We start from the raw sequence: 57,671 nt of genomic DNA, 5'->3' as shown, positions 1-57,671 counted from the left end.
GGCACCAGGTTGACGGAGAAGATTCCGCATTCCCATGCCTTTTCCACATCCCTGACCAGGCGGTTCATGGGATAGAGCTGGTGGCGTTCCAGCAGGGCCGCTTCCAGTTCTTCCGTTCCTTCCGGGGCGGCGGCCAGCAGATCCGCCACGCTCATGTCCGCTCCCGTTCCGGTGACTTCCGGAAGGTAGACGTTCAGCACGCGTCCGAACCGGAGGTTGATGAAGGCTTTCATTTCCACCAGCGCGGCAAGCCATTCATCTTCCGGTTCGCGGAGCAGGGGGGAATGTTCATTGCCCGTTTCCGGCTGGGTGTCAATGCAGGTAACGTAGGTTACCCGTTCCGCCTTCACCTCATGCAGGAGGTCGATCAGGGTTTTAACCTGCGCCAGAAAAGGGGCCATGTTCTGCCGGATGGCCCTGCGCCCTTCCCGGAGGGAGGGGCAGATGATCACGGCCTGCCCGAATTCCTTGCCGCGCAGCAGGGACAGATTGGTTTCATCAATCAGGTAGTCGAAGTACCGTTTTGAGGACCAGAAGGCGCCGAGGGCGCAGGAGGAACCGATGAGTGCCGTGTCTGTCATGGGGAGGTGCGGAGGTTGGGCGGTTGAGTGGGATGGTGCCGTTATTTCAGGGCGTCAAAGGCGGATTTGAAGAGGAAGTATCCCCAGCCCCAGTCTTCATTGCCGGCCCAGTCCTTGTCATAGTGGTGGCGGGGCAGCAGGAAGCGTTCCGGGTGGGGCATCAGGCCCATGGCGCGGCCGGTGGAATCCTGGAGGCCCGCGATGCTGCATTCACAGCCGTCGCGGTTGTCCACGTACTGGAGAGCCACATTTCCGGCAGCCAGGTATTTTTCCGCATCTCCGGGGCGGGTGACCAGGCGGCCTTCCGCGTGGGCGGAGGGCAGCTCGAATTCATCCGGAAGGCCCTGGAGGAAGGGTGAGTTTTTAGCTACCTTCACCAGCTTGGCCCAGACGCATTCAAAACGTTCCTTCTTGTTGTCAATCAGGCTGGAATCCGGCAGAATCCCCAGCTTGGTGAGTATCTGGAAGCCGTTGCAGATGCCCAGGAGCAGGCCGCCTCCGGCATGGTGCCGGTGCAGGGCGTCTCCCAGGAAGCGTTCCGTTTCCAGCTGGGCCAGGCGGCCGCTGGTGACGTAGTCCCCGTAGCTGAAGCCGCCGCCGAGGACGACGAGCTGGGATTTGGCGACGTGTTCCGGCGTGGCCGTGGCGATGGGCTGGATCTGGGTGGAGAAGCCGGCCGCGCGCAGGGCGCGTTCCGTTTCCGCGTCACAGTTGGTGCCGGGGTATTTCAGTAAAAGTGCGTGAGGCATATTGGTAGAAATGAATCGTTGGTATGGTTAGGTCCCGGTTTTTGGAAATCAATAATAAGGGGTGAGCCCGTCTTTCCAGAGCTTCTTGAGTTTGGCTACGTCGCAGTCCAGCACCTTTTCCCCGCCGCAGCAGGTGGCGGTGAGGCGCTTTTCCTTCGTGACGCTACCGATGCAGGCGCAGGGGAAGCCGGCCATGGCCGCTTCAAAGTCCGCGGCGAATTCCGGGTCCACTTCCACCAGGATGCGGCCCGTGCTTTCACTGAACAGGGGGACTGCCGGGGATTTCCATCCGTTGACGGTCGGCGCCTTCGTGAGGTCCAGCCGTACGCCGCCCTTGCCGGAGAAGGCCATTTCCGCCGCCGTGACGGCCAGGCCGCCTTCGGAGACGTCGTGGGCGGAGAGCACCAGGCCGGAAGTCAGGGCGTTGTAATAGGCCTTGTACAGTTCCATGTTTGCTGCACAGTCCGTTTGGGGGACCTTGCCGTCTTCCACGCCGTGGGTGCGTGCGAAAACGGAGCCGCCCATCTCGTCTTCCGTGTGGCCGATGAGGTACAGCAGGCTGTCGTTCCGCCGCAGGGAGGAGCCGATAACATGGTCCGGACTTTCCACCACGCCGAAGCCGGAGCAGAGGAAGGTGACGGGCACGTTGATGGGGCCGTCTTCCGTTTCAAAGTAGTTGTAGAAGGAGTCCTTGCCGGAGATGAAGGGGGCGTTGTACGCGTCCGCCGCTCTGGCGATGGCCTTCACGCATTCCACCAGGCGGCCGAGTTCCGCCGGGTCTTCCGGGTTGCCCATGCAGAAGTTGTCCAGCAGGCCGATCTTGTCCGGGTTGGAGCCTACCAGGATGAGCTGGCGCACGCATTCGTCCACGGTGCCGGTGCCCATGGCGTAGGGGTCCGTCTTGCCCCATTCCGGAAGAATGGCGCAGGCCATGGCCATGCACTTGTCCGAGCCGTCGATGTCCACCACGGAGCCGTCCTGCGGGGCGTCCGCCTGTGCGCCCGCCAGGGGCTTCAGAATGGTGTTGCCCTGCACTTCATGGTCGTATTCCCGGATGATGGGTTCGCGGGAGACGATGGCGAAGTCTCCCATGACGGTTTCCAGGGATTTGTTCAGGTCCTTGTCCGGGAGGGGCAGGCCCGTGAGGCCCTTGCCGGGGGTGAAGACGGATTCCAGCTTCTTGATGGGGGCGTCATGCAGCTTGGAGTTGTCCAGGCAGCAGACGAGTTCCCCCTTGTGCCAGACTTTCAGGATGCCCGTATCGTCGGAATGGCCCAGGACGGTCAGCTCCGTCTGGAAGGTGTCCGCCAGCTTCTGGAGCTCCGGCAGGTCTTTTTCCTCCACGGCCAGGACCATGCGTTCCTGGGATTCCGACAGGAAGATTTCCCAGGAGATGAGGCCCGGTTCCTTAAGGGGTGCGTTGTCCAGGAAGATTTCCCCGCCCGTGACGGAGAGCATTTCACCGGCGGCGGAAGAGAAGCCGCCCGCGCCGCAGTCCGTGATGAAGACGATGAGGCCGCGTTCGCGCGCTTCCAGAATAAAGTCCAGCGTTTTCTTTTCCTCAATCGGGTTGCCGATCTGCACGGCGGTGAAGTCCTCTTCGTGGGAGGCTTCGTCCAGCGCGGCGGAGGAGAAAGTGGCCCCCTTGAGGCCATCGCGTCCCGTGCGTCCGCCGATGACGATCACCTTGAGGCCGGGGCGCATTTCCTTCAGGATGTCCCCGCGGGGAATCACGCCGGCGGTTCCGCAGAAGACGAGGGGGTTGTAAATGTACGTGGGGTCAAACTGGATGGCGCCGTTCACGGTGGGAATGCCCATGCGGTTGCCGTAGTCGCGCACGCCGCGCACCACGCCGCGCATGATGCCCAGGGGGTGGATGACGTCCGGAGCGGTGATGTCCGCCGGGTCCGTATCCGGAGCGCCGAAGCAGAAGACGTCCAGGGAGGCGATGGGCTTGGCGCCCTTGCCTGCGCCCAGAATGTCGCGGATGACGCCGCCCAGCCCGGTGTTGGCCCCGGCATAGGGTTCAATGGCGGAGGGGTGGTTGTGCGTTTCCGCCTTCAGGCAGACGGCCAGCTTGTCGTCCAGGGCGATGAAGCCGGCGTTGTCGTCAAACGCGCTGAGCACGAAGCCCGGCTTGCGTTCCATGATCTTTTCGGAAGGCTTCTTGATGTAGGTCTTGAAGAGGCTGTCCACGGTTTCCGGCGCGCCTCCGTTGACGCTGTGGCTGATGGAGGCGGAGAAGATGCGGTGCTTGCAGTGTTCCGACCAGGTCTGGGCGATCACTTCCAGCTCCACGTCAGTGGGGTCGCGGTCGATTTCGCGGAAAATCTGCTGGACGACTTCCATGTCCTCGCGGGACAGGGAAAGCTTCTGCTTTTTGCTGAGTTCAAGCAGTTCGTCGCTGCTCAGGTCCCTCACGGGAACGGTGCGGTAGGTTTTGGCGGACATGTGGATGGGGAAGGAGAGGGGTTAGGCGATGGTCCAGTTGTGAATGGCGGGGTTGCAGACGTCCTTGGCAAAGCGCGCCGCCAGGGCTTCCTTGTCCCCCTGGCCGAAGACGTACACGCGCTGGGTGATTTTCAGGCCGTCCAGGGTAAAGCCCATGTTCTGGCGGCCGCGGTAGTTTTGCAGGATGGCTTCCTTTTCCAGGTCCAGGGCGCCGGCCTTCATGCCGTAGTCAATCGTGAACAGGGAGTCTTTCAGGATGGGGGCGGCCTGTTCCGTGCATTCCTGGGAGATGGGGTCCACCAGTACACTCAGGAGATATTCGCGGGCTTTTTGTTCGTCCCCGCTGATTTCTACGGTGTAAACGCGGCTGCGGCGGAAGGTGAGGCCGGCATTCAGGGGAGTGTAGAGCAGGGCGTCCGCGTTGGCGGCGGCCTGGAACCGGCTGATAACTTCAAAGTGGAGGGTCATATCGCTCAAGAATGTTGGTAAAATGAAAAATGGGGGCCGGTCGGACAACCGGCTCCCATGAAAGGGGAAAGGGCTCAGGCCTTGTTCTGGAGCCGGGAGAGGACTTCCTCGTAGGCTTCCATCACGTTGCCCAGGTCCTGGCGGAAGCGGTCCTTGTCCATCTTCTCGCCGGTCTTGATGTCCCACAGGCGGCAGGTGTCCGGGGAAATCTCGTCAGCCAGCACGATCTGGGAGGGATCTTCCGCCAGACGGCCGAATTCAATCTTGAAGTCCACCAGCGTCAGTCCGACCTGCTTGAAGAAGTCGATCAGCACGTCGTTTACGATGCGGGCCTGGTCCTTCAGGAAGGCGCATTCCTCTTCCGTGGCGGCGTTCAGTTCACGGGCGTAGTCGTCATTGATGAAGGGGTCGCCCAGGTCGTCGTCCTTGTAGGAGAACTCCACGATGGGCTTCTTGAAGGGGGTGCCTTCCTTGACGCCCATGCGGCGGCTGAAGGAGCCGGCGGCGATGTTGCGCACGATCACTTCCAGGGGAAGGATGGAAACCTTTTTCACGTCGATGTTGATGTCGTCCACGTCGGCGACCAGGTGGGTCTTCACACCCTTGCTTTCCAGCATGCGGTAAATGACCAGGGTGATGGCCTTGTTCATCCTGCCCTTGTTTTCAAACTGGGCCTTCTTGGCTCCGTTTCCGGCGGTGGCGTCGTCCTTGTATTCCATGCGGAGGACGTTGGGATTGTCAGTCGTATAAAGGCGTTTGGCCTTCCCTTCGTAAATAGGTTCCATGATACGTGTTGCGCAGGGTTGAATGCGTGCGGAGATGTTACGCCAGACGTTCCGCACGGTCAAGCCGCAACTGGACGAAGGAAGGGGGTGCCTCCGCACGCCCTTGCGGCTATCCCATGGGGAAGGAATTGACAAGGGCCATCCAACCGGGCAAACCCGGTTTTCCGGTCTCTGGACTCGGGTCTTTTCCGGAGAGCCACGGAGGTGAATGTCTGAAATCCGGCACAAACCGGCGGCCATTATTCTCCTGAATGAAAAAAGCATAATCAACTTGCCACCTGTTTCCGCGGATGTTAGGAAGATGATTGATGTTCAAACTGGCTGCATGTTTCTGGACGGCTCTCGCTCTCACACTTCCGTCCCGGGCGGAGGACACCTGCCATTCCGATGTTGAAAGTTGGAGTACTCTAAGATGCCCGGTTCAGTATTTTGCCGTGGAATCCCAGAACAGCCGCTATTGGACGACCCTTTTTCCGGACAATCCGCCCTTTGCCTATGCGTGCCTGTACCTTCCTTCGTTTGACCGTGAATTCGGCTTTTATCTGGACGGGAACGAACTGTGCTGGGCCAGAGCCATCGGGCCATGCAGCATGCAGATGCTGTCCCAGTTTCCGGTGGCGGATTTCCGGAGTTCCGGGATGAAACAGGCTGCCGTGCTGCTGACCTGCTTGCACTTTCCCGTTTTAGGGAATCTTTTGGAGGGATGGGACTGTGTTGCCGATACCGTAACGGAAGAAGACCCTTTTGCCGGGCGTAAAAGAAATATGGTTCTGAATTTCCTCCAATTCCGGGAATATCGTGAGCTCTCTGCCGCCTGGGTGGAGGCCGTGGTCAATCCTGTTCTTTACAGTCGCTTATTTGTTAAAAGAGGCCGGACGGCATTAAACCCTGCCGTAGCGGCTGAACTTCGCAAAACGTGGGATGAAGCGGTCACTCGCAGAACTTTCCCCATGGACCTGTACCGCCAGTACGTGACCGGGTGCGACGGGAATTACTGCTACTTCCGCGGGGAGTCCGGCGCTATGGCGGAAGACCTGTGCCGGGGAGAAGGCAGGATGAGGCCGGCCATGAGGTTTCTGGCCTGGGGATTGGCAGACATGGCCATGATGGATGATTTGACCCCGGCAGGGGAGCAATGGGTGATGAAGCAGTGCGCCGCCGTCCGGAAGTATGCCGCAGAAGCGGGTGACGAGCCGCCTCCCATGGTGTCCAGTGAATGGGTGGAGGGATTCAGTAAACGGGTTTGGAAACGAATGGAGCAGGAGGAGGCCGCCCGGGAACGGGAAAAAAGCATGCGCGGGGAGTTTGCAGCTGCGGAAGAGGAGCCGGAAGAAAAAGCGCCCTCCCCGTATTCGGGAGAAAAATATGTCCGTGGGTTCCGGGAGCGTTTTCTGAAGCCTTTGGGAACAAATCCCCTTTGGAAGGATTTGTTCCCGGCGGGGACGGAGGGGAAGCCCGCCGTGTGCTGTTTGCTTCCCGGGCGCGGCATCTGCGGTTTTTATCTGGATGGCCCCCTCATGGGGCGTGCGGAATCCCAGTCACATCATCCCTGGGAGGTTTATGACAGCTGGTTTTTTCACCGGGTACCGGAAAGGGTGCTATTCCCTTATGAGGGCATTCCGGATGCGGAGGGGGATTGTGAAGCCAGGGTGAAGAGGGAGTGGCTCATCGTCGGGAGGGAGATAGGCGGCATGATGGAAGGGCTGCTCACCGGGATTGCCAGGGGGGAGCTGGTGTCCGGAAAAGGGAGAACGGCTCATCACGTGGACGATACCGGCTTTTGCATCGTGCGCGGGGCTGACGGAACGGAGAGGATCATGTCTGCCGCTGATGCTGATTTGGGAACCGTGGTGGAGCTGATGGATTTATTGTATGCCATGGACCTGCTGTTTACTTGCGATGAGGATTATTTGAAGGGAATTGTTGAGAAGCGGGCCGTGCTCCAGGGAAGAACGCCGGAGGAAGGGGCGCGGGAATATCGCCGTGAAAGCGGCCTGTGGAGCAGCAGGGGAGGCCGGGCCTGGTGGTTTTAGTCCGGGACCGGGGTGGCTGTTCCCTGCGCCTTCTCCGGAAACGTCCGGGCTATGGCCCCGCCGCGGAAGGCCCGGAGATGAATTGCCTTTATTAACTTGCCCATGGTATTCTACTGGTTTAAAAAATACTGATGTTCAAACTGCTGCTCTGCTTCTGGATGACTTTTTCGCTGGTTCCTTTTCCATCGGCGGCAGATGAGGAGGTAGAAGAAGGAATGACTCTCATTTACCCGGCCCAATATTTCGCATGCGCCTGGGAAGAGGCCTATTGGGGTGACGCCGGCGTTTATTGGGAAATGCTTTTCCCGGAAAATCCCCCCTTTACGTATGCCTGCATTTACCTGGGGTCCTTTGACCAGGAGTTCGGTTTTTATCTGGACGGAACGCTGATGGTCCGGGCTTCTTCCCTGAATTTGAATCCTGCCCAGATGTATTGCAATTGGTTTTTTGAAGGAACCCCTGAAAGGCGCCTTATTCCTTATGAAGGCGAACCATTCTGGATGGATGCCGGGGGCGTGGGCCGGGATTATTCACCCAGGGTGAAACGGGAGTGGATGGATATGGGGAAGGGTTTGTCCCGGCTGATCATCCGGGTCCTGGACCATGCCGCTTCCGGGGAGATTGCCGCCGGGAAGGCGGCGGGGGATTCAGACCCGGATTCCCTGGACATGGTGATCATCCGCGGGACGGACGGAAAAAACAGGATACTGATGCCGCAGGACGAGGGGTTTGAAACCGTGGAGAAGCTGCTGGAGTGTGCGTACAGCGCATACCAGGACGAAAGCGTGAAGGACAGTGCGGGGTATATCATGAAGCATTACGATGTGTTGCGGGGGAAGACTCCGCCGGCGGGAGGGTGCCCCCGCAAAGAGTGCTTTGGAATCAATGGGAGCCGTTTTGACTGGTAGGCGGAAGGGGTTCAGGCAGCCCTTGATGCACTGGCCGTGTGCCTCTACGGGAATTTAGTCTTGATACCGGTAGGGGTGCGCGTATCATGCGCTTTAGTATGCACGCCGACTTGGAGAAATTATTGTCTCTGGGGAAAATCACCCCCTCTCTCGCTGAAAAACTTGATCGCATCGCACCTGGCCGTTACTGCTTCCATACTACCTGGGGCGCCGGCAAAGTCATTTCCTGGAACCTGGCCGCCAAAAAGCTGGTTATTGATTTTGAGGAAAATCCGGAACACGAAGTTGCCTTGGAATTTGCTCCAAAAATTTTGGAGTTCCTCCATGATGACCATTTCCTGGCCAGGCGTTATGAAGATACCGAATCCCTGATCAACCTGTCCGTGGACGATCCGGTGGAACTGGTGCGCGTCACCTTGCAGGGCTACGGCAATTCCCTTACCCCGGAAAAGCTGGAAGCCGCGCTGAAAGGCACCGTGATTGCCGCGGACAAATGGAAGAACTGGTGGGACAAGGTGCGCGCCATGCTCCGTTCCAACGTCCAGTTCATGATGCCTACCCGCAAGGGAGAGCGCATCACGCTCCGCACGAATATTCTTTCCCGCGCCCAGGCCGCCCTGGAGGATTACAACAAGGCCGCGGACCTGAAAGCCAAGGTGCGCGTGCTGGACGGCATCAAGATGGAAACGGTCATGACGGAGCCGGACGCCGTCAACGCCCTGGTTCAGGCGGTGGACGCCGACGTGCGCAACGGCGGAAGCCTGGCTCTTCAGCAGGTGCTGGAGCTGGCCGTGCTCCGGGACGACCTGATCGCCGCCGTGAAGAACACGGAAGCGGCCCAGGCCGCCTACCCCCTCCGCTCCATCGTGGAAGCCAATATCGGCGATGTGGAACGCTTCGCGGAAGTGCTCAATTCCATGCCCGCCGTGCGCCAGAAGCGCGTGTACGTTACGCTGCCCGCCGTCTTTGGAGAAGAGTGGACGCAGAAGGCGCTGGAGCTGTTTGACGCGAGCGGTGCCCGCGCCGTGGGAGAGATTGCCAAGTTCCTGATAGAGGAAGGGCATGACAAGGCCCTGGTCAAGCATTTGAAGCATGAACTGCTGCGCCAGACTCTTCCGGCTGAATCCCTCATCTGGATATGCCGCCAGCGGCATGACGCCTCCAAGCCCCTCTTCGGCCTTCCCGTCGGCATTGCGATGCTTTCCCTGATTGAACAGGACCACATGGACGGCGGCCCCAACCGCATGCTGCGCTTGAAAAACCTGTTTATGGAGGACAAGAACATCATCCAGGAAATGATCAAGGGGCAGGACGTGGCGGAAGTGCGCCAGTTCGCCAAGATGCTGTACAATACCTCCGCCTTCTCCGAACAGGACCGCGGTGCGCTGATGGCCCGCGTGATCAGCGTGTTCCCTGACCTGCACGCCATCGTGCTGGACGCCCTGGTGGATACCTCCGACAAGCCGGAACCGATTTTCGTTTCCTGGGACAGCCTGGAAGCCCGCAAGAAGGAGCTGGAAGAACTGGTGAATGTGAAGATTCCGGAAAACCTGCACAACAAGAAGATTTCCCGTGCGGAGGGAGACCTCCGTGAAAACGGCGGCTACCAGGATGCCAAGGAAGTGGAAAAGGTGCTCAACCGCCGCCGTTCCGAACTGGAGCATGCGCTGGCGCTGGCCCGCGGCACGGACTTTGCCGTGACGGATACCTCCAAGGCCGCCATGGGGATGAAGGTGACTCTCCAGCCCCTGACCGGAGGGGATGCCGTGGTGTACACCATTCTGGGCGCGTGGGATACGAATCCGGAAAAGCACATTGTCTCCTATCTTTCCCAGGTCGGCAAGGAGCTGACGGGCAGGAGCGTGGGAGACCAGGTGAAGATCGTGCCGATGGACGGCGACAAGAAGAAAGTGTTCACCATTACGAAGATTGAAGCCGCTTTTTAATTTTTAAGAGAGTTGCTTTCCCTTTTGACTAAGGCCTTTAAAAAGGCTCCCCATCCTGAAAGGAGGGGAGCCTTTTTGTTGTTCATGGAAAAACTTTCCATTGTTTCACGGATTTAGAATCCGTTATGAATGTTAGAAGAAAATCTGAAAAAATATACTGCGCATCTCATTGAAAATAAGCCGTTTTATTTTTTGTGCCTTGAAAAATGAATCTTTGCCGGAGAGATTGTCCAGCCCATTCAAACAATAGTCTGTTTGATTAAGGTATTCATACTAATGAAATAATAATCCGAACTCTGGTCTTTTTTGTTGACCACGGATTCTAAATTCGTTATTTGTCAAGAAATGGAAGCGGTGTTTCATCATTTCCAATCACATATCCCATTGACACCATGAAGAAAACATTATTCATTCTGGCAACTATGGTTGCGGCGGCGGTGGCGGCCGAAGCCTCCACCGTTCTGATCTCGTTCGGGATCAATTCAGGCAATGGCACCGCCGTTGTGGACGGCACGTATCTGGGAGAACCCGGACAGAAAGTGAACAAGATTTCCACGGGACAGAGTAATTCCTATACTTCCGGAACCTTGGTCACTACGGGGGGAGGAAGCACCGGAATCACCCTGACGACGGGAGGACTCTGCTGCGGAGGTCCCGGCGCCATGACCGATGCCGCTGCCAAAGGGTCCGCCCTGGGCCAGGACAACAAGTTTTACGATGTTTTCGGCCAGGATATGACTATCGGCAATCCGATGGGGGGCGCGATCAATCCGATAGGCTCCGCGAACGGCAATTTCACGATGTCCCTGAACAACCTGTCCGCCGGCACCTACACGCTGACCATGCTGGTGGGACGCGGAAACAACTATGGTGCGGGCAACACTTCTTCCTTCAGCCTTGACGGCGCCGGAATCTCCAACATTTCCGCCAGCCTGGACGATTACTCCACCGGGTCCGGCGCTACGCTGAACGGCGCCACCGTCACGGGCAACACGCATACCGGAGACTGGATGCTGATTACTTACACGTTTGACGTGGCGGCGGATGGCACCCGGCTTGATATCCAGTCCCAGGGAGGTACCGGCAACATCAATGCCCTGGCGCTGACCTCCGTTCCTGAACCGGCCACGGCCAGCCTCGGACTGCTGGGCCTGGGCGTTCTGCTGATGCGCCGCAGGCGCGCGTAACGTTTGTTCTTCATGCAGGCGCCGGCCGTTCGCGAAAGGAACAGTCGGCGCCTTCCTGTTTACGGAAGAGGAAATCACCATGAGAAAGCTGAATTGGTGCGGATGGGTTCCGGCTGTGCTGGCCGCCTGCTCCCTGGCGCATGCGGAAGAAATAGGGATAGGAGTGCTGAACGGAACTGCGGCCACGGAGGCGGCGTTCCGGCAGGCGGAGCCCGGAACCCTGGCGGAGGAAGGAAAAACATGGAATTTCATCAAGCCCGCGGCGAATGCCGCCACGACCGTTTCCACCTTGAAAACTGCGGCGGGAGTGTCCACGGAAGCCTCCTGCGCCATCAATCCGGGTTATTGCGCCAGCAACGGCATTTTTGCGTCGGGCAGGAACCGTGATTATTTGCTCATGGATTCCTGGGCCGGTATCCGGGGAACGGAAAACGTCGTGATTTCCCGGCTTCCCGATTCCATGGCGGAATACTGCCATGTGGAAATTTACGGGGATTGCAATGACTCGGACCGGGACATGCTTTATACGGTTAACGGCCTCACCGGCACCATCCAGGACCGCGGCACGTTTTCCGGCGCGTTTCAGGAAGGAGTCAACAGGCTGACGCTGAAGTATGTGCCGGTCACTGGAGGAACGATTACCATTACGGGCAACGGGGCCTCCCAGACGCGTTCCGCCATCAATGCGGTCCGCCTGACGGCTCCTTCTCCCGGCATCGTGACTTTTACGGCGACTCCTTCAGAGATCATGGAAGATTCAACCTCCGGAGCCGTCCTGAGCTGGAAAACCTGGAAGTGCGGAGCAGTCACGCTGAGCACCAGGGACGGCCGGGATATTCCGGCCACTACGGAAGACGGCACGGGTTCCGTCACGGTAAAGCCTGACGCCACCACGACCTACATTCTCAGCGCCGCCTGTGAGGACGGAACCGTTTCCAAGGAAGAAGTGACGGTGACCGTCAGGAAGCAGGAACCGGAAATCCTTCTCTTTGAATCCGACAAAAAGAGGGTTGCTCCCGGCAGTGATGAGAAGGCCACTCTGACATGGAGCACGGTGAAAGCGGAAAGCCTTGCCCTGACCGCCAATGGCGCGGAGATTCCCATCACCAGCACGGCGGGGGCCGGCAGCGTTCAGGTGTCTCCCGCGGAGACGACCCAGTACACGCTGACGCTGACCGCGGCGGACGGCACGGAGAAGAGCAAGTCCCTGATTATTTCCGTGCTGGCGGAGAACACGCCCAACGTCCTGGTGTTTCTGGTGGACGACATGGGCTGGCAGGATACGTCCGTGCCATTTTATTACAAGGACGGCCAGCCCGTCGTTACGGAGCTGAACGCCTTTTATAAAACGCCCTCCATGGAAAGGCTGGCGGCGCAGGGGATGAAGTTCACGAATGCCTATTCGTGCCCTTTGTGTTCTCCGGGCCGCACGTCCCTGATGACGGGCAAGACCTCCGCCCGTCACCGGGTCACCAACTGGACGGCCGTGAATGCCCCCACGCTGAATGAATACAGCGGCGGTCTTCCCCACATCCGTGCTCCCCAGTGGAACATGGCAGGGATGAGCCAGCAGGAAATTCCTCTCCCCCGCGTGCTGAAGGATGCCGGCTACCGGACCATCACGGTGGGAAAGGCCCACTTCGCCCCGTCCAACCAGCTTTATTCCAATCCAGCCAACCTGGGATTTGACGTCAACATAGCCGGCTGCTCCGCCGGACAGCCCGCCTCCTACCGGGGAGAGGATCAGTTCGGCTCCGGGAACACCCATGTTCCTGACCTGGAGGAATATTACGGAACCACTGCGGCGGAAGACAGGAAGAGGAATTTCCTGACAAATGCCCTGACGCTGGAGATGAAGAAGCAGATCAAGGCCGCCGTGGATGAGAATGCGCCTTTCTTCGCGTACATGACCCATTACGCCGTCCACCAGCGGCACGACCAGCCGGACCCCAACGGGGACTACGATACTTATCCCTCGGGCACGTCCTTTGAACCGGGAGTTTCCATCGGCGGCAATCTCCGCAATTTCGGCACCCTGATCGGCGGCATGGACAAATCCCTGGGGGATCTGATGGATTACCTCAAGGAACTGGGCGTGGCCAACAGGACGCTGGTCATTTTCATGTCCGACAACGGCGGAGACGCTCCCATCCAGCAGAGCTATAGCGGAGATATTCCATGGCTTGAGAAAATCAGCGCCGTAGCTCCTCTGAGAGGGCGCAAAGGCAGCCGTTACGAAGGGGGAACGCGCATCCCGATGATCGTGGGCTGGGCGGAGGTCGATTCCTCCAGCCCCATCCAGCAGGAATATCCCATTCCGCAGAATTCCGTGAACCATGACATCGTGGCGATTTGGGACATTTATCCCACCATTCTGAATATGCTGAAGCTGAAGGTTCCGGTGGGCCATCAGGTGGACGGGGAGGACATCAGTCCCTATTTCCGGGGGGATTCTTCCTTCCACCGCACCCAGAAGATATTCCAGCATTTCCCGCACCACCATTCCTACGCCAATTTCTATTCCACCTGCCGGAAAGGAGACTGGAAGGTCATTTACAATTACATGGACCAGTACGCCCATACGGATTTGTATTCCGGCAACGGCTACAGGACCGCGGGCCGCTTCCCGTGGCAGCTTTTCAATCTGAAAGACGACATCGGAGAGAGCAATGACCTGGCCCAGGACCCGGCGCAGCAGGAACGCCTGATGCGCATGGCGCGCTCCCTGATCCGGGAACTCCGTCAGGCGGATGCGCAATATCCCGTCCTCACCAGGAACGGCCAGGCGGTGGGGACGGCCTACATCCGCATGCCTGATTTCCCGGACGTGGATTCCGACGGCGACGGCGTTCCCGACCTTGTGGAGGACGCCAACGGCAACGGCGTCATCGATCCCGGTGAAACGGACCCGGATGATGCTTCCTCCTTCGTTCCCATCCGGCAATAAACTTTTCACCAACTGGACAAGACTCATGAAGAAAACACGTTGTTTTTCCGTTCTTCCCGGTCGTCTGCGTCTTCTCAGGATTGGCCTTGGGTCCGCCGCCTTCCTCTCCGGGGCCCTTCTGCTGGCGGATGTGCTGGTCAATGCCGGCGGCGGCTCCAGCAATGCGGACAAGACGGGCAACGGCGGCGGCATATTGGATTACGGGCAGGTCACTTTTTCCGGCTCCGCCTCCTATGAAAATAACACGGTGCGCGGCTTCTCCCAGGGCGGAGCGGTTTACGCAGGTTCCGTAGTCCAGCAGGCCGCCGTTTCCTTTACCGGCAACAGGGCGGAGGGCGGCAGCGGCGGCGCGCTCTACAGCCGCGGGAACGTGCAGGTAGCGGCGGGTTCCTCCTTTTCCGGCAACGCGGCGGCCCACAACGGGGGCGCCCTGTGCCTGGATGCCAATGACGGGGAGGAGGAGCGCACCGTGAACGTGGAAGGCGGCTGTTCCTTTACCGGAAACAGCGCCGGAAACCTGGGGGGCGCCGTTTACGTTTCCGGCGGCAGCGCGGAGGCTCCCACCGTGCTCAACCTCCGGTCCACGGATTCCACCCGCCCCGTTTCCTTCAGCGGCAATTTCCGGGGGCGTTCCGCGGGAGCCTCCACGGGCGGCGTGCCCAATTCCATCACGGTCATGGGCCATGTGCGCCTGGTGATGCATGCGGACCCGGATTGCCTGGTCAGCATGGAAGACCCTCTTTATTCCTTCGCCGGGTATTCCTCCACCTCCAGCTTGAGAAAGACGGGGGAAGGAACGCTGGGCTTAGGCGGCATTTCCTTGTGCCATTTTCCGGTGAGCGTGGAAGGCGGAACGGTGCGGCTCGGCACGAACGCCGGCGTGCGCGGAATGACGCGGCTGGACGTGGCCGCAGGGGCATGCCTGTCCTTCTCTCTCCCCCGGAACCCTAGCCAGGAGGCCAAGTGGAGCGCGGAGGGGCCAGTGTCTCTGGATAGCACGGCGGAAATCCGCGTGGCTCTCCCTGTCATGGCCGGGAAGGAACAGGAACAGAGCTGGAAGCTGGTGGAAGGGACCACTCTTTCCATGGCGGCTCTTCCCTCCGTTTCCTATGACGCCGCCAGTGCGGAAGCCTGGAAGAGTGAGGGTTCTTTTTCCCTGAAACAGGAGAATACGGCGGGAAAAAGCGCCCTGGTGCTCGCTTGGACGCGTACGCCTTCCCCGTATGACCAATGGAAGAAGGACCATTTTGCCGACGGAACGCCGGAGGACCAGACTGTCCCGGACGCCTGTCCCGCGGGCGACGGCATCACCAACCTGATGAAGTATGCCGCGGGGCTGGACCCGAACAAGCCCTGCGGAAGCGTCACGAGGCTGGCGGTCAGGGAGGAAAACGGGGAATGCCGCCTGGTGCTGGAATGGCCGGTGAATACGGCGGCCACGGACGTGACGTTCAGCGTGGAAAGCACGGAAGACCTGGTTACCTGGAGGGAGGAAGCGACGGTCGAGCCATCCGGAGACCGTGCCGAATACCTTGATTCCATAGTGATTGACGGCAACGCGCCGACGCGGCGGTTCCTGAGGCTGAAGGTGTCGCGGGAATAAGGTGAAGGCTGTCCATTTTTTATCCTGAACCGCCTGGTGAGTGGATCCAGAGGATGAATGATGCCGGCCTTCCTTTCCGGGATGCCGGAGGCACAATCCCCGCGGCATGTGGAAATAGCCGGGTTTAATGGGTTGGCCAGTTCATATTCATACGGAGAAAGACGGAGCTTGCGGACAGAGGGGGTGTTGGGTGGGGTTTCATCAACCCTTTTCCGGGGGATGTTCTGGCGGGTCATGAAAAAGGGCTGTTCCGCCGGATGCGGGACAGCCCCTGAAAAGGAATGGCGGTTAAACGCCGCAGATTATTTGGAGAGCACCTTTTGGACGGCGGCAACGACGTTGTCCACGTTCATGCCGAGCTCGTCCAGAACTTGCGCTCCGGGTGCGGAGAAGCCGAAGCGGTTGATGCCCACGGCTTCGCCCTGGCAGCCCAGGTATTTCCACCAGAGGTCCGTGACGCCGGCTTCCACGGAAACCCTCTTCGCGCAGGAGGGGGGAAGCACGCTTTCCCGGTATTCGGCAGATTGCTTGTCAAAGCGGAAGAAGCTGGGCATGGAAACCACGCGGATTCCTTCTCCGGTTTTTTCCGCCGCCTTCAGGGCCAGTTCCAGTTCGGAACCGCTGGCAAGGATAATGGCCTTCAAGGTTCCCTGTTCCTTCCGGGCTACGTAGCCGCCTTTCAGCACGCCTTCCCGGCGCGTTTCCACGGGAATATTGTTCAGGGTCGCTACCTTCTGGCGGGTCAGGATGAGGGCGGTGGGGCCGTCGGCGCGCTGCATGGCGGCCATCCAGGCTCCTGCGGTTTCTTCTGGGTCCGCCGGGCGGATGACGTCCAGGTTCGGGATGACGCGGAGGCCGGAGACGGTTTCCACCGGCTGGTGGGTGGGGCCGTCTTCGCCCACGGCCACGGAATCGTGCGTCAGGATGTAGGTGACGGGCAGGCCGCTGAGGGCGGCCACGCGGATGGCGGCGCGCATGTAGTCCACAAAGACGCAGAACGTGGCGGCGCTCACGCGGAACAGGCCGTCATAGGCGATGCCGTTGCAGATGGCGGCCATGGCATGTTCACGGATGCCGAACCAGAAGTTGCGCCCTTCCGGGGTTTCCGCGGAGAAGTCCCCCGCGCCGGAAAGGTAGTTTTTATTGGAGCTGTACAGGTCCGCGCTGGTGGTCAGGAACCAGGGGTCCGCCTTGGCGATGGCGTTGATGGCGACGGCTCCGGCGGAACGCGTGGCGTCGCTGTAGTCCTGCGGGAAGGCGGGGATGGCCTTGTCCGAGTCCGCGGGATTGACGCCCCTGGCGCAGGCGCAGATGCCGGAGTCCAGTTCCGCGGCCAGTTCCGGATAAGCCCGGCGCCATTGTTCGTAGGTGGCGTTCCAGGCGTTGAAAGCTTCTTCCCGTCTGGCCTTGAGGTCCGTGAAGGCGCTGCGGACGTCTTCGGAGACGTAATAGCGTTCCCCGGCAGGAATGCCCCAGTTGGCGTGGGCTTCTTCCTGGAGCTTGGCTCCGCCTTCCCCGTGGCCCTTCGTGGTGCCTTCAATGCCGGGGATGCCTTTGCCGATTATCGTTTTGGCGATGATGAGCTGGGGCTTGCCGTTCCTGGCGTTTTTGGCGGCTTCCACCGCTTCCGCGATGGCCTTGAGGTCGTGCCCGTCGATCTGGCGCACGTCCCAGCCCAGGGCTTCATACACGGCGCGCGGGTCGGCAAGCTGGGTGCGTTCCGCGGGGGCGTCCAGCGTGATGTCGTTGGAATCGTAAATGAGAATGAGGTTGTCCAGCTTCAGGACGGCGGCCAGGGCGAGGGATTCGCGGGCCACGCCTTCCTGGAGGCAGCCGTCCCCCGTGAGGCAGAAGATGTGCTGGGTGAAGATGTCCATGCCGGGCTTGTTGAACCGAGCAGCGGCGCGCCTGGCGGAGAGAGCGAAGCCTACGGCGTTCGCAATGCCCTGTCCTAGCGGCCCCGTGGTGCATTCCACGCCTTCCGTATCCCGGAATTCCGGGTGGCCGGGCGTGATGGAGCCCTTGTGGCGGAAGCCCTTGAGGTCTTCAATGCCGATGTTGAATCCCGACAGGTGCAGCCAGCCGTAAAGGAACATGGAGCCGTGGCCGGCGGAGAGAATGAAGCGGTCACGGTTGAGCCAGCGGGGCTGCGCGGGGCAGATGTTGAGCAGATCGCCGAACAGGACGGCCCCGATTTCGGCGCACCCCAGCGGCAGGCCCAAGTGGCCGGATGCGCAGTCGTGAACGGCATCCATGGCAAGTCCCCGCGCCTGGTTGGCGGCTTTTTGGAGAAGGTCAAGATTCATGCCCGGGCAATATGAGCAGATCAGCCCCATATTGGAAGCCTAAAATGCGTCTCCGGCAACAGGGCGGAGCGGGGGAAAAGCATTGAAGATGGAAGCGCCGGGCATCTCCGGTCCGCATGCCGCGGCGCCCCCTGCGGCACATGGCCCGGCATGCGCAGGCGGTTCAGGCCATGAAGCTGCGGAGGAACGTGTTGGGCGTCCTTAGCCCATTTCTCTTTCACGGCTCCATTTGACCCCGTTTTTGATGACCTTGGCCGGGTTTCCCGCCAGAGCGGTGAATTCCTCCCGGAAGGATTTGGTGACGACCGATTGCAGGCCGACAACCGTATTTGCCGGGATGATGGCATTTTTGGTGAAGGTTGCCCCCTGCCCGATCCAGCAGTGGTCGCCGATGAGGACGCCCTGCGGCTGGTCGTTGAGCAGTTCCCCCCGTGTCGGCGTCCATCAGGCGATGGGAGTCGTTTGCCCAGATGGTGATTCCGGAAGACAGCATGCAATCGTTGCCAATGTGGCATTTGCCGCCCACAAGCATGACCGCTAATCCTTCGATGCTCGTCGAATGGCCGATGGACAGGGCGCTTCCGGATGCAGCTGCCAGAATGCTGACATTGTTCCAGTGGCTGTGCCCGGACGACGAGGAGCCGAATTCGATTTTCGCGCCGCGGACATGTTTCCAGATGTGGATGGAGATATTGTTTAAGGAGAGCGGAGCATGGAAGATGAGCGTGTTGTGCTCTCCCTCAATGTTCAGCCGGACGGACCCCGGTATCTGGTACGGCTCGACAAGCTGTTTTTCGCCGGAAGGAAGAATGAGAAAAATGCGGTTTCCTACCGGGTTTACATAACCTTCCCCTCCCGTCTTCAAACCCAGGCGGACGCGGCGCTTCTTTCTCGTTTGCGGAGAAAGAGATAGGTTGCAATAGATTGTTGCAAGAAAACGGTTCATGAGGAAAGCCCCGATTCTTCATCGAGAAAGGCACTCTCCCGGATTCTCCATTCAGGGTCAAGCGGAAAATGGCGCAATGGCCTTGGCCCCGTTGCCTGGCGGCAGCCGCCGGGAAGGCTTGGCTTCATGGGGTACGCCATGCGCCGTTTTCCAAGGCGGGGCGGTGTTCCCTGCTCCGTTTTCCCGTCCCGCGAAGGAAGGCCGCATGCAAGTTGTTTGCCTTTCCGGGATTTGAAAGAAACTTTGTTGACACCCTTGAAAAAATTAGTTTATAATAATTCTAACTAAAAGACACCATGAGTGACCAAAAGAATTTAACGACCTCCGTCGGAGCGCCCGTTCCGGATAACGAAAATGTGCTCACGGCCGGCCCCCGCGGCCCCATGCTGCTCCAGGACGTCTGGTTCCTGGAAAAGCTGGCCCATTTCGACCGGGAAGTGATCCCGGAACGGCGCATGCATGCCAAGGGCTCCGGCGCCTTCGGCACGTTTACCGTGACGGGGGACATCACCCGTTATACGAAGGCTGCCATGTTTTCCGGAATTGGCAAGAAGACCGACCTGCTGGTGCGGTTTTCCACCGTGGCCGGGGAACGGGGAGCGGCGGACGCGGAGCGCGACATCCGCGGCTTTGCCATCAAGTTTTACACGGAGGAAGGCAACTGGGACCTGGTGGGCAATAATACCCCGGTTTTCTTCCTGAGGGATCCGCTCAAGTTCCCGGACCTGAACCACGCCATCAAGCGCGACCCGCGCACCAACATGAGAAGCGCGCGGAACAACTGGGATTTCTGGACTTCCCTGCCGGAGGCTTTCCACCAGGTCACCGTCGTGATGAGCGACCGCGGCATTCCTTCCTCCTACCGCCACATGCACGGGTTCGGCAGCCATGCGTTCAGCATGCTGAACGCGGACAATGAGCGGGTATGGGTGAAGTTCCTCCTGAAAACCCAGCAGGGCATCAAGAACCTGACGGACGCGGAGGCGGAAGCGATTATCGCGAAGGACCGGGAGAGCCACCAGCGGGATTTGTATGAGAGCATTGAGCGGAAGGATTTCCCGCGCTGGACGATGTACATCCAGGTGATGACCCAGGAGCAGGCCAAGGCATGCCCCTTCAATCCGTTTGACCTGACCAAGGTATGGCCGCACGGGGATTACCCCCTCATGGAGGTGGGCGTGCTGGAACTCAACCGGAACCCGGACAACTATTTCGCCCAGATTGAGCAGGCGGCGTTCAACCCGGCCAACGTCGTTCCCGGCATCGGCTTTTCCCCGGACAAGATGCTCCAGGGGCGCCTGTTCTCCTACGGGGACGCCCAGCGGTACAGGCTGGGGGTGAACCATAACCAGATTCCGGTGAACGCCCCCCGCTGCCCGTTCCACAGTTACCACCGGGACGGCATGATGCGTGTGGACGACAATGCGGGAAGCACGCTGGGCTATGAGCCGAACAGTTACGGGGAGTGGCAGGAACAGCCGGAGTTCCGGGAACCGCCGCTGGAGCTGGACGGCGCGGCCTGGCACTGGGATTTCCGCGAGGATGACGACGATTATTATTCCCAGCCCCGCGCCCTGTTCCGGCTGATGAATCCGGAGCAGAGGGAGGCCCTGTACGGCAATACCGCCCGCGCCATGGGCGACGCGCCGGACTTTATCAAGCAGCGCCACATCGACCACTGCATGCAGTGCGACCCCGAATACGGGGAAGGAGTGGCCAAGGCCCTCGGCATGTTCAAGGGATAATCAAATTTGGGTGTTCCGGGCGGAAGTTTCTCCGGAAGGGGAGGCTTCCGCCCGTTTTTTACCCGTTTGACGCAGCCAGGGGATTGATGGCCGTGAATTCCGGCAGGCAGGACACGGAATCGTGAAATATCAGGTGCGGAGGGAGGACGGATGGAGTAATGTGGCCTGGTGGATGTGAATGTGTTGCTTTTTGATGATTTTGAGACGCTGGATGCATTCGGCCCGGTGGAAGTGCTGGGCAAAGTAGAGGAATACCGGCTGCGTTATTTTTCCGAATATGGCGGAACCGTCGCAAGTGCTCAAAAGACGGTAATTGTCACTGAACCGGCCACGGAGGCGGACGGCGGCGGAATTTTAGTGGTTCCGGGAGGAAAGGGGACCCGCCGCCTGGCGGTTTTTCCGCCTTTCCTGCATTTTCTCCGGGGCATGGCGGACGATGCGGAGTATTGCCTGTCCGTCTGCACGGGGGCCGCGCTGCTGGCCGCCTGCGGCGCGCTGGACGGCAGAAGGGCGACTTCCAACAAGAAGTCTTTTGCATGGGTGAAGTCCGTCCGCGGCGCAGTCGGCTGGGAGGAACGTGCCCGGTGGGTGGCGGACGGGAAGTTTTATACTTCTTCCGGCGTTTCCGCCGGAATGGACATGGCCCTCGGGTTTGTGAGCGACCGGTTTGGCAGGTCACGGGCGGAGGGAATAGCGGAGCAGCTCGAATACGTGTGGAATGATGACTGCACCAGGGACGTGTTCGCGCGGAAATGAGGTTTTTTCATGGCTGGAATCCCTGCGCGGCCAGCGGAACCGCGGCATTGCGGGAAGAACGCGTTTTCTGCTTTCTGTGAGGAAAGAGCCTGTTATATCATAGAGGGCAGAAGTACATGAAAATCGTAGTTAAAGTAGGAACGGGCGTTCTGACCCGTGAGAACGGGACGCTGGATGGTTCTTCCATCGTGCATCTGGTCAGCGCGCTGGCGGACCTGATGCAGCAGGGCCACCAGGTGGTGCTGGTGAGCTCCGGGGCTGTAGGGTCCGGCGTGTCCGTCCTGGGGCTGCCGTCCTATCCGCAGGAGTTGTCCCTGAAGCAGGCCTGCGCGGCCGTGGGGCAGACGCGGCTGATGCAGACGTATGAGAATCTTTTCAACCATTTTGACGTGGATGTGGCCCAGCTCCTGCTGACGGCAGAGGATTTGAAGCGCCGCCGCCACAACGTGCAGGCTACGGTGCTGCGCCTGTTTGAGTACGGAGGCATCATCCCGATCGTGAATGAGAACGATACCGTATCCGTGGAAGAGCTGAAGTTCGGGGATAACGACATTCTTTCCGTGCACATGGCGCGCCTGGTGGAGGCTGACGCGCTGTTCATCCTGACGAGCGTGGACGGCCTGTATCCCCCCGGAGGCAGCCGGGAAGCCATCATTCCCCGGGTGGAGGACGTGGATGCCGTGCTGGCGTTCGCGGAGGAGGACCGGGGCCGCTTTTCCATGGGCGGCATGAGCGCCAAGCTCCAGGCCATCCGGGAGGCCGTGAATGCGGGGACGGGCGTTTACATGCTGCACGGCCGCCATCCGGAACGCATCGCGCTGCTGCTGGAGGGGAAGGCGGAAGGAGCCGGAACGTATTTTGTACCGAAGGGATGAAGTTATGAAGATGGAGAATCCTCTTGAACCGGTGGGACGGGCCGCGCTGGCGGCTTCACGGGAGATGCTTGCCCTGGGACCGGAAGAGAAGGCGCAGGCCCTGCGCCTGATGGCCGCAGGCGTTCGGAGCGCCGCGGAAAAGATTGTCCGGGAGAACGGCCTTGATATGGAAGAGGCCCGGAAGGGCGGCCGCAATGCCGCGTTTCTGGACAGGCTTCTCCTGACGCCGGAGCGCGTGGAGCACATGGCCCGCGGCATGGAGCAGGTGGCGGCCCTCCCTGATCCCGTGGGCGAATGCATCCGGGAGTGGACGCGCCCCAACGGCCTGCATATCCGCCAGGTGCGCGTTCCCCTGGGGGTCATCGGTTTTATTTATGAGAGCCGCGGCACCGTTACCTGCGATGCCGCCGCCCTGTGCCTGAAGTCCGGGAATGCCGTCATTCTGCGCGGCGGGAGCGAGTCCCTGCGAACCAACCGGGTTCTGGCGGAGGTTCTGCGCGCCGCGCTGAAGGAGTCCGCCGTCCCCGCGGACGCCGTGCAGCTTCTTGATTCCGGCAGCCGGGATGAGGTGCGGCAGTTGTGCGAGCTGGATTCTTTCCTGAACGTGGTCATTCCCAGGGGTGGAAAGGGGCTGATCCGCGCCGTGACGGAGTACGCCAGGGTTCCCGTGCTGAAGCATCTGGACGGCGTTTGCCACGTGTATGTGGACGCCGCAGCGGATTTGAAGATGGCCGTGAACGTGCTGGACGACGCCAAGACACAGCGCCCGGGCGTTTGCAATGCGGCGGAAACCCTGCTGGTGGACGCCGCCGCGGCGGAACGGTTCCTGCCGATGGCGGCGGAGCGCATGCGCCGGCGTGCCGTGGAATGCCGCGTGTGTGAGCGGAGCAGGCCGTTTTTCGGTCCGGAGGCCGTTCCTGCGGAGGAAAGGGATTGGTCTACGGAGTATGAAGACCTGATTCTCTCCGTGAAGGTGGTGGACGGCGTCCGGGATGCCGTGGAGCATATCAACCGCTACGGTTCCCATCACAGTGATTCCATCATCACGGAGGATGGAAAGGCCCGCGATTATTTCATGAGCCGGGTGGACAGCGCGTGCGTCTACCATAATTGCTCCACGCGGTTCAGCGACGGGGAGGAATTCGGCTTCGGCGCGGAGATAGGCATCGGGACGGACAAGTTTCATGCCCGCGGGCCAATGGCTCTGCGCGAGCTGACCTCCTACAAGTACGTCATTGAAGGCAGCGGGCAGATGAAGGACCCTTCCCGGATTCCGGGGGAAGACCGCGCCTGAACAGGCACGTCCGCAATCAGAAAGGGAGCACCGCAGCATGGCCGCGATGCTCCCCGCTTGTACACACCCCTGAAGAAGTCCCGTTAGAAAGTCAGCCTGTAGCCGATGCTTCCGTTGAAACTGGTGGCGCGGCTGCGGAAGTCCGCATTGACATCCGCAAAAATGGAGCTGGTGTAACCCACCGGAATGGTGATGCCCGCGCCTGCCTGCACGCCGGTGGCTCCTTCCCTGGCTCCGTTCACGCGGAATCCTGCGCCGGGCACGCCGGCGGGCGACAGCGCTGCCGTGGTTTTCCGGTCGCCCAGGAGCTGGACAACCTGCACCCGCAGTTCACCCATGGACGCGCGGCCCGTCAGGTTGCTGGAGAGCTCTCCGCGGAGCCTCGCCCCCAGTCCCACGGTGCCGTAGGTGGAATCCATGTCGTCCACGCTCATGCCCAGGCCCCCTGATTCCGTGAAGCCGTCCATCCGGCTCTTGTACACGGAGGCGTTCACCAGGGGCTGGAACGCGGAGGTTTTATTTTCATCCAGGTACAGGTCATACGTGCCTTCATAAAAGGCGCCATAGCTGCTGCCGCTGGTGCTGCCGTGCATGGCGTACATGCCGGCTCCAGGGATGCCTGCGGTGCGGTCCAGGGAAGCGTCGTTCCATCCGTAGGTGAGGATGACGTTGTGCGCCCAGCGGCCCGACTGGATGCGGAAGAACAGATTGCCGTAGTAGGAGTCCAGGTCTCCGTTCGCCATGTAGGCGTCCAGGTCGCCATAGCTGGCGGAGAAGGCCGCTCCCCATACGAAGCTGTCGCTGCACGTTACGTCAAATCCGAAGGTGCCGCCCCAGGTGTTGAGCTTGTAGCCTGATTCGTCCATCCGGTCATCCAGTTTGCGGTAGCCGCCTTCCCCTTCAATCCAGGCGTTGAAGCAGGGCAGGTCATCGTTGATGTACTGCGGGGAGGCTCCCATCTGGGAGAGGCGGTTGCGCAGGTGGAGCACCTGGTCCCGGAGGGCTCCCTTCTGGGCGGAGTGCAGGGCGGTGACGCCGCTGCCCGCATAGGAGGAGAGGGCGGATTGAAGGGCGCCCGTGTCCCCCATGGCCTGGGCGGTGCCCACGGCATTGAGGAATTCCATCATGGCCGGGGTGATGCTTCCGGGGGAGGAGGTGACGGCCCACAGGCTGTCCACCGCGGCTCTCTGGTTTTCCGTGGAGGCGAAGTCCTTCAGCGGGCTGTCTCCCAGTTTGGTGAAGTGGACCTGGAACAGCTTGCCGTCGTCGGAGAGTATCTTGCTGATGTCATAGACGAGGTTGGCGAAGCCGGCATAAGTCAGGTTCACCATGTCCGCCGTCCAGGTTTCCCCGTTTGCCGTGGCCAGGCCGTTTTCCGCATAGAAGGCGTTGATGGTGAATTCCGGCAGGATGGCCCAGTCTCCCGCGGTACCCAGGCCGTAAATGTTGACGTTGATGGATGGGTCCGCCCCGTTGATGCGGATGGAGCCGTTTTCCGCCTTCACGGCGGCCCAGGCGTTGTCCGCGCTGCGGGCCAGCGTTTCCGTATTGACGGTGAGGTCCAGGGAAGCGCCGGAGTTCAGATCGGCCGCCACGCCGCCGTTGCTGCCGGTCAGCACGAGCTGGACCGCCCGCTGGTTGGGATTGCCGCCCAGGTACAGTTTGCCGTTGGAGGCGATGGAGAGCGTGTTGGCCGTGGTATTGTTCATCAGGGAGAGGTCCGCCGTGGCGTCCAGGCCGGAGGCGTCCCGGGTGTTGCTGCCGATGGAAATGTCCCTGTAGGTCATGGAGCCGTCCGCGGCCAGGTCCTTGTCTCCCAGGACGAGGTGGCCGCCCGCCCGGGTATGGCTGACGTCCACGCCGCCATTCCCGGAGGAAAGGATGATCTGCGTGCCTTCGCCCCGGTGGGTGATGGCTCCCGTGCCGGTGATATCCCCCTTGAAGGAGTAGGTTTTCCCGTCGTTGGAGGCCAGTTCCAGACGTCCGTTTGCCCCCAGGTGGAGCGCGCCGTTTTCCTGCTCCTGGTGGAGCCCTTCCAGCGCGATCGTGGAGCCGTCCTGCAGGCGCAGGCTGCCGCCCCCCAGATGGAGCAGCACGTCTTCGCCCAGATTGCTGTCCGTGCCCAGAATCAGGTTGCAATTGTCCAGTTTCATGGTGCCGGAGCCGGTGACGCTTGCGTGGAGCGTCAGGTCTGAAAGCGTGTCTCTGGCGATGGTGAGCAGGGCGCCCCCGTTCAGGGTGATGGAGCCGGAGCCCGCCAGATCCCCGGCGGCCAGGGAGGCGGAGTTCAGCGTCAGCGCGGCATCCTGTTCCACGTTCAGGGCGCCGGAGATGATGGAACTTTCCTTCGTGTTCTGGAGCACGAGCTCTCCCTGCTGCACGTCCAGAGCGGAGGCGGTCACGCTGCCGTCAATGGTCAGCCTCTGTTCACCGTCCTTGACGAGCTGCGCCGCTCCTTCAATGGAGCCCGCATAAGCGGTGTTGCCTGGTTTGTCCGGATCTGCGGAGGTTTCATTCAGCAGCGTGATGATCACGTCGCTGTCCGTTCCCGTGTTCACGACGGCACCGGCTTCCGTGCCGGCCAGATAGCGGATGGTGGTTGTTTTGTCTTCCGGCGCAGTGGCCGCGGACAGGTCGATGTTCAGCGTTCCGTTGTTGGTGACGCTGGGGGTTGCCCCCAGGGTGCTGGCGGAGGTGACGTTTTTGGAAGCTCCCTTGTCAATGACCATGGCGTCCAGCTGGCCGAAGGAGATGATTACCTGGCCGCCTTCCGTCCGGGTAATGTCCCACGCCATGCCGTTGTATTCGCTCAGCGTGATGTGGTTGGTATCCGCGTGCAGGGCGGCGTTGGTGACGTGGAAGGCGTAGTCCCCCGGAGCGGCGAGCAGCGCCACGGCATCCGCCGTCAGCGTCAGGGTCAGGTTCCCCAGGGTCAGAGTGGAATTAGCCGCGTCATTGAACTGGATGATTCCCGTGCCGTCCGCGCCCATGTTGGCGGCGGAAAGCCTCAATTGCGTGTCGGAGCCGGACAGGTCCGCATGGCCCGTCAGGCCGGAAATGGTTCCTGTGCCGCTGCCCATGTTGATGGAGTTCAGCTTGCTTCCGTCCAGTCCGCCCAGGTTGACGTTCCCGGTGATGCCGGAGACGGAGACGCTCCCGGCTCCCAGTCCCGCCGTATTGGCGAGCGCCCCCGCAGAGATGGATATTTTTCCGGAGACGGCCTGCCCGGCCAGGTCCAGCGTTCCTCCTTCCACCCAATAGGTTCCGGTTCCGGTGTCTGCGGATTTGAGGGTCAGGTTGTGCGAGGTGCGAATCGTGCCGTTGTTGGTGATGTCCAGCGTGGCTCCCTGGGCCTGGTTGAACCGGAGGGCGGAGCCTGCATCCACGGTCAGGGAGGCAACCGTATTGCCCAGGGCCTTGTCCAGCGCAAGGTCCGAATTTCCGGTGACCTGCACCTTGTCAAAGTTCTGGAGCGTTCCGAGGAAGCTGGTAGTGTAGTGGTCGAAGACGAGCTTCTTCTCCCCGTTCACTGTTCCTCCCCCCTTGCCGTCGATGGTGCCGGCGTATTTGTCAAATTTGTGTTCGGAACCGTCTCCGGTGGTGGCGGCAATGTCCTTCAGGGTGATGGCGGTGCCTCCGTTGATGGTGCCGCTGGCCTTGTTGCCGCCGCACAGGAGCGTCCATGTCCAGTTGTCCCCGTCAGCCTTGCCCAGAATGGCGTCCGTGCCCGTGACGGTCAGGCTGGTTCCCTGGGAGATGGTGCCGTCCGTTTTGTTCCCGGCGTAGATTTCGTTCATGAACGTTCCGCCGTTGATGTAAAGGGAGGTGGAGCCGGAGATGGTTTTGTTTCCCGTGTAAAGGCCGCCGAAAATGCGGTGGGAGAACACGCCGTCATTGAACACCATGGTGATGTCCCCGTTCACGGCGGTGGCGTAGGCTCCCGCCACGGAGGTGCGGTTCGCCTCCCCGTTGGTGAAGGAGGTGTCATAGGTCCCGGTGGAGGAGGAGAATTCCAGGTAAATATCCCCGTGGACGGTGCCCCCGTTAACAGTGCCGAATACCGTGGATTTGCCAATGGCCCCTTCCGCCAGGCGCAGGTGGATGTCCCCGTACAGGTCGCCCAACGTGTGGCCTCCTATCCAGCCGTTATCGCTGCTGACGCCTTCCCCCAGCGTCACCCACAGGTCCTGGCGGCTGTCCGCGCTGCCATAGGCCCCGTTGTTGGCGTAAATGAATTTGGTGCTTCCCGTTCCCGTGATGCTGGCGATGTTGGAGTTGGTGCCGTTGCGGGCATTATACGTGGCATTGGCCCCGGCTGTAGCCACGGCGGTGGCGGCTGCGCCCGTTGTCCATTCGATCATGCCCGGCTTGAGGGCGGAGGAAGCTCCGCCGTTTGCCAGATAAAGGGCTTCCGGCCCGGTGATGCCGCTGGTGGAGGGCGCGTAGGAGAGGGAGCCGTCCAGAGCCAGGTTGGACAGGATGGCGTCCAGCGTGCCGGAATAGCTGAAGGTAAGGCCGGAGGAGCTGCCCCCCGCCGCCGTCTGCGCCTCCCCGATGAGGACGTCCCCCAGCCAGATGTAGTAGCCCGCGTTCAGGCCGTGGGCGTTGTCCCCCGCCACGTAGGCCACGCGGATGGAATCCGCATTGGCGGACATGTCCCTGGAGTACAGGATGGTGCTGCCCCACTGGATGTCCGCTTCATTGACGTTCAGCGTTCCGTTGCCCAGATTCAGGGAGAAGTTGTTCGTGGTGTCCCAGCCGCCCGTGGCGCCGTTGCCCAGGCGCAGGGTGAAATCCACCGTGTAGCCCTTGTCCTGCCCTTGGGAGGATCCCCAGTTGTAAGTGAGGGTGCTGCTGCCGGATTTGTTGAAGTTGATCGTGTTGTTGGAGATGGTGACGTTATTGGCGGTAAAGCCCTTGGCCGTCAGCGTCTGCTGGGTGATGGAGGGCGTCTGGCCGAAGTTGACGCCCAGTTCGTGGGCGGCTTTCCTTTCCTGCCCGGCGGACCGGCCCGCGTACCCCATGCCCTTGGCCAGGTTGCCCGCCATCAGCAGGTCCCCCTGGGCGTTCGGGTGCAGGCCGTCCGCCGTGGGATTGTGGAACATGGAGCGCACCCCGTAGAAAGGGGTGGAGGAGGCCACGTCAATGATGCCCGCATTGATGTCAATGACTTTGACGCCGTTGGCGGCGTTTTCTGCGCCCCATTCTTTCAGGGATTCGTTGTAGGTGGCTACGGCCTGGTGCGTTTCAGCCAGGTTCCCGTTGGAATGCTGCGTCCAGCAGGGGATGGTCATCACCAGAATGCTTGCGTGGCTGTTGGCGGTGCGGATGGAGGAGACGATGGAATCCATGTCGCTCAGCAGAAGGTAGGTGACCCCGTCCAGCCGCAGGTGCAGCGTACTGTTGTTGTTGTCGGAAAGGAGGTCGTTGGTGCCGGCGAGCAGGAAAAACGTGTCCGGCGTGTCGGCCCCGGTAAAGGTCTGGCCCGTGTAGGTTCCCCCCTGGGTTTTTTCCGTGCTCAGGCCCAGCCAGTTCTTGATGTTGGAGCCGTCAAACCGCCCGTAGCTGCTGCTGTTCGTCCTGCCGGCGATTTCATAGGTCCGCGCGCTGGCCGCGGAGGAATGGAGATTCTGGAAAATCCTGCCGCCGTAGGAGGTTCCCGCGGCCACTCCGCCGCTGTAGTTGCCGGTCATAATACCTTTTTCGGTATAGCTGATGCCGTTGTCTGCAAAAATTTTGTGCATGGCCCAGCGCCAGGAGCCGCTGTTGACGCCATGGGTGATGGAGTCCCCTACGTACATGACGTTGCCAAGGTTTCCGTCTGAAACAGAGGCGGAGGCCACAGTAGAGAACAGGACGCTGCATGCAAGCAGGACGGACCTTAGGGAGAGGGGTAATCTTAAACGCATATTCTAGCAGTATGCGAATTAGGAATCCGGCCTCAACTCAAAATGTTGAAGTTTAAAGTATTATAAAATTTAATACATTGAGGTTGAAACTATTGCCCCGGGTCTGGTCTTTTTAGGGCTTGCTTTTTTCCCTGATTTTTGCAGGGCTTGGGATTTGCTGTGTTTTTAGCAGTAACTGACGGATTCCTAATCCGTTGCAGGATTAGTCACAAAGGCACTGGTTCATGTCCAGCGCAGGGTTGTCTGGAATGGAGTCATTGACGATGACGGCGGGAACGCCCGCCACCGTGGTATGGGGAGGGACGTTTTCCAGGACGACGGAGCAGGCGGCGATTTTGGCGCAGGCACCGATGGTGACCCTGCCCAGGATTTTGGCCCCCGCGCCGATCAGGACGCCGGATTCCACAATGGGGTGCCGGTCTCCTTCCTCCTTGCCCGTGCCGCCCAGCGTTACTTCATGCAGGATGGAGACATTGTCGCGGATGATGGCGGTTTCCCCCACTACAAAGCTGGTGGCGTGGTCCAGCAGGATGCCGCAGCCGATGGTGGCCGCCGGGTGGATGTCCACCGCAAAGACTTCGCTGGCCAGGCTCTGGAACTGAAGGGCCATGATGGTGCGGCCGTGCTGCCACAGCCAGTGGGAGATGCGGTACGTGGTGATGGCGTGGAACCCCTTGTAGAAGAGCAGGGGTTCCAGCGGCGTGCGGCAGGCGGGGTCCCGGTCCACGATGGCGATCAGGTCGTTGGCGATCTGGCTGAGGATGTTCTGGTTTTCCGCCAGCGCCTCCCGGATGAGGGGTTCGATCAGTTCCCGCGGCATGTCCCGGCGGGAGAGCTTGCGCGCCAGCCGGGCAGAGATGGAGGTGGCCAGGGAATTGCGGGACAGGCAGACGTCGTCCAGAATGCCGCGCATGGCGGGTTCTTCCTCAGCCGCCTCGCGGGCGCATTCCACCACCCAGTCCCATACTCCGTTGATGATGCATTCGCAGTTGGTGCACTGCCGGAGTTTTGAGCGTTTCAGGCTGGTCATGGCGGAAGAAGGTGGAAAGGCAAAAGGAGCCGCCTTTCCCGAAGGGGAAGGCTGCACCCCCACAAGTACCAGAGTACGGCGGATTTGAGAACCGGAAAGTACGTCCTATGCCCAGCCGGGCATGACCTGCCTCCGTCAGCCGAAGATGACGTGCACGATGTCCATGCACCAGGCGTCCACGGACCACGGGCCGGGACCGGTCAGCAGCAGCGCCAGGGCGGAGCCGGCATAGAGCAGGTGGAATTCCACGCCTTCCCCGGCTTTTTTCCCGGACCAGTTGGCAAAGTAGCCGTTTTTAACGTGCTTGGTCATGGCGACGGCCATCATGATGATGACCGCGAGCGCAGCTATCCTGGTGAAGACGCCCAGCACCAGGCAGATGGGGGCGAAGAATTCCGTCAGCATGGCCACCTTGGCCAGGAAGGGGGGAATGCCCATTTTTTCCGTGAAGGCCTGGTACGTGCCGTCCCAGCCCGCTCCCCCGAACCAGCCCAGCACTTTCTGGGCTCCGTGCGGCCACAGGATCAGGGCCAGCGTCAGCCGAAGGACCAGCAACCCCCACGCCGCCGCAATAATGGTAATGGAATCAATGGTGTCCATGAATTTGAAATGGTTGAAGAAAAGACCCTTTTATTCCATGGGACGTTCATTTCCGGGCATGGAAAAGGCCGGAAAAGGAGGTCATTTCCTCCCTCTCCGGCCCTTGAAGTCAGGATGGCGCGTCCGTTACCGGGGAATGGAATGGTAAAGCTGTTCCAGCGCCAGCACGCAGTAGGAGGTCACCAGGACGGGGTCCGCCTCCCACCAGCGGTTGTTGGTGTTTACCCAGGAGCCGTCGCTCTTCTGGATGGAGATGAGCTTGTTGGCCAGTTCGTCACGCCAGTCCACCTTGCGGCCGTCTTCCAGCGTCAGGGTGTCTATTCCCATGGCGCTGAGAGCCTTGGACATGGCCTGGTAGTAGTAGTACAGGCCCTGGACGCCCATGCCGGGGTTTTCATCCAGGTTGTAGCTGTTTTCCAGCCATTTGAGGGCCAGCTTGACGCGGGGGTCGTTCTTGTCCACATTGGCGTAAATGAGGGATTGCATGCCCGCGTACGTCATGCTGCCGTAGGCCCTGGGCGGTTCCGCCTTGTCAAACGCGGCGCTTTTGCTGTCCCTGGCGCTGGCGACGCCCGGGCGGTACACGAAGCCGCCGAGCTGGGATTTGTCACTGGAGACCCAGGGTTCCTTGTTGACGGCTGGGTTCTGCTGGCAGCGGTTAATGAATTCCGTGGCGGCGTTCCAGTCCAGGTCGGGCTGTTCCCCGTATTTGCCGTCCTTGGCGAGCTTCTGGGAGTAGTAAATGGCTTCCAGGGCTAGGGAGGTGTTGGAAAGGTCCGCAATGGGAGGGGCCTTTTTGTCCCCGTAGCCGATGCCGCCGTTGTAGGGGTTGTCCGGAGCGAAGTGGTTCTGCTGCTTGATGAGGTAGGCGCGGCCCTTGAGGATGGCGGGGGCATATTCCTCCTTGTTGGCGGCCAGCAGGGCCATCATGCACACCGCGGTGTTGTAGGAGGACATGCCGCGGTTGAAGATGGAGCCGTCCTCCTTCTGGGATTTCAGGACGAAGTCATACCCCTTCCGGATGTATTCCGGGATGGGCTTGCCCTGGTTGGCGGGGTCGCGCATGTAGGCGGTGACCGCTAGGGCCGTCAGGGCCGGATAGGACGGCTGCGCCCAGTAGCCTTCCGGGTTCTGCTTGCTTTTCAGGTATTCGTTCCCTTTTTCAATGGCGCGCAGGATTTCCTGGCTGATGGAGGCGTATTTGGAGGCGGCCGCTTCTCCGGGAACGGCCGTCACGGTGGTCTGGCTGAAGGCGGCTGTGCCCAGCGCGGCGGCCAGCGTTAATGAAAGTGCGGATTTGAACATAATGTGCTATTGCTTGGGTTGAACCGGTTTCTGGGAGATGGTGACGGTGACGTTCGTGCCGGGGGGCAGGTTTTTCTTCGGGTTGACGATCCAGCCCGTGTCGTTGACGCCGTCATGAAAGTCGCCGATGTAGTTGATGGGGGAGGTGCGGCTCGCGAAGATGGAAATTACTTCTCCGCTCAGGCTGGCCTGGTAGGCCCCTTCGTAAAAGAAGGAGTTGGTGTAAAGCCAGTCATTGGGGTCCAGCCCCTTGCGGGTCTGGGAGTTCACGACCATGTCGGAAAAGTCGCTCTTCTGCTCCTTGCCGTTTTCCGTGTAGGTCATGGCGACCTGCACGTAGGAGTCCGCATAGTCCGCGGGCTTGGGCTCCGTGAAGGGGAGCCATTCAAAGTTTTCATCCCGCACCGGGAAGAATTTTTCAAAGCGGTGGAATTTGAGCAGCGTCATGCCCAGGCTGATGTGCAGGGGGTCCGCCTCCGTCACCAGCAGGGATTCATGCAGTTTGCCGTTGGGCATGCAGCAGATATATTCCAGAATGCCCTCCTGCATGTTGACCTGCGCCTGGAAGCTGACGGTGCGTTCCTTGTGGTTCACGATCACGTTGCCTATCTTGATGCGGTGCTCGTCCAGGGGTTCGAATTTGGGTACCGTCTTGCCGTCCGGCAGGGGGACCTCCCGGGGGGCTTCCTCCGGTGCGGACGCATCCGGATCTCCCGCCGGGGCGGAAACGTCCTGCGCATGGGCAAAGCCCCAGGAGCAGGCAAGCAGGGTGATCGTAAATTTCAGGAACATGTTTATGGAAATTAGATTGTGAAAATGAAAGCTTCCGTTCAATGAAAAAGGCATCCGTGATTGATTTGTTACTTTTGAATCACGGATGCCTGGAAGGAATGATGGAGGGAGCCTAAACCAGTTTCAGCCTGGCAAGGTCCTGAAGGTCGACGATGCCCACGGGAGTCATTTCCGCGTTGAGCACCACCAGGTCGTCAATGTGGCGGTTGCTGACGGCTTTCACCGCCTCGGCGGCCAGGTCGTCTTCCATCACATAGATGGGGTTGCGGGTCATGAGGCCGCTGACGGGCTGCTCCCCGATGAGGGGATTGGCACCGTACGCCCGGACGAAGTCTCCGTGGGTGAAGATGCCGGCCAGCTTGTTGTCCGCCGTCAGCAGGATGCAGGCGCCGGTGTGGGCGGTGGTCATCGCCTTCAGGCAGTCGTTCACGGAGGCGGTTTCCGGAAGGATGGCCATTTCCTCCCCCCGGCGCATGATGTCGCTCACCTTGGTGAGCAGCGCGCGGCCCAGGGAGCCGCCGGGGTGGCGTTTGGCGAAGTCCCGCGCGGTGAAGTGGCGCGCTTCCACCAGGGCCATGGCAAGGGCGTCCCCCATGACGAGCATGGCCGTGGTGCTGGAGGTGGGGGCCAGGTTCAGCGGGCAGGCTTCCCGGGAAACGCCCGTGTCCAGCACGATGTCCGAGTATTTGGCCAGGGAGGAGGCCGTATTGCCCGTCATGGAAATGATGGGCAGTTCAAAGCGTTTGATGAAAGGGAGCAGGGCCAGCAGTTCCGAGGTTTCACCGGAGAAGGACATCGCGATGCAGACATCGCCGTCCTGGACGATGCCCAGGTCCCCGTGCAGGGCGTTCAGGGAATCCAGCAGGACGGTGGGCGTTCCGGTGGAGTTCAGGGTGGCGACGATTTTGGCTCCGATGTTGCCGGATTTGCCTACGCCTACGATGACGATCTTGTTGCCGCGGTCCAGGGCTTGGGACATGAGTTCCACAGCCTGGTTGAAATTGTCATCCAGCCGGGACAGGACGCCGCGCAGCTCTTCAATCTCCATTTCAAAAACGGATTTGGCGCGTGTTAAATGATTCATATCTGGCGGGAATGATGCCAGATGCCCCCATGGCCGTCAATTTTTCATTGCGGCTCCGCGGTCCCCGTTTTTCCGGCACCTGCACGCGGGATTGGCTGCCAGCGGAATGGTGGTGAAGCGCATGCGCCGCGTGTCTGCGGAGAGCATGGCTCCCACCAGCGGAGAGGGAATGCCGGCCAGGTATTTCAGGGCTTCCATGGCCTGGATGCAGCCGATGATGCCCGCATGCGCGCCCAGGATGCCGGCGGCGGAGGCGGTGTCTTTCTCCTGCATGGGCGTGTCTGCCGGGAAGAGGCAGCGGTAGCACGCGGTGCCCTGGTGGGGGGCGAAGACGGCCACCTGGCCGATGAAGCCTTTCACGGCTCCGTGCACCAGCGGCAGGCGCAGGGCGCAGGCGGCGTCCGCCATGGCGAAGCGCGCCGCGTAGTTGTCCGAGGCGTCCAGGACCAGGTCGCACCCTTCCAGCAGGGAAACGGCGTTGTCCGGGGTGAGCCGCCTGTGGACCGTGTTGATGTGGACGGAAGGGTTCAGGGCGTACAGGCGCCTGGCGGCGCTGGCGGTCTTGGCCGTTCCCGCCGCATCCGTGGCATGCAGGATCTGCCGCTGGAGGTTGGAAAGGCAGACCTCGTCCGGGTCGATCAGGGTCAGCCGCCCCACGCCCGCGGCGGCAAGATAAAGGGCCGCGGGGGAGCCAAGCCCCCCGAGGCCCGTCAGGGCGACGTGCGCCCGTTTGAGTTTTTGCTGGCCTTGTTCGCCCAGTTCCGGAAGGGAAAGATGCCTTGCGTACCGTTCGGTTTCTTCCTGGGTGAGGGTCATTGCTGTCGTCGGGATTAACGGCGGGCGGAGTTGCCGCTGAAGGCGTACAGGAGCAACGTCCATCCGGAGAAGATCAGTTCCACTGCGATCAGGGTGCCGATGAACCAGGCCGTGGATTCAGGCCAGCCGAAGATGACCATGAGGCCCAGGATCAGCGTGATGATCACGTTGAAGAGCCGCCAGCCGCTGGCGGGCAGGGAACGGGTCTGGAGCCAGATGGCCCCCTGGAAGACGGCGGCGATGACCAGGCCCCACCCGATGATGAGCGTGGTGATGGCCAGGGAAATATTGGGGTCCCGGAACAGGAACCAGCCGGCGATGCCGTACAGGATGGCCGTCACCAGGTTCCACCAGCGGGAGGACGGGACGGTGAAGACCTGGACCAGCCGGACGACGGCCAGGATCATCAGCATGATGCCGATCACCCAGATGAAGCTGGCCCCGACAATCCAGGGAGAGGCCAGGGCGATGAAGCCAAGAAATAGCTCGATGACGCCAAGGATACCCATCCACCATGAGTTGCCGGATACCGCGGAGCTGCTGACTTGAGGTTGAGTTGTCATATGGCGGTATGACCGGACCCGCGGCGGAAACGTTGAAGAATGACGATTTTATTTGCCGGCGGATGCCTGCGGCGGAGTGTTCTTCGGGTCCATGGTCTTCAGCAGCTCCGGAGTGACGTTGATCAGAACGGGGCCGCTTTTGGGGTGCGCCTGGGGGGGGACGAAGTAGGAAAAGGCCCTGGCGGGCAGTTGTCCCGGGATTTCCGGCATGATGTAAACCTCCACGAGAACGGCGCCCTTTTTGCCGTTAGGGCTGTCGGAAAAGTTCAGCGTGAGGGAGTTGGTTCCGTCCCTCAGCCCGCCGGAAATGATTTCCGCCAGGCGCGTGTTGTCGAATTCATGCGGGGAAATGTTGTTTACGTTCGCCTTGACGGTGCGGCCGGGGCAGTCCACCAGAATTTTTGCGATGTATTTGGGCGGCGGGCAGACAGGCGGCACGGCGGGAATTTTTCCAAGGGGCTGGAAGCCGTCCTGCTCCATCAGGACGGTGGCGTCGCCGCGCTTGAGGCGTTCCTTGACGGCGGGCAGGCGGGTGAGGTTGAAGAAGCGCGCCTGGTCGTATTTCCATTTGCCGTTTTCGTGGGTGAACAGCAGGACCAGGGCGTTGGAGTCCGTCGGTTCCTGGCCCAGCCCCAGGTCCACCTTGCCGTAGTAGGTGGCCGCGGCCGTGGGACCGTCCACCACGGAGCCCACGTACATCAGCGGGGCGAGCGCGGGCGGAGCCATGGGCTGCCGGAACAGGGAGGCGGGAAAGGGGCGTTTTTCAGAGACGGCCAGGTTGCGCACTTTCACCTGGCGGTAGGCGGAGGTGGTGGCTCTCCAGCCGTCATAGTTGCCGCGCAGCAGGTGCAGGCGCCATGTGTTGTAGGCTACGTCCAGATCGTCCCTCAGTTTGGCGTCTCCGGGCCGGGGGGCGGCGGAGGCGGGGGCGAGAAGAGCTGCGGCGCAGCAGGCCATGGTGAGAATGGAGCGGAAAGTCATTACACGATTATTTAGACATCAAACTTGCGCGGAGTGCAACACAATTGCATCATGAAGCCGTTCTTATGGAATTGTTCACGGAAGCCGATCATCTGGCGGAAGCCCGGTACAGGAAACTGTTGCGGGAACAGCCCGGCTTTGTGTGGAGGCGGTTTTCAGACGGTGAGGAGCTGATGGCCTACGTCTTTTTTCCTCCTGGCCATCGAGAGGGCGCTTCCGCGCCCTCCGTGCTGTTTTTTCACGGCGGCATGTGGGTGGGAAAGAGCCTGGGGGATTTTGTGCCATGGGCGCTTCACCTTGCCCAGCAGGGAATTGTGGGGATTATTCCCATGTTCCGTACGCGCGGCGCTTATGAGGTGGAGCCGATGGATATTCTGGAAGAGGGCCGGGAAGCCTGGGCCTGGGTGTATGAAAACGCCGCCCTGCTGGGTCTGGACCCGGCCCGCATTACCGTAGCGGGGAGCGATGCGGGAGGACTGATGGCCCTGCATGTGGCCCTCCCCGACCATCCCGCGCGCTGGTCCCTGTTCCGCAGGAAGGCTCCCCTTCCGCCCGGTCCTGCCGCCGTGGCCCTGTTCCGCGGCGTGTGCGATCTGGCGGCGCAGTCCGCCTTTAAACTGGGAGGCATGATGCCCCCTGACCAGCGGGATGCCGTCAATCCCCTGCGGCGCGTGCAGAAAGGGCTGCCTCCCCTGTTCGCGAGCCATGGCGGAAGAGACAGGCTGCTGCCGTGGCGCAATAGCGAGCGGCTGGCGGAGCTGTGGCGGAAAAAGAAAAACCGCTCCAGATTTGAGCTTCTGGACGTGGCGGACCACACGTTTTACCATTTCAATGTAAATGCCGCCTATTTTGAGCAATTGCTCAACAGTTGGAGTTCCTTCATGGTGGAGCAGGGCATTTGGGAATATAACGAGGGAATGGACGCCGGATTGCTGGGCTGACCGGAGAATACCGCCCGTGAAATACACGGCGGCAAGGGTGGGGCTTTCCTGTCAGCGGCCGCCCAGCATGTTTTCCCGGATTTCCTGCATGTCCCGGCGGAAGGCGGGCTGCGTCTGCGGGGTAGGCGGCTGGATATCCCATTCCTTCATCTTTTTGCGGACCTTGAGGAATGCCTCCTGCTCGCTGGCGCCGTATTTCTTGCAGACGGTGGAGAGGGTCAGTTCCGGTCCCGTGAAGCGGCCCTTGAGGAAGAAAGGCAGGTCGTGCTGGCACGCGCGCCGGAAGTCCTCCGGGCATCCGTCCGTCCTGATGGGGGCGAACAGTTCCCTGACCTGGCTTTCCCGGATGCCCGCGGTGTTCATGCAGATGGCGGTTTCCATGTAGGCCAGCGTGAATTCCAGCATGACCCGTTCAATGGATTGCCTGGCCTGGGCCAGTTGGTCCGGGGTAAGGCCCATGACCTGGGCGCGCAGGGCGGCCAGGGCTTCCAGGATGGCCTTGGGGTCGCCGCAGGTGCGCGGATCCATGCGGGGGATTTGTTCATCCTCGTCGTAAAGGGGAATGGGCGGATGCACCCGGGAATTGATCTTGAACAGTTTGCCCTGGAGCCGTTCCCGGAGGTCCTTCAGGCTGACGCCGTACTTGCGCAGGACGGGTGCCGCGTAATTGCGCCCCGGCTTGTTCGTCTGCCGCAGCCATGCTTCCTGAAAATCAGAGGGGCATTGCTGAAGGCCCGCCGCCAGCATGGCGTTCCGGAAGTCCTCCGCCTTGGGCGTTTTATTGGCATAGGCGTGGGTCCATTCCATTTCCAGCATCCAGATGGCGGTGAGGCCCAGGAATTGTTCAATCGCCTGTTTGGCCTCCGCGGGTTCCGGTGCGGGAAGTCCCGCCGGAGCGGCGGCGGAGGACGGGATGTGCCAGCAGAACGGGAACAGCAGGGCGAAAGCCAGGAACGGGCGCAGCAGATGCATGGGGGGAAGGAAAGAGGGTTGGGAAGGGACGGCAGCGCTCATTCGGCTGTCACGGTAACGTCCAGCGGGCGGTCGGAAACGGGGAATTGCAATTCATAAAAACCGTTGCCCAGGTTCTTGACGGGAACGTTCCCTGCCTTCACGGGGCTTTTCCCGCGCCAGACGACGACCGGGCCGGATTCCTTCACGCGGAAGCGGAGGCTGTCCGCCCCGTATTCCGGAGCGGCGGCCAGGGCGCAGGGAGAGAGGAATTTGTCCCCCCTGCCGATGACGGCCCAGCCCCGGACGATGGGCGCCATGATGAACAGGCGGTCCTTGAAGCCCGTTAGCTTCACGTCCAGGTCCGGCTGTGCCGGGGTCAGCGCGCGGCCTCCCTCTGCGGAATAGGCGGCGATTCCCTCCGCCGGAATGGAGGCATAGGCTTCCGCCGCGTTGCCGTTCAGCAGGGCCGCCGCGTTTTTATAATCCCCCAGGGAAATTTTCCCCTGCACCGGTTCCGCCGGGGAGGGGTGTTTGAGGTTGTACAGCACCACGGCGGCGCTTTGGCCGGGCAGCGGGGCGATCACCCGGTACAGGCGGTTCTCGTTCAGCGCATCCAGAAAGACGGAATCCGGCAGGGGGACGGCAGGGGCCAGCGGCCGCAACAGAAGGCCGTCGGACCAGACCAGGGGCATGATGTTTTCCGGATTGAGCTTGTCAGCCGGGTCTGAAAGGTAGACGGGGCCCCCGGATACGGCCTTGGAAACGGCCATGAGGCGCGCGCTGGTGGGGTCCGTGGAATGGAACATGTCATGGTCCGGCCACGCGGTCTGCCCCAGCCAGAGCGTATTGGCGTAGGACTGGAGGATGTGGGACTTGCCCATGGCTTCATCCCCCAGCTTGTAGTCAATGCTGCACCGGGTGATAGCGCTGTAGCGGGTATTCTGGATGTTGACGGTGCCCTGCGCCATGCAATTCATCAGGCTGAGGCCCGTCTTCCGGCATGCCTGTTCCAAGGCTTCCGAACACTTGGTGTTGTGGCGGACCGGGTTGTCCAGGCCGTCCGCATGTTTCAGGTATTCCGCCTGCACGTCGATCTTCACGAAGTCGAACCCGGCGTCCTTGACGGATTGGAGAAAAGGGTTGTAAAACGCCCCGGCTCCTCCGGGGCCGTCACCGGGGAGGATTTTCCCCTTGGTAGTGCTGACCAGCCCGCGGGCCGTCTGGGCGTCCAGCCGGTGCTTGGGGTGGATGCCGTTCCAGAGGCCGTAATAGCAGTTCCACAGGCCCATCCATTTCAACTTGGAGCTTTTGTGCTTCATCAGGGGCTGCCAGCCCTGCGGGAATTTGTCCTGGCGGGTCTGGAAGCTGATCAACTTAAGCCCTTCCTGGGTCTGGAACCCGTCGTCCACCAGCATCCACCGGACGGGGATGGGGGAGGCCTCCAGTTGGCTGGCCGTTTCTTCAAGCAGCTTGGAGGAGATGTTCTTTTTATACTGCTCCCAACTGCACCATCCGAGGTACTTGAAGGGTTCCGGATAAACCTTCTTTTCCCGGGGAAAGGTTCTGCCCTTGATGAAGGGGAGGGAAAGGGCTTTGTTCCAGGCGGCGGAGCAGGCGCGGTAAATATCCTTGTCCACGGCGGTGACGGCCAGGACGGGCTGCGGTTTGGCGGTGGAAGTTCCCAGCGTGCCGGATTCCACAAGGAATTTGCCGTCTCCGTCAAGCTTCAGCCACGTGAGGGAGTCAGGGGTGGCGACGGGCAGCACGGCCATGAAATTGCCGTCCTTGAGGTGGAACAGCGCAAACATGGCGTGGTCCCCCGGTTTGGCGGTGCTGGGGTTCGGCTTGCTGTCCAGCAGGTTGCCGGGAGCCGTCCGGCCGAACCAGGGCAGCACCCGGTTGCCGTCTCCGGGCCAGCGGCCGCGGTCCGCCGCGAACCAGCAGAAGGACTGGTAGGGAGGTACCTGAAGGGAACGTGCGTTTTTTCCCGGCAGCGGGGGAATGGTGGATATCCGGGTTTGGGCGGCGGCAGTCCAGATGCTCAGGGCCGCCAGGACAAGAGCCGGGAACGTGAATGCTTTCATGGGAATCATCATTAGGTTAAGGAAGGTGGCAGATGGACTAGCAGGAGGGCAGGGAGGGTCGCTTCCCTGCTTTTCGGAAAAAAAGCCGTTGCGCCATGATGGCAAAGCATTTGCCGGAGACGAGCAAAAAATGATGTTTCCGCCTTATTTTGCTTCTTTTTCCATGTGGAAAACGGATTGCTAATCCGTTACGGAATAGTTCCAATGCCGCATGGTGCGCCGCAAGCCCCTCGGCATCCGGACGCCAACCTGTGCAGCAATGATTTCTCTTTCCTGAAATTCAGTATATTCCGACGGAATATATGTATTTCCACACCCGCAAAGGCTCGCGGCTCTCAACGTACCGACAACGCAACGGAGGAAGCCTTTTCTCCGGAGAAACAGACTCCCATTATAAAACGACCGGGCAACATAAGCACCTTTCCCTTAAAATCAGAGCTTGACGCCGGATTAGCAATCCGATATTAGAAAAAGCAGGGTTCCAAGTCTTGGCTTCTGACCGCAGAACGCTCCCGGGAGCGGATTTGTGCAGCAGTCCGGCGATAGGTGCGGATCCATTCATATCCATATTTAACTTTTGATTTTATGAAGAAAACCTTATTCACTGCTTCCTGCGTCCTGGTTGCCTTGTCCGGCCTGGGCGCAGCGGCCACCTATCAGTGGACGGGAAACGGGGACGGATCCTCCTGGACGGACGCGGACAACTGGACGGAGGCCGGCGTGCCTCCTACTACTCTCGGCGCGGGAAACAGCATCATCATCAACAGTGACGCCTCCATCTCCACCGCCGGCGCGGGGAGCCTGAATTACAGGAATGTCGACCAGTTTGTTCTGAAAGGCACGGGTACTCTCAGCAACAATACGGGAGGGGCCTTGGTTTTAGGGAACGTGGACATGGACAAATCTTTTTCCCTGAACTCAGGCAATACGCAGCTCTGGGGCAACTTGACTATTGATTCCAGCATCAATTCAGGAGCGCTGGGAGGCGGGCTGTCCACGGGGTATGTTTGGGATTTCGGATTAAACGGACGTCTTGCGACGACCAGCCTCTGGATCAATGCGAGCGGGGGAACCATCCAGGCCGCCATTGATCCGTACACGACCACCGGAACCGTCGGGACTGCGGTGCGAGAACTTTTAGGTCAGAACGCTTCCTCCTCCTCGGGCGGCAACGGCTTTGATACGGTTGACTATGTGGTCAGGGACGCTGACGGGAATATCCTGACCCGTGCGGACGGTCCGCTGGAAGCCACGGAAGAAAATGTGGGCAAGTATTGGATCACCACCAATGGGGGAGCCTGGGCCAACGTGAAGATTCATTACATCACCGGAGCGGCTCCCGTTCCGGAACCTGCTGCGGCAGGCCTTTCCGCCGCCGGTCTTCTGCTGGCCCTGCTGCGCCGCCGCCGGATGCGTTGAGCCGGGCGTTGCTGTCCGGACTGGTTTTCGGAAGCGCCTCTCCTGCACGGGAGGGGCGTTTTTGTTTATCCGGTCATGGCCACCGTTTTTAGCGGCTGTCCGGTTCTCTCCGGATGGGAATATTCATAACGGGGTGTTTTCCGGAGAAAGCCAGCCTCATGGCCGGGAATTTCATCCACGCCGTCACTTGGCCGGGCTTTTGGCGAAGGATATGCGGCGCCTGTAAAAAAAGAGCAGAACCAGCCATTGCAGCAGGAGAAGGGAAACGGCGAGCAATACGGGCTGGAAAGGCGGGAAGAAGTCCGCCGCGCCGCTGAAGATGCGCTGGTTGAGTTCATGCACGTTGAGCAGGGCGTGGATGAGGTAGGCGGCCAGGGCGTTGACGCCGATGACGCGGAGGGGAAAGGCCCATTTGGCCCATTTTCCGCCGTTCCATGCGTCGACGGCCAGATGGAACAGGGACAGAAGCATCAGGGAGATTCCGGCAGCGGCCAGAACGAAGGTGCCGGTCCACATGCTTTTAATGATGGGATAGGCGCCGTCCAGCATTCGGGCGGCGGAAAAGAGGAGGATTCCCGCTCCCATCATCGCCATGCAGAGGCGGACGGAAGGCAGGCGGCTTTCCTTCAAAAATTTTCCCGCCAGCCATCCGCCCATGCACAGGGCGGAAGCGGAGGCGATGCAGAGGGGGCCTTCCGGATCAAAGACGCCTCCGTGCAGACGGCCGGGAAGCCAGTGCATGTCCACCCAGGAGTTGACGGAGCCGTCCGGCGTGAAGCTGCCGCAGGTGAATTGAAGCAGGGCGATGAGGCCCAGAAGGCCTCCCGCCGCCGCGGCAATCGCTCCCGTGCGGCGGCACAGCAGGATGCACGTGCCTGCGATGGCGCAGGAGAAGCCGATCAGGCCCAGAACGGAGGTGTAACGCATATCCTCCGTCCAGGTAAGCGTTCCGTTGACCAGGAGGCCCAGGAAGGCCAGAACGAAGGCTCGTTTCCAAAGGTGGAGAAGCCCGGGGGCCGCAGAGGAGTTTCCGCCGGTGTATTTCGCCAGGGAGAAGGACATGGAAACGCCAGAGATGAACACGAAGACGGGGAACACCAGGTCATACAGGTGCAATCCTGCCCAATGGGCATGCGACATCTGGCGCGCGGCTTCCCGGAGGAAGGCGTTTTCCGGATTTCTGGAGGCCAGGAGCAGGACCAGAGCGTCCAGCCCCAGGATGATGAGCATGTCCAGCCCGCGCAGGGCATCCAGGGAGTGCAGCCGGGGGGAACGGGCGGGAACGGAAGAGGAGGCGGTCATGGCGGCGGGGAGGAAGAACGGGAACAGGTACGGACGGAAAAGGGCGTCTTTATCAGGATTCCTCCAAACATGCCGGAACAGAGGGGAATCGTGCTTGATTTCCACGGGGGAAGAGGGTAAAGCAGGCCGCATGCCGCGCTCCCCTCTCGCCTTTCTCCTTTTCCTGTGTGTCTCCCTGCTGCTGGCTGCCTGTTCCTCCACGCCCAAGACTCTGCATGGCAAGCCGTTGATGAAGGACGGCAGGTACTCTTCTTCCTATGACGCTTTTGTAGCGGACCCCCAGTACCGCTTCACGCGCGACATCTGGTACCATGACGAGCGCATCCGGCAGGCGCAGACGCGGAACAGCAAAATCGTGATTCATTTGAAGGACCAGCGCGGCGTGCTGTGGGTCAACGGCCAGCCGGCCATGAACTTTCCCGTGTGCACCGGCAGATCCACCCATGAGACGCCCCGCGGCAAATTCTCCATCATTCAGAAGGATGCGGACTACCGCTCCCGGTCCTATGGCAGCGTGTTTGATGCAAGCGGCCTGTGCGTGAATTCGGACGCCACCTCTTCTTCCCGCGTGCCGTCCGGCGGCAAATTCATCGGCGCCAAGATGCCGCTGTGGATGCGCATTCACGGCGGGATAGGGCTGCATGTGGGCACGGTGTTCCGGGACGCCAATTCCCACGGGTGCATCCGGGTGCCTGTGGAGGCATGCCGCATTTTGTTTGACAAATGCGGCATGGGAACAACCGTAGTAGTTCAGGAATAGGCGCGAGCGTGAATAATCGTTGATTCCTTACGGTGCATCTGTCACACTCCTGCAAGCTGATGAAAATGAAGGTTCTGATACGTTCCCTGGTATTGCTGGCCGGGTTGGCCGCCTGGACGGCGGATACGGCCTGGGGCCAGTCCTCGTCACGCCATTCGCCTTCCCGCGGGGGAACGCCCGTGCGCCAGGCTGCGGCGCAGCAGCGTGGAGAAGATGACGCCGTGGAAACGGTTGACCTGGGGGATAAGAAGAGGGAATCCGGCACGGCGTCCGGTGAACGGGAAGGCGTGGCTGACGCCCCGGAAATGCCCAAGGAAACGGAGAAGGAGCAGAACGGCCTGGATTCCCTGTCCCTGATTCCCTCCCTCAAGGGGGGAAGGATGGATGCGGCGCGGGAAGCGCACACCAGCACGCGGCCTTCCGCCAGAACCATGGCCCTGCTGATTCCGGCTCCGCGCGGTCCCATTCTGGACCGCAACGGAGAGCCTCTGGCAGTGACCTCCGTGGCCTACCAACTGGCCCTGCGGTTTGAAATTTTTGAAAATCCCGACCGTTCCCGCGTAGTGGACTTCGGGCGCAACTGCCTGGAACAGGCTAAGAAAATTGCTGGAAAAGCGTGGTCCTTTTCCGATGACCAGCTCTGGAAGCACTATGAGCACCGCCGCTGGTTGCCTCTTCCCCTTACCAACGTCATCCGCGCGGAGGAAGCGGAAAAACTGAGGGACAAGGTGAAGGGGGTGCGCGGCCTCCAGTTGCTGCCCATCTACATCCGTTCCTATCCGGAAAAGGAAATCGCCGGACATATCATCGGCTATGTGGGTTCCAAGGGAAAACTGCCTACCGGCCCCATCAACCATATGGACCCGCTGTGGGAACAGGTGGAAGGCCGCGCGGGACTGGAAAAGGAATTCAACAAGGACCTGACCGGGACGCCCGGCGTATGGCGCCTGATGTTTGACGAGGACGGCAACAAGATTCTGGATGAACTTCAGATACGCCCCAAGCCCGGCGGCGCCATCGTCACCACCCTGAACCTGAAATGGCAGCGGGATGCGGAACGCATCCTTTCCCGCGGCAAGAGGCGCGGCGCCATGGTGGTGCTGGACTGCGTAACGGGTGAAGTGCTGGTAATGGCCTCCACGCCGTCCTATGACCCGAACATGTTCATTCCGAACATATCCCAGAAGGATTACGATGCCCTGCGCAACGACCCCGCCGGACCGCTGGGCGCACGCGCCTTCCAGGGGCGCTACCCCCCCGCCTCCACCTTCAAGGTGCTGACGGTGGCCAGCGCCCTGAAAAACAACAAGATCACGGAAAATACGCAGATCTACTGCCCGGCATCCATCACGATCGGCAACCACGTTTTCAACAACTGGAGCAAGACGCCCCTGGGGGACATCAACTGCATCCGCGCCCTGGCGATGTCCAACAACCCGTTCATGTACCAGATGGGGCTCAAGCTGGGAGCGGAAGCCCTGATGGATACGGCCCGCGCCTTCGGACTTGGCGAGCGCACCGGGCTGCCCATTCCGGACGATCCCGGCCTGGTGCCCACCAGCGACTACATGATCCGCAACTACAAGCGGGATTTCATGTCCGGAGACGCCGCCAACCTTTCCATCGGCCAGGGAACGCTGCTGGTCACGCCTCTCCAGGTGGCGCACATGATGTCCGGCGTGGCGAACGGCTACCTGCCCAGGCTCCAGCTCATCAAGCAGATTCAGGACGGCAACGCCAATGTCATTTACGCTCCCAAGCCGCAGGAGGTCCAGCGCCCCCTGCCGGCCTATGAACGTGCCCTGTCTAGCGTGCGCAAGGGCATGAGGGAGGTGATTGAAGGCGGCACGGGCGGCCGCGCCCGCCTGTCCTATTCCAGCATCGCCGGCAAATCCGGCACGGCCCAGTGGGGACCGGAACGGGAAGACAAGCGCCTGGCGTGGTTCGCCGGCTTTATGCCCTGTGACAATCCCCGCTTCGCCTATGTGGTGCTGTATGAAGGCCGCGCCCACGAACGGCTGGGCGGGGGCGCCGCCGCCGCCCCCATCGTGAAGGAATTCTTTGAGACGGAGAAGAAGGACATCAAGGCCATCATTGACCCGCCCAAGGACGACATCCCGGTAGCGGAACCGGTGGAGGAAACCCCGGAAACGGCTGCCGCCGCCCTTCGCGAACGCGGGGGATCGCCTGCCGTAGTGCCGGACAATCTGCCGCCCGGCCTGTATGATCCGGAAGGAATGGAGCCCATCAAGGTTCATGAAATCCCTGCCGATCTGGACGACTCTTCCGATGCGGAAATCAAGGCGACCCCGGTGGGCGGTTCCTCCGGGCATGCCAGGCCGTCCGCGCCTTCCTTGTCGGAGGAGCCTTCTGCCGCACCCCTCACGCCCCGACGCGGAGATTCCGACTACATTCCCGGCCTTCCCCATCAGATTCCCCGCCATCTCAACCATTCCTCTCCCGTAAAAGCTCCCGCGCCCCAGGCCCCCCTTCCGGAGGATGACATTCCCATGGCGGAACCTCTTTAGACCGGCTTTTAAGGAAGGCGGAATCGTCCGGCAATGCTTTTCAGGGCGTTCGCCGTAACAGGGTCATGCATGGCCTTTGGCCCGTTAATGCTTTTCATTGTGCTTGCGTCATTGCGGGGAAGCGCCTATATAATGCGGATGGTGCGCGTCGATGAGACTGTTGCCGTAAGGAGCGGCGCTTTTGTTGGATGGCATCATGACCCCTACGTTTAAAGATAATGAAAACGCATTATTTCTACTCCATACCCTGTTTTGCGCTGACCTGCGCTCTTGCCGCCTGCTCTGACGACAATAAATCATCTTCCGCCAAGGCCGGACAGGATGCCGCCGGCTTAACCCCGGCTTCTTCGCTTGATCCCTCCGCCCCCGTTGCTTCCGATCTGGTGGCGAAGCGTGCGGAACGGCTCGGAATCGCCGCCCTCTTTCCCATGGACATGGGTATTGTAGCCGGTGTTTACGACGTCCCCGGCATGATCAGGAGCGTTCAGAATCTGAACATGGTCAAAACCTGGGGTTCCTGCTCCGCTGGGGAAGACGCTGATGAATCCATAGCCATTCCGGGAGAGGATGCACCCAAGCCCGTCCGGAAAAAGTGCTCCGTCAACACCCCCGTCATTGACGCGATGATCGGCTTCGGCCCCGAATGGGCTCCGTGGATGGACAGCGCCCAGTCCGCTTTTACAGGCATGGGATTGCACCAAATGAAGGGAATTCTGTCCGGTTATAAGCTTTACCAGGATTTAATCAATGGTAACAAGAAAGCTAGTGACGCAGAAGTGGAAGTAATGGGCAACAGATATACTGAAATGCTCATTAAGTGGATTGATTTGGTGGATATGCGCCCCTCTCAGGCCGCGACGGCTCCCGTAATGGTAGCCGCCAAATTGACGCCGGAAGCCCTTGCCCAGGCCAAGGCTACCCTGAAGGACGCCAATCTCCCGGAAGGCATGGAACTGCACGGCATTGTTTCCCTGTATGACAAGACCTACAACGGCCTGGCTTGCAAGGTAGCGGAAGTGGACTGCAAGAAACTGCGGGCGAAGCTGGAAGAAAGGCTGGAAGAGGCTAAAGCCCAGATAACCGTCTCCCAGGAAAATCTGGACCGTCTCAAGGCGGCTCTCAAGCGTCTGGACGAATCCAAGCTGTATGTGGCCGTCGCTTTCGTGGATGATACCCTCGTGGGCTTTATAACCACCAATCCTGAAAAGCAGGTCCGCCTGGCGGCTTCTCCCCAGGATTCTGTTCTGGCACGTCCGGATTTCTCCATGGCTGACGCCCAGCTCCAGTATCCCGCCTATGGCCTGATATTTGCGGACAAGGCTTGCGCCAAGGGCCTTATTAACCTGGACATCGCCTACTACAAGGGCATGTTCTCCGGGTTGAAGGACCTGATGCAGACGGTAGGCACCGACTGGAAGATTGCCGATCTGGCTCCTTCCATGGCCGCGCTTGATTCCATGAAGGGCCGCCTCCTTGGGCTGTATGAAAAGGTGGCGCAGAATGCCACGCCCGTTTCCTACTACGCGTGGCAGGACCAGGGGGTGCATGTGGAAGCCTGCACGTATCCGCTTGAATTCTACCTCCTGGACGCTCCCTCCTCCATGAACTCCGTCCGTCCCGGGGCGGATACGGTGCTGTATTCTTCCTTCCGCATCAATCCGCAGATTGTTGACATGGGCTGCACCCTGTATGAAAACATCGCGCAGATCGGCTGGGATTACGGCAATGCGTATATTTCCAACCCGAAGCATGACGTAAGCGACCAGATCCGCATGGTTGCCCCCATGCTCCAGATGGCCCGGCCCACCATTGAAGAACTTTGGAAGGCGTACAAGACCGCACTTTCCGGCCTTACGGATTCCGGCGTGTTCATCATGGACATGCAGGGCGCTCCCAGCCCCACGCTCAAGAATGTTCCGGCCCCGCGCTTCTCCGCGGCTTATGAAGTGAAGAACCGTGCCGCCTTGGGCGAAGCGTGGCAGAAAGTGTCTGACGCCGCCAAGACCATCGTTACCCTGGCCAGCCAGGGCAAGATGACGGAATTGCCCTCCCCCAAATCCTCCGTGGAAGGGGATGTCACCACCTACGATTACGAGTGCCCGCTGGGCGCCGACCTGAATCCGGTGGTGAGCGTTTCCGACACCCGCTGGGCCATCAGCATGCCGAAGGCCTTCGGCATGGAAGTCGTCAAGGAATCCATGAAGGCCCCGGGGCAGGTGGCTCCGCTGGAATTCCAGCTTAACCTCGTTCCGGTCCGTGATGCCCTGAAGAGCGCGGCGGAAGGCAACAAGGATATCCGGAAGGCCGTGGAAACCCTGGACGTGATCACCTCCGACGTCACGGGCGTGCATGCTACGGGGCGCAAGGGCGCGGACGGCAGGGACGTGTATCACATCCACGTTATTTCCGCTGCCAAATAACAGGGGTTTCCCATTGGATTTACAGGCTTCCGGGAAGAAATTTCCGGAAGCTTCTTGTTCCTGCCGTTCTGGAAGTTATCTCCGGAAAAATTTTTTAATGCCCGGAAGAAAAAACGGAGTTTTGCAACGGCAAGCCTGCAGCCGCCTTAAGATTATATACAAATGTATATAATTTGTGCGCGTGCCAAGTTTTGGGCTTGCCAAGGGGGAGGGGAGAGTACACAATCAAAACCGTCAAATAAAGGGAATGGCTTCCCTTTTCCCGTATTTACAGGAGTTGGCGCGATAATGGTAAAAGATAGACGATGAGCAGATTTTTCCAGTTCCTGTGGTTGGCGGCGTTGGCGGTGCCCGGCATGATGGGCGGCAGCGCGTGTGCGGCGGAGGAAGGAGCGGAGCACGGACTGGAGCAGGCCGCCCCCCACTTGTTCTCCATTCCGCTTCCAGGCGGCATTGAACTGCCGGTGTCCAACTCCATGCTGATGCTCTTTCTGGCGGTTCTGCTGATAGGGGTGGTCGTATGGTTCGCCACCCGCTCCATGCGCATTCTGCCGTCCCGGTTCCAGAATGCGGTGGAATACTTCTTTGAGACTCTGTACAACTTTGTGGAATCCCTGCTGGGGCCGCGACTGACGCGCAAGTACTTCTGGTACTTCGGAACCATCTTCACCATCATCCTGGTCAGCAACTACATGGGGCTTCTCCCCGGGGTAGGGACCATCACCTATAACGGAGTGCCGCTGTTCCGCGGCGCGAATGCGGACATGAACGTGACGATGTTCCTGGGCATCTTTTATGCGCTGATGTGGCTTTACTGGTCCATCCGGGAACAGGGCCTGAAAGGCTTCTTCATCCACTTGTTCGGGCCCAAGGGAAGACTGCCCGGCTTCATGGGATTCGTGCTGGTGCTCATCTTCATCTTCGTGGGGCTGGTGGACGTCCTGAGCATTACGATCCGTCCTATTGCGCTGGCGGCCCGTCTTTACGGCAACATTTACGCCGGGGAAACGATCATTGACACCATGGCTCACATGTTCGGACCCGTCCTCAGCGCCCTGTGCGTACTCCCGTTTCTGGCGATTGAGCTGCTGGTGGGCTTCATCCAGGCTCTGGTCTTCCTCCTCCTGACGGCGATTTTCCTCAAACTGCAAGTGGGGGACGGGGATGCCCACGGCCATGCCGCCAAGGATGAGGGAAAAGAACCATCCGTGCCGGACAGCCTGCCGTCCGGAAAGGCCTCATAAGCCGCACCGCCAACTTTCCGTTCCGGACCATGGGCAACCTGTGGGGGGACGTTCAACAAAAAACATAAACCATACCAATAACATGATTGATCCTACCGCAATGACCTCCCTGGCCGAACTGTCCGGCAACGTGGGCTTCGGCCTCGTCACCATCGGCGCCGGCCTCGGCATCGGCCTCATCGGCGCGAAAGCCGCGGAAGCCACCGGGCGCAACCCGGGAGCCTCCTCCCCCATCATGGTGATTGCCATTACGCTGGCCGCCCTGATTGAAGGCGTGGCCCTCATCTCCATCTTTGTGAAATAACCCGGAGGCCCCGTTCCCGGAGGGAGCTTCTTCCGCTCCGGGGCGGCGCAGCCGTTCCTGCCGGTCCGGAAAACTTCCGGCATGTTTCAACCCGTTCATTTTATGCTGAATCTCATAGCCGACCAGTCCTGGAATCCCTTTGCGCCCTTCGGGGTGACAAGCTGGGAACCCTTTGTTGCCAACCTGATCGCCTTCATCCTGATGGTGGTGATCCTGCGCTACCTGGCGTTCAAGCCCATCCAGAACGTTCTGGAAAAAAGGCGCCAGCGCATTGAGGAGGGAGAGGAAATGCGTGAGGAAAGCGAGCGCCAGCTGGCTTCCGTGAAGGAACAGACGCATGAAATGCTGGTGGAAGCGGGCGAAAAGGGACAGGAAAAGATAGACGCCGCCAAGGCCGCCGCCTCCCGCCTGCTGGAGGAACAGGAAACCGTGGCCTCCCAAAAGGCGGAGGAAATAGTCAGAAAGGCCCGGCAGCTTGCGGAACTGGAACAGCAGAAGGAACGCGAAGCGCTGAAAGAACAATTCGGCCAGCTGGTGGCCCTGGCTGCCGCGCAGGTCACTGGAAAAATGCTGACGGAAGAAGACCAGCGGAGAATCAACCGGGAAGCGATCGACAGCCTGGATTCCTGATACGCTTTATGAAGATCGGAAAGGACACGCTCAATGCCGCCCGCAGGCTGTTCCGGCTCTGCATGGACGGGAATACCGTGGCGGAGGACCGCGTGCGCCTGATCGCCCGGAAAATTGCGGAACGCAAACCCCGTAACTATGTCGCTCTGCTGACGGCCTTTTCCCGCATGGTGGAATACGCCGTGAAAAGCCGTACGGCCACCATTCAAAGCGCCGTACCGCTGACAGAGGAGGAACGCTCCCAAATTCAAGCCAAGCTGACGTCCAAATATGGCGACGGCCTCTACTACCACTGGGAGGTGGCGCCGGACCTGCTGGGGGGCATCCGCATCCAGGTGGGGGACGACGTGAAAGACGGTTCCGTACGCTCCAGAATCGACCGTCTGGCCGAGATGGCCCGCAATCTTTCCAATTAACCAACGAAACTTTTTTCCATGAGCAACATACTTCAAGAACTCGAAGCAGAAATTAAAAAAGCCACGGCTTCCGTCAGCCAGGAAAACGTGGGCGTTATTCGTTCCGTGGGGGACGGCGTCGCCAAAATCGAAGGGCTGAGCGGCGTGATGCTCAATGAAATGATTGAGTTCCCCGGGGGCGTGATGGGCCTGGCGATGAACCTGGAAGAACATGAGGTGGGCGCCGTGATTCTGGGGGATGATTCCAATTTGAAGGAAGGGGACCTGGTCAAATGCTCCGGACGCCTTCTTTCCGTGCCCGTGGGGCGGTCCCTGCTGGGCCGCGTGGTGAACACGCTGGGAGAGCCGATTGACGGCAAGGGGCCGATTGAGGCGGAAGCGTATTATCCTGTGGAAAAAATCGCCTCCGGCATTATCTCCCGCCAGTCCGTCACTGTTCCCGTGCAGACGGGCATTCTGCCCATTGACGCCATGATTCCCATCGGCCGCGGCCAGCGCGAGCTTATCATTGGGGACCGCGCCACCGGGAAAACCGCCATTGCCATGGATACCATGATCGCCCAGGCGGACCAGAACCGCCTGGCGGAGGAAGGCAAGCTGCCGGACCACCAGCCCCTTTACAACATCTACGTGGCTATCGGCCAGAAGCGCGCCAACATCAGCCGCCTCGTGGCAAAGCTGGAAGAAACGGGCGCCATGAAATACTCCATCGTGGTGGCGGCCTCCGCCTCCGACCCTGCCGCCATGCTGTACCTGGCCCCGTATGCCGGCTGTGCGATGGGCGAATACTTCATGGACAAGGGGGAGGACGCCCTCATCGTCTACGACGACCTCTCCAAGCATGCCGTGGCCTACCGCCAGATTTCCCTGATTCTGCGCCGCCCCTCCGGTCGCGAGGCGTATCCGGGGGACGTATTCTACCTGCACAGCCGCCTGCTGGAACGCGCCGCGCGCATCAACAAGGAACACGGCGGCGGTTCCCTGACGGCCCTCCCCATCATTGAAACGCAGGCCGGGGACGTTTCCGCCTACATCCCCACAAACGTCATTTCCATCACGGACGGCCAGATATTCCTGGAAACGGACCTGTTCTACCAGGGGGTGCGCCCCGCCATCAACGTGGGCATTTCCGTCTCCCGCGTGGGTTCCTCCGCCCAGACGAAAATCATCAAAAAGCTGGCCGGTTCCATCAAGCTGGACCTGGCCCAATTCACGGAATTGCAGGCCTTCGCCCAATTCGGGTCCGACCTGGACCCCAGCACGAAGGCCAAGCTGGCCCGCGGCCAGCGCATCGTGGAACTCTTCAAGCAGAACCAGTATGAGCCCAAATCCCTGGGGCTGGAGGCCGCGGACCTGTACGCCATGCAGAAGGGGTACTTTGACGATGTTCCGGTGGACAGGATCAAGGAATGCCAGAACGCGTGGGAAGCCACCATGAAGGACCAGCATCCGGACCTGCTGGAAAGCATCCTGAGGGAAAAGGATCTGACGCCGGAAATAGACGCGGGGCTTAAAGCCGCCATTGAATCCTTCAAGCTCAGTTGGAACTAACGATTACGGGAGCACTGAAACATGGGCAACCTGAGAGACATCAGACGCCGGATCAAATCCGTCAAAAACACGTCCCAGATCACCAGGGCGATGCAGATGGTGGCCTCCGCCAAGATGCGCCGCGCCCAGGACCAGGCCGTGAAGGGGCGCCCCTATGTCCGCGCCCTGGCGGAAGTGCTCTACCATCTCCAGGATGAAATAGACACCAGCAACAGCCCCCTGATGCAGATCCACGGCGGCGCGGACCTGGTGCTGCTGGTGAACACGGACCGCGGCCTCTGCGGCGGCCTGAATGCCAACCTCATCAAAATGACCCGGGAGCACGCTCCGGAAAATACCCACTACATCACCATCGGCCGCAAGCTGAACGCCGCACTGGCCAAATGGAATGAACGGCTGGAAGCCACCTGGAGCCTGACGGACCCGCTCTCCCTGCTGGAACTGAAGCCGGTGTTCGACTTCATTGTGCAGAAATTCAAGGCGGAGGAATACGGGCGCGTCTTCGTAGCCTTCTCCGGCTTTGTGAACACAATGGTCCAGAAGCCTATCTTCCGCCAGCTTCTCCCCATTGAACCGGAACCGTTGATGAAGATGGCGAAGGCCGGGGGCGCAGCCCTGGACGGAGAAGACGCCCATAAGCAATTCCTGCTGGAACCGAGCCCCGCCGCATTGCTGGATACCATCCTGCCTCTTTACGTCTTCCACGGGCTGGTCCAGATCGTGCTGGAAGCACGTGCATCCGAGCACTCCGCCCGCATGGTCGCCATGAAGGGGGCCACGGAAAACGCCAAAAACATCATCGACGGCCTTACCCTGGATTACAACAAGGCGCGCCAGACGCAAATCACCAATGAACTGTTGGAAATCACCACGGCCATGCGCGCCATGGAATAACGTGGACTCCGCTTCTTTCACCCCTTTTTCAAACAAAACCCTCATCCCTTCCATTTCAACACCAAGTTTTTCTCATGATGAATAACACAGGCACTCTCGTTCAGATCATCGGCGCCGTGGTCGATGCGGATTTCTCCCAGGCTGAAACGCTTCCCGCCCTGCTCAATGCCCTGGAAGTGGACTATGAAGTCGACGGAAAGCGCAAGACCCTGGTGCTGGAAGTCCAGCAGCACATCGGCGACGGCTGGGTGCGCGCCGTGGCCATGAGTTCCACGGACGGCCTGCGCCGCGGCATGCGCGTGCGCGATACGGGGCACCCCATTGAGGTACCGGTGGGGCAGTGCGTTCTTGGCCGCATCTTCAATGTGCTGGGTGAAGCCGTGGACGAACGCGGCGCTCTCTCCTGCTCGGGCATGAAAAGCATTCACCGCAGCGCTCCGCCGCTGGACGAGCAATCCACCAGCACGGAAGTGCTGGAAACGGGCATCAAAGTAATCGACCTCATCTGCCCTTTCCTGAAAGGCGGCAAAATCGGCGCCTTCGGCGGCGCGGGGGTGGGCAAGACCGTGCTCATCATGGAACTCATCAACAACATTGCCAAGGCGCGCAGCGGCCTCTCCGTCTTTGCGGGGGTGGGGGAACGCACCCGTGAAGGGAACGACTTGTACAATGAAATGATAGAATCCGGCGTGATTAATCTGGAAAAGCCGGAGGAATCCAAGGTGGCCCTGGTGTACGGCCAGATGAACGAGCCTCCCGGCGCCCGTCTGCGCGTGGCCCTGTCCGCCCTGACGATGGCGGAATACTTCCGCGACGAGGAGCACAAGGACGTTCTTCTCTTCATTGACAACATTTTCCGTTTCTCCCAGGCGGGGTCGGAAGTGTCTGCCCTGCTGGGTCGCACGCCGTCCGCCGTGGGCTACCAGCCAAACCTGGCGGAGGAAATGGCGGACCTTCAGGAACGCATCACCTCCACCAAGCACGGTTCCATCACCTCCATGCAGGCCGTGTACGTTCCTGCGGACGACCTGACGGACCCGGCTCCGGCCACCACCTTCGCCCACCTGGACTCCACGGTGGTGCTGGAACGCTCTTTGGCGGCCCAGGGGCTCTTCCCTGCGGTGGAGCCGCTGTCCTCCACCTCCAAGGCCCTGGCTCCGGAAATCGTGGGGAACGAGCATTACGAAGTGGCGCGCGGCGTGCAGATGGTACTGCAGCGCTACAAGGACCTTCAGGACATGATTGCCATTCTGGGCATGGACGAGCTTTCGGAAGAAGACAAGCTCATCGTGAGCCGCGCCCGCAAAATCCAGCGCTTCCTCACCCAGCCGTTCCACGTGGCGGAAGTCTTCTCCAGCATTCCCGGCGCTTACGTGCCCGTCTCGGAAACCGTCCGCGGCTTCAAGGAAATCCTGGAAGGCAAGCTGGACATGGTTCCGGAAGACGCCTTCTTCATGCGCGGCGGCATAGATGACGTCCTCAAGGAAGCCAAATAACCCTTTTCCCGTCGTTCCAAACCATGAGCATGGAGTTCAAAGTCATTACCCCGGATGAAGTGGCGGTTGCCGCCACCGTGGAATACGTTTACCTGCCCGGCAGTCTCGGGGAGATGGGCGTGCTGGAACATCATACGGCCCTGATTACCTCCCTGGAACCGGGAGAACTCCGCTACAAGCCCATGGACGGCCCTGAGGAAAGCATGGTGGTGGGCACCGGCTTTGTGCAGGTTAATGACGACCACGTCCTGATGGTGACCGACCTCGCCCTCAACTCCTCCCAGATTGACGAAGGCAGCGTGGAACGGGCCATTCAGGAAGCGCAGGAAGTGTTGAAGGCCCGCTCGGAAATGTCCCGCGAGGAACAGGCCCGGTTTGAGGCAAACCTGACCAAGCAGATCATGATGCTCAACTTCAAGCGCAAACACAAATCCCCAGGCAGATGATGGCGGAAGACTGGAACGACACGTTTTACGACCTTTTCCGCGAGGCGGTGGGGCGTTACCATGAAGGCCACAGGAATGTGGACGGCTTCTTTACGGACCAGGAAATCATCTTCCTGTCCTCCATCGGCTGCCGCACGCGGGAACTGTTTGACTTTGTGGAACTCTATGCCCGCACGGGAGAACCTTCCCCCACCACGGTACTATTGATGGCCGCGGCGCGCAGGGACTTCTTCCTGACCATCCAGCACGGGCAGTTTTACCAGGGCAAGCCCGTCATCGGGTATGACCTGCCGGGCTTCGGGGATGAACTCAGCGGCCTTCCCTACCTTCCGCGCCTGATTGCCAAGGCGCGGGCCAAGCTGGCCGGCTCCATGGGGGATGACATCATCTACTGCTGTGAGAACGACCGCCGCTTCTTCCGGGAACACGGCAACATCCATCCCGCTGACTTCCTGCGAGTGGTCTGGGCCGCGGGAGACAGTGACCCCAAGGTGTACGACTACGTGCGCCAGTGCACGCTGAGTTCCACGGCCAAACCGGTCGATGGTGAATGATGTTTCTGCATCGTGACGGTGGGAGGAGGCTTGGTGAAGCAGAGCGTTTGTAGAACTGTCGTTCGGTTAGACGGTGCTTCCAGGGAAATCTTATAGGAGGAAAGAAAGTTCGCTGACCGGCGGTATCTAGCGTCCTGGATATGGATGATCAGATGTCTTGTGCTTGATTGGGACTTTAAAGCTGGTCGCTGGAAAAATCTGTATTGTCGCCTTGATTAATCAAGAGAATAAGAAGAAGTATTATGTATTTTACGAAATACCTATGTTGATAATATTATCGTGTATTTGAATACCATAACGTTCGCGGCGTGTTCACACTGGTAATTCTTGTTCTCATGGTAGTCGCAACCATTGAACCAACATCATTTCATTGCCATGAACAACACTTTCAATATCGGCGCCATGGACACCGTCTACCCCTTCATTCCCATGTACCCCAACGGACAGCCCCAGGGCAACTTCCTGGTCAACGGCCTCACCGCTCCCGTCCTTATCCCCAAACGCGCTGCTTCCTCTCCCACCCGTCACGAATAGTCCGGATACCTCAAGGTCATGGCTCCTGCCACCTGTTTTCTCCACCTTCACGCCCGCTCCTCCATTTCCCTTTCCATTCCCGCCAAGGATCTGGAACTCTCCACGGAGGCCGGATCTTCCGCCCCTCTCTGCCGCCAGATCCAGTTCGACCAGGGATACTACTGGTGCCATATCGTCCATCAACACCAGCCCGACCAGGAGTCGCAAGAGGAGTTCTGCATTGCCTTAATGTGCGACAAGGAAGGCGAGCCCGACCTGGATTATTACCTGCTGGCAGAGACCCCGCCGGCCGACAAGCAAGGAGAGACGGTGCTGACGCTGGTCAACCTGTACCAGGAGGTGGAAGAAGGGGATTCGTCGAGCAGTTCGGCGGGGGGAGGAGATTCGTTTGAGTTTGATCCCAAGCCCAGCAGCAGTTCCAGCTCCTCCTCGTCAAGCAGTTCTTCTTCCAGCAACTCTTCGTCTTCATCCAGTTTCCAGCCGAGTTCTTCGGCTCCCGAGCCTCCGGATTCCTCCAGCAGCGCGCCGCCTTCT

The 57,671-nt window shown here is 60.3% G+C and carries 46 protein-coding genes (1 of these 46 running past the window's edge); 27 read left to right on the top strand and 19 right to left on the bottom strand.

The genetic code is table 11. The annotated features are described in order from the left end of the window. The 5 genes from HJW02_RS08000 to purC all read right to left on the bottom strand — a co-directional run. Positions 1–581, bottom strand: partial view of a hypothetical protein gene (locus tag HJW02_RS08000; protein ID WP_022397583.1) — the 5' portion only. 199 nt of this gene lie to the left of the window's left edge; the window shows 581 of its 780 coding nt (coding positions 1–581); the start codon lies at positions 579–581; the stop codon falls past the left edge of the window. 41 nt (positions 582–622) lie between these two features. Then, positions 623–1,330 carry a phosphoribosylformylglycinamidine synthase subunit PurQ gene (locus HJW02_RS07995; RefSeq protein ID WP_022397582.1) on the bottom strand — a complete coding sequence of 236 codons (708 nt, stop codon included), beginning with the start codon at positions 1,328–1,330 and terminating at the stop codon, positions 623–625. 48 nt (positions 1,331–1,378) lie between these two features. Next, complete coding sequence (gene purL, locus HJW02_RS07990) at positions 1,379–3,781, bottom strand: phosphoribosylformylglycinamidine synthase subunit PurL (RefSeq protein WP_102722859.1); 2,403 nt, start codon at positions 3,779–3,781, stop codon at positions 1,379–1,381. Between the two features lie 21 nt (positions 3,782–3,802). Beyond that, entirely contained in the window at positions 3,803–4,258 is a 456-nt protein-coding gene (locus HJW02_RS07985; RefSeq protein WP_146017848.1) for a hypothetical protein, read from the bottom strand. Between the two features lie 65 nt (positions 4,259–4,323). Beyond that, the gene (gene purC / locus HJW02_RS07980; protein ID WP_022397579.1) at positions 4,324–5,034 is read right to left on the bottom strand and encodes a phosphoribosylaminoimidazolesuccinocarboxamide synthase; all 711 of its coding nucleotides are present in this window, start codon (positions 5,032–5,034) and stop codon (positions 4,324–4,326) included. A gap of 434 nt (positions 5,035–5,468) precedes the next feature. On the opposite strand from purC, the gene HJW02_RS07975 reads away from it, so the two are divergent. From HJW02_RS07975 to HJW02_RS07950, 6 genes are all read left to right on the top strand, one after another. Then, entirely contained in the window at positions 5,469–7,067 is a 1,599-nt protein-coding gene (locus HJW02_RS07975; RefSeq protein WP_102722860.1) for a hypothetical protein, read from the top strand. Between the two features lie 215 nt (positions 7,068–7,282). After that, a complete protein-coding gene (locus tag HJW02_RS07970; protein ID WP_146018260.1) occupies positions 7,283–7,975 on the top strand; it encodes a hypothetical protein in 693 nt (230 codons plus the stop codon). 110 nt (positions 7,976–8,085) lie between these two features. After that, the gene (locus HJW02_RS07965; RefSeq protein WP_180971099.1) at positions 8,086–9,921 is read left to right on the top strand and encodes a GreA/GreB family elongation factor; all 1,836 of its coding nucleotides are present in this window, start codon (positions 8,086–8,088) and stop codon (positions 9,919–9,921) included. A gap of 392 nt (positions 9,922–10,313) precedes the next feature. After that, positions 10,314–11,108 carry a PEP-CTERM sorting domain-containing protein gene (locus HJW02_RS07960; protein WP_102722677.1) on the top strand — a complete coding sequence of 265 codons (795 nt, stop codon included), beginning with the start codon at positions 10,314–10,316 and terminating at the stop codon, positions 11,106–11,108. Between the two features lie 79 nt (positions 11,109–11,187). After that, on the top strand, positions 11,188–14,055 hold the full coding sequence (locus tag HJW02_RS07955; protein ID WP_102722678.1) for a sulfatase-like hydrolase/transferase: 2,868 nt from the start codon (positions 11,188–11,190) through the stop codon (positions 14,053–14,055). A gap of 25 nt (positions 14,056–14,080) precedes the next feature. After that, positions 14,081–15,658, top strand: coding sequence for a hypothetical protein (locus HJW02_RS07950; protein ID WP_180971098.1), 1,578 nt, complete (start codon positions 14,081–14,083; stop codon positions 15,656–15,658). A 302-nt stretch (positions 15,659–15,960) separates the two neighbouring features. On the opposite strand, the gene tkt is transcribed toward HJW02_RS07950, so the two are convergent. Beyond that, a complete protein-coding gene (gene tkt / locus HJW02_RS07945) occupies positions 15,961–17,964 on the bottom strand; it encodes a transketolase (RefSeq protein ID WP_240454352.1) in 2,004 nt (667 codons plus the stop codon). A 217-nt stretch (positions 17,965–18,181) separates the two neighbouring features. Continuing rightward, positions 18,182–18,910 (bottom strand): hypothetical protein, encoded by a 729-nt coding sequence (locus HJW02_RS07940; RefSeq protein WP_156340766.1) that lies wholly within the window; start codon positions 18,908–18,910, stop codon positions 18,182–18,184. A gap of 296 nt (positions 18,911–19,206) precedes the next feature. Between HJW02_RS07940 and HJW02_RS07935 the strand changes: the two genes are divergently transcribed. The 4 genes from HJW02_RS07935 (at position 19,207) to HJW02_RS07920 (ending at position 23,580) form a co-directional block, all read left to right on the top strand. Beyond that, positions 19,207–20,655: a catalase gene (locus HJW02_RS07935; RefSeq protein WP_102722682.1), complete on the top strand. Its 1,449-nt coding sequence runs from the start codon at positions 19,207–19,209 to the stop codon at positions 20,653–20,655. Positions 20,656–20,823: 168 nt separating this feature from the next. Continuing rightward, entirely contained in the window at positions 20,824–21,411 is a 588-nt protein-coding gene (locus HJW02_RS07930) for a DJ-1/PfpI family protein (RefSeq protein WP_102722683.1), read from the top strand. Between the two features lie 116 nt (positions 21,412–21,527). After that, the gene (gene proB / locus HJW02_RS07925) at positions 21,528–22,286 is read left to right on the top strand and encodes a glutamate 5-kinase (RefSeq protein ID WP_022397567.1); all 759 of its coding nucleotides are present in this window, start codon (positions 21,528–21,530) and stop codon (positions 22,284–22,286) included. Between the two features lie 10 nt (positions 22,287–22,296). After that, entirely contained in the window at positions 22,297–23,580 is a 1,284-nt protein-coding gene (locus HJW02_RS07920) for a glutamate-5-semialdehyde dehydrogenase (RefSeq protein ID WP_240454351.1), read from the top strand. A gap of 83 nt (positions 23,581–23,663) precedes the next feature. On the opposite strand, the gene HJW02_RS07915 is transcribed toward HJW02_RS07920, so the two are convergent. The 9 genes from HJW02_RS07915 to HJW02_RS07875 form a co-directional block, all read right to left on the bottom strand. Beyond that, on the bottom strand, positions 23,664–29,381 hold the full coding sequence (locus tag HJW02_RS07915) for an autotransporter domain-containing protein (protein ID WP_208050626.1): 5,718 nt from the start codon (positions 29,379–29,381) through the stop codon (positions 23,664–23,666). Between the two features lie 310 nt (positions 29,382–29,691). Further along, positions 29,692–30,519: a serine O-acetyltransferase gene (gene cysE / locus HJW02_RS07910; RefSeq protein WP_022397562.1), complete on the bottom strand. Its 828-nt coding sequence runs from the start codon at positions 30,517–30,519 to the stop codon at positions 29,692–29,694. Between the two features lie 135 nt (positions 30,520–30,654). Continuing rightward, the gene (locus HJW02_RS07905; protein WP_022397561.1) at positions 30,655–31,119 is read right to left on the bottom strand and encodes a DoxX family protein; all 465 of its coding nucleotides are present in this window, start codon (positions 31,117–31,119) and stop codon (positions 30,655–30,657) included. Positions 31,120–31,245: 126 nt separating this feature from the next. Then, a complete protein-coding gene (locus HJW02_RS07900; protein ID WP_102722686.1) occupies positions 31,246–32,424 on the bottom strand; it encodes a prenyltransferase/squalene oxidase repeat-containing protein in 1,179 nt (392 codons plus the stop codon). 6 nt (positions 32,425–32,430) lie between these two features. Then, on the bottom strand, positions 32,431–33,216 hold the full coding sequence (locus HJW02_RS07895; RefSeq protein ID WP_102722687.1) for a YdjY domain-containing protein: 786 nt from the start codon (positions 33,214–33,216) through the stop codon (positions 32,431–32,433). Positions 33,217–33,328: 112 nt separating this feature from the next. Beyond that, a complete protein-coding gene (locus tag HJW02_RS07890) occupies positions 33,329–34,300 on the bottom strand; it encodes a KpsF/GutQ family sugar-phosphate isomerase (protein ID WP_022397558.1) in 972 nt (323 codons plus the stop codon). Positions 34,301–34,336: 36 nt separating this feature from the next. Next, positions 34,337–35,116, bottom strand: a complete 780-nt coding sequence (locus HJW02_RS07885) for a HesA/MoeB/ThiF family protein (RefSeq protein WP_022397557.1) — start codon at positions 35,114–35,116, stop codon at positions 34,337–34,339. A gap of 14 nt (positions 35,117–35,130) precedes the next feature. Then, on the bottom strand, positions 35,131–35,679 hold the full coding sequence (locus HJW02_RS07880) for a DUF308 domain-containing protein (RefSeq protein WP_102722689.1): 549 nt from the start codon (positions 35,677–35,679) through the stop codon (positions 35,131–35,133). Between the two features lie 48 nt (positions 35,680–35,727). Next, positions 35,728–36,660: a hypothetical protein gene (locus tag HJW02_RS07875; protein WP_022397555.1), complete on the bottom strand. Its 933-nt coding sequence runs from the start codon at positions 36,658–36,660 to the stop codon at positions 35,728–35,730. 65 nt (positions 36,661–36,725) lie between these two features. Here HJW02_RS07875 and HJW02_RS07870 point away from each other — a divergent pair, with 65 nt between their 5' ends. Further along, complete coding sequence (locus HJW02_RS07870) at positions 36,726–37,601, top strand: alpha/beta hydrolase (protein ID WP_022397554.1); 876 nt, start codon at positions 36,726–36,728, stop codon at positions 37,599–37,601. A 51-nt stretch (positions 37,602–37,652) separates the two neighbouring features. Here the strand turns inward: HJW02_RS07870 and HJW02_RS07865 are convergent, their stop codons facing one another. Both HJW02_RS07865 and HJW02_RS07860 read right to left on the bottom strand, forming a co-directional pair. Further along, entirely contained in the window at positions 37,653–38,573 is a 921-nt protein-coding gene (locus tag HJW02_RS07865) for a hypothetical protein (RefSeq protein WP_146018259.1), read from the bottom strand. Between the two features lie 38 nt (positions 38,574–38,611). Beyond that, positions 38,612–40,639: a Sip1-related alpha-galactosidase gene (locus HJW02_RS07860; protein ID WP_180971097.1), complete on the bottom strand. Its 2,028-nt coding sequence runs from the start codon at positions 40,637–40,639 to the stop codon at positions 38,612–38,614. Here HJW02_RS07860 and HJW02_RS07855 point away from each other — a divergent pair. Both HJW02_RS07855 and HJW02_RS07850 read left to right on the top strand, forming a co-directional pair. Further along, the gene (locus tag HJW02_RS07855) at positions 40,638–40,823 is read left to right on the top strand and encodes a hypothetical protein (protein WP_146018258.1); all 186 of its coding nucleotides are present in this window, start codon (positions 40,638–40,640) and stop codon (positions 40,821–40,823) included. The two genes, HJW02_RS07860 and HJW02_RS07855, sit on opposite strands and share 2 nt — an antisense overlap. 401 nt (positions 40,824–41,224) lie before the next feature. Next, the gene (locus tag HJW02_RS07850; protein ID WP_022397551.1) at positions 41,225–42,058 is read left to right on the top strand and encodes a PEP-CTERM sorting domain-containing protein; all 834 of its coding nucleotides are present in this window, start codon (positions 41,225–41,227) and stop codon (positions 42,056–42,058) included. 183 nt (positions 42,059–42,241) lie between these two features. Here the strand turns inward: HJW02_RS07850 and HJW02_RS07845 are convergent, their stop codons facing one another. Then, a complete protein-coding gene (locus HJW02_RS07845; RefSeq protein ID WP_146018257.1) occupies positions 42,242–43,492 on the bottom strand; it encodes a DUF5009 domain-containing protein in 1,251 nt (416 codons plus the stop codon). Here HJW02_RS07845 and HJW02_RS07840 point away from each other — a divergent pair. The 14 genes from HJW02_RS07840 to HJW02_RS07775 form a co-directional block, all read left to right on the top strand. Further along, a complete protein-coding gene (locus HJW02_RS07840; protein ID WP_180971096.1) occupies positions 43,491–44,120 on the top strand; it encodes a L,D-transpeptidase in 630 nt (209 codons plus the stop codon). The genes HJW02_RS07845 and HJW02_RS07840 overlap by 2 nt on opposite strands. Positions 44,121–44,179: 59 nt before the next feature. Further along, entirely contained in the window at positions 44,180–46,648 is a 2,469-nt protein-coding gene (locus HJW02_RS07835; RefSeq protein ID WP_102722694.1) for a penicillin-binding transpeptidase domain-containing protein, read from the top strand. A 218-nt stretch (positions 46,649–46,866) separates the two neighbouring features. Beyond that, on the top strand, positions 46,867–49,068 hold the full coding sequence (locus tag HJW02_RS07830) for a hypothetical protein (RefSeq protein ID WP_102722696.1): 2,202 nt from the start codon (positions 46,867–46,869) through the stop codon (positions 49,066–49,068). A 305-nt stretch (positions 49,069–49,373) separates the two neighbouring features. After that, complete coding sequence (locus HJW02_RS07825; protein ID WP_102722697.1) at positions 49,374–50,312, top strand: F0F1 ATP synthase subunit A; 939 nt, start codon at positions 49,374–49,376, stop codon at positions 50,310–50,312. Positions 50,313–50,394: 82 nt separating this feature from the next. After that, positions 50,395–50,616, top strand: coding sequence for a h+transporting two-sector ATPase C subunit (locus tag HJW02_RS07820; RefSeq protein WP_022397545.1), 222 nt, complete (start codon positions 50,395–50,397; stop codon positions 50,614–50,616). A 102-nt stretch (positions 50,617–50,718) separates the two neighbouring features. Further along, positions 50,719–51,246 carry an ATP synthase F0 subunit B gene (locus HJW02_RS07815; protein WP_022397544.1) on the top strand — a complete coding sequence of 176 codons (528 nt, stop codon included), beginning with the start codon at positions 50,719–50,721 and terminating at the stop codon, positions 51,244–51,246. Between the two features lie 8 nt (positions 51,247–51,254). After that, positions 51,255–51,662 carry a F0F1 ATP synthase subunit delta gene (locus tag HJW02_RS07810; RefSeq protein WP_102722699.1) on the top strand — a complete coding sequence of 136 codons (408 nt, stop codon included), beginning with the start codon at positions 51,255–51,257 and terminating at the stop codon, positions 51,660–51,662. 18 nt (positions 51,663–51,680) lie between these two features. Further along, complete coding sequence (atpA, locus tag HJW02_RS07805) at positions 51,681–53,213, top strand: F0F1 ATP synthase subunit alpha (RefSeq protein ID WP_022397542.1); 1,533 nt, start codon at positions 51,681–51,683, stop codon at positions 53,211–53,213. Positions 53,214–53,234: 21 nt separating this feature from the next. Then, on the top strand, positions 53,235–54,107 hold the full coding sequence (gene atpG / locus HJW02_RS07800; protein WP_102722700.1) for an ATP synthase F1 subunit gamma: 873 nt from the start codon (positions 53,235–53,237) through the stop codon (positions 54,105–54,107). A gap of 77 nt (positions 54,108–54,184) precedes the next feature. Beyond that, entirely contained in the window at positions 54,185–55,603 is a 1,419-nt protein-coding gene (atpD, locus tag HJW02_RS07795) for a F0F1 ATP synthase subunit beta (protein ID WP_102722715.1), read from the top strand. A 23-nt stretch (positions 55,604–55,626) separates the two neighbouring features. Then, on the top strand, positions 55,627–56,049 hold the full coding sequence (atpC, locus tag HJW02_RS07790) for an ATP synthase F1 subunit epsilon (protein ID WP_022397539.1): 423 nt from the start codon (positions 55,627–55,629) through the stop codon (positions 56,047–56,049). Then, a complete protein-coding gene (locus HJW02_RS07785; RefSeq protein ID WP_102722701.1) occupies positions 56,046–56,603 on the top strand; it encodes a DUF5069 domain-containing protein in 558 nt (185 codons plus the stop codon). Before atpC ends, HJW02_RS07785 begins: the two co-directional genes overlap by 4 nt. Positions 56,604–56,978: 375 nt before the next feature. After that, positions 56,979–57,137 (top strand): hypothetical protein, encoded by a 159-nt coding sequence (locus tag HJW02_RS07780; protein ID WP_208050625.1) that lies wholly within the window; start codon positions 56,979–56,981, stop codon positions 57,135–57,137. An 18-nt stretch (positions 57,138–57,155) separates the two neighbouring features. Then, the coding region (locus HJW02_RS07775; RefSeq protein WP_208050624.1) for a hypothetical protein at positions 57,156–57,671 on the top strand (516 nt) is incomplete at its 3' end.

The organism is Akkermansia sp. GGCC_0220 (assembly GCF_017566105.1).
Taxonomy (GTDB): domain Bacteria; phylum Verrucomicrobiota; class Verrucomicrobiia; order Verrucomicrobiales; family Akkermansiaceae; genus Akkermansia; species Akkermansia massiliensis.
This window is presented reverse-complemented; position numbering and strand designations above follow the sequence as displayed.

Coding starts and splice junctions, on each gene's coding strand:
- HJW02_RS07935 (WP_102722682.1), top strand. CDS start 19,207: ATGAGTGACCAAAAGAATTTAACGACCTCCGTCGGAGCGCCCGTTCCG.
- HJW02_RS07970 (WP_146018260.1), top strand. CDS start 7,283: ATGACTCTCATTTACCCGGCCCAATATTTCGCATGCGCCTGGGAAGAG.
- HJW02_RS07940 (WP_156340766.1), bottom strand. CDS start 18,910: ATGAACCGTTTTCTTGCAACAATCTATTGCAACCTATCTCTTTCTCCG.
- HJW02_RS07865 (WP_146018259.1), bottom strand. CDS start 38,573: ATGCATCTGCTGCGCCCGTTCCTGGCTTTCGCCCTGCTGTTCCCGTTC.
- HJW02_RS07955 (WP_102722678.1), top strand. CDS start 11,188: ATGAGAAAGCTGAATTGGTGCGGATGGGTTCCGGCTGTGCTGGCCGCC.
- HJW02_RS07780 (WP_208050625.1), top strand. CDS start 56,979: ATGAACAACACTTTCAATATCGGCGCCATGGACACCGTCTACCCCTTC.
- HJW02_RS07900 (WP_102722686.1), bottom strand. CDS start 32,424: ATGTTCAAATCCGCACTTTCATTAACGCTGGCCGCCGCGCTGGGCACA.
- HJW02_RS07915 (WP_208050626.1), bottom strand. CDS start 29,381: ATGTACGTAGGGGACTCCATCACCCATGGCGTCAACAGCGGCTCCTGG.
- HJW02_RS07835 (WP_102722694.1), top strand. CDS start 44,180: ATGAAAATGAAGGTTCTGATACGTTCCCTGGTATTGCTGGCCGGGTTG.
- HJW02_RS07825 (WP_102722697.1), top strand. CDS start 49,374: ATGAGCAGATTTTTCCAGTTCCTGTGGTTGGCGGCGTTGGCGGTGCCC.
- HJW02_RS07845 (WP_146018257.1), bottom strand. CDS start 43,492: ATGCGGCCTGCTTTACCCTCTTCCCCCGTGGAAATCAAGCACGATTCC.
- HJW02_RS07855 (WP_146018258.1), top strand. CDS start 40,638: ATGGGAATCATCATTAGGTTAAGGAAGGTGGCAGATGGACTAGCAGGA.
- cysE (WP_022397562.1), bottom strand. CDS start 30,519: ATGACCAGCCTGAAACGCTCAAAACTCCGGCAGTGCACCAACTGCGAA.
- HJW02_RS07815 (WP_022397544.1), top strand. CDS start 50,719: ATGCTGAATCTCATAGCCGACCAGTCCTGGAATCCCTTTGCGCCCTTC.
- purC (WP_022397579.1), bottom strand. CDS start 5,034: ATGGAACCTATTTACGAAGGGAAGGCCAAACGCCTTTATACGACTGAC.
- HJW02_RS07785 (WP_102722701.1), top strand. CDS start 56,046: ATGATGGCGGAAGACTGGAACGACACGTTTTACGACCTTTTCCGCGAG.
- HJW02_RS07905 (WP_022397561.1), bottom strand. CDS start 31,119: ATGGACACCATTGATTCCATTACCATTATTGCGGCGGCGTGGGGGTTG.
- HJW02_RS07870 (WP_022397554.1), top strand. CDS start 36,726: ATGGAATTGTTCACGGAAGCCGATCATCTGGCGGAAGCCCGGTACAGG.
- atpC (WP_022397539.1), top strand. CDS start 55,627: ATGAGCATGGAGTTCAAAGTCATTACCCCGGATGAAGTGGCGGTTGCC.
- atpA (WP_022397542.1), top strand. CDS start 51,681: ATGAGCAACATACTTCAAGAACTCGAAGCAGAAATTAAAAAAGCCACG.
- HJW02_RS07885 (WP_022397557.1), bottom strand. CDS start 35,116: ATGACCCTCACCCAGGAAGAAACCGAACGGTACGCAAGGCATCTTTCC.
- HJW02_RS07810 (WP_102722699.1), top strand. CDS start 51,255: ATGAAGATCGGAAAGGACACGCTCAATGCCGCCCGCAGGCTGTTCCGG.
- HJW02_RS07820 (WP_022397545.1), top strand. CDS start 50,395: ATGATTGATCCTACCGCAATGACCTCCCTGGCCGAACTGTCCGGCAAC.
- tkt (WP_240454352.1), bottom strand. CDS start 17,964: ATGAATCTTGACCTTCTCCAAAAAGCCGCCAACCAGGCGCGGGGACTT.
- HJW02_RS07860 (WP_180971097.1), bottom strand. CDS start 40,639: ATGAAAGCATTCACGTTCCCGGCTCTTGTCCTGGCGGCCCTGAGCATC.
- HJW02_RS07850 (WP_022397551.1), top strand. CDS start 41,225: ATGAAGAAAACCTTATTCACTGCTTCCTGCGTCCTGGTTGCCTTGTCC.
- HJW02_RS07880 (WP_102722689.1), bottom strand. CDS start 35,679: ATGACAACTCAACCTCAAGTCAGCAGCTCCGCGGTATCCGGCAACTCA.
- HJW02_RS07950 (WP_180971098.1), top strand. CDS start 14,081: ATGAAGAAAACACGTTGTTTTTCCGTTCTTCCCGGTCGTCTGCGTCTT.
- HJW02_RS07840 (WP_180971096.1), top strand. CDS start 43,491: ATGCCGCGCTCCCCTCTCGCCTTTCTCCTTTTCCTGTGTGTCTCCCTG.
- atpG (WP_102722700.1), top strand. CDS start 53,235: ATGGGCAACCTGAGAGACATCAGACGCCGGATCAAATCCGTCAAAAAC.
- HJW02_RS07830 (WP_102722696.1), top strand. CDS start 46,867: ATGAAAACGCATTATTTCTACTCCATACCCTGTTTTGCGCTGACCTGC.
- HJW02_RS07890 (WP_022397558.1), bottom strand. CDS start 34,300: ATGAATCATTTAACACGCGCCAAATCCGTTTTTGAAATGGAGATTGAA.
- HJW02_RS07895 (WP_102722687.1), bottom strand. CDS start 33,216: ATGTTCCTGAAATTTACGATCACCCTGCTTGCCTGCTCCTGGGGCTTT.
- atpD (WP_102722715.1), top strand. CDS start 54,185: ATGAATAACACAGGCACTCTCGTTCAGATCATCGGCGCCGTGGTCGAT.
- HJW02_RS07960 (WP_102722677.1), top strand. CDS start 10,314: ATGAAGAAAACATTATTCATTCTGGCAACTATGGTTGCGGCGGCGGTG.
- HJW02_RS07995 (WP_022397582.1), bottom strand. CDS start 1,330: ATGCCTCACGCACTTTTACTGAAATACCCCGGCACCAACTGTGACGCG.
- HJW02_RS07920 (WP_240454351.1), top strand. CDS start 22,297: ATGGAGAATCCTCTTGAACCGGTGGGACGGGCCGCGCTGGCGGCTTCA.
- HJW02_RS07875 (WP_022397555.1), bottom strand. CDS start 36,660: ATGACTTTCCGCTCCATTCTCACCATGGCCTGCTGCGCCGCAGCTCTT.
- proB (WP_022397567.1), top strand. CDS start 21,528: ATGAAAATCGTAGTTAAAGTAGGAACGGGCGTTCTGACCCGTGAGAAC.
- purL (WP_102722859.1), bottom strand. CDS start 3,781: ATGTCCGCCAAAACCTACCGCACCGTTCCCGTGAGGGACCTGAGCAGC.